A 54476-nucleotide genomic window follows, 5' to 3' on the forward strand; every position below is an offset into this window, starting at 1 on the left:
GGTGATGCCGCCGGGCATGAAGATCGCGGCGATGGCGACGATGATGCCGTAGACGATGCTCTGGTAGGTGCCCACCTGCTCGAGCATCACCGGCAGCCAGGTGAAGATGAGGGCACCGATGAGCACGCCGAGCCAGGACCGGGAGCCACCGACGATGATGATCGTCAGCGCGAGCACGATCAGCGGGAAGCCGATGTTCTCCGGGGCGATGGCCGTCATCATCAGGATGTTCAGGGCGCCACCGAGCGCGCCGAGCACACCGCTGATCACGAAGGACATCCGGCGGTAGCGGGCGACGTTGATGCCCATGGCCGAGGCGAGTTCCGGGTCTTCGCGGACCGCCTCGATGCGCCGGCCCATGCTGCCGCGCTCGCTGAAGATCATCGCTGCGACGACGACGGCGCAGACGACGGCCAGGTGCGGAACGGAGATCTCCGGGGTGGTGAGCACGCCGAACAGGCCGACCGAGCCACCGGTGAGTTCACCGCCGTTGTGGGCGACGACGGTGACGATCATGACGAACGCGACGGTGGCCATGGCCAGGTACAAGCCGGTGAGACGTTGCAGGATCAGCGAGAGCAGGTATCCGGTGACCGCGCAGATCGCGACGATGGCGGCGGTCGCGGAGATCGCGTCGAACCCGTAGTGCAGCACGAAGATCGCGGTGCCGTAGGAGCCCATGCCGTAGAACGCGGCGCCGGCGAAGGAGAACACTCCCATCCGGAACTGGATCTGGATGCTCAGCGCGAGCAGCAGGACCGTGAACGTGCTCTGGATGAGGACGATGTTGGAGAAGTAGAAGTCGCTCATACCCGTCGCACCTCCTTCCTTCCGAAGATGCCCTGCGGCCGCAGCAGCAGAACCACGAGGATGAGGCCGAAGCCGACGGCGTCGACCCAGCCGCCCCCGGTGTAGCGGAGCACCAGGACCTCGGAGAACGCGAGCACCATGGCGCCGAGGGCGGCGCCGCCGGTGCTGCCCACGCCGCCGAGGATGATGATGGCGAATGCCTTGATGAGCAGGGTTTCACCGCTCTCGGCCGTGATGGCGCCGAGGTTGTAGGTGAGCAAGGCACCGGCGAGACCGGCGAGGCCGCCCGACACCGCCATGGTGAGCAGGGACAGCTGGCGCCGCTTGACGCCCATCAGTTCGGCGGTCTCCGAGTCCACGCCGATCGCCCGCAGGGCGAGGCCGTGGCTGGTGTTCTTGAGCCAGAAGGAGATCGCCAGCGTGAGGATCAGGGCGCAGCCGAGCACGATGAGTCCCGTGCTCGTCAGTCGCAGGCCGCCGAGGGTGTAGACCGACGTCTCGTACGAGCTGCCGAGGAAGCCGAACGGCTCGCTCAGCGTGCGGAACTGCACGATCGCCACCGGGATGGTGCCGATTCCGATACCGCCGATGAGGATCTGCAGCTCGGCCGTCCGCTGGTTCTTGGCCCGGCGCAGGATCGGCTGGAACGCGAAGACGTCGATGGCCGCGGAGAGCGCGGCGCCGACCACGACGGAGATCAGGCAGACGGTGACGAGCCCGAGCCCGACGTTGGAGACGATCTGGGAGGCCACGAACGCGGAGAACATGAAGATCCCGCCGTGGGCGAAGTTGAGGATGTCGATCGTTCCCCAGGAGATGCTCATTCCCAGGCAGAAGAGCAGGTAGATGGAGCCGAGCACGAGTGCGTCGATCACCAGCTGTGACATGACCCCTGCCTTCCTCCGGCCGGGTTGCCCCGGTGACTGTGCGATGTTCCGGTCATTCGTCGAACTCCTTGGTGCACGGGTGCGGTGAGGTCCGCACTATTCCGTCGATTCCTGGCCGTCGAGCAGCACTTCTTCCGTGCCGTTCCATTCGACGAGCACGCCGTCGACGCGCATGTCGTTGCCTTCGAAGCGCACCGGCCCGAGCGCGCCGTCGAAGCCCTCGGCCACGACCTGCTCGAGACCGCGCTGCAGGTCGTCGCGGGACGCACCGCCCGAGTTCTTGGCGGCGTGGGCGAGCATCCAGGTCGCGTCGTAGCCCTCGGCGGCGTAGTTCAGCGGGTTCTCCCCGTTGTACTTGGCGCGGTACGCCTCGACGAACTGCTGGGACGTCTCGTCCTTCTGGTGGAAGCTGAAGTCGGTGGCCCAGTACATTCCGGCTCCCGCGGCTCCCGCGGGGGCGAGGTTGCCCGCGCCGGCGGCCGGGTTGCCGACGACGGGGCCGGTGTAGCCCGCCTGACGCAGCTGCGACATGGCGGTGGAGTTGCCGGCACCGACGAGCAGGACGATCACGGCGTCGGGATTCTCGCCGGCGATCTTCGTTGCGGTGGTGCCGAAGTCCTGGGTGGTGGCCTGGACGGAGGTGCTCGACAGGATCCGGTAGCTGTACTTGTCCTGGCCCTCGGGGATGGTCTTCTCCCCGAGTCCCGCGAGGGTGACGTTGCCCGCGTTGTAGAGCACGCTCACGGTCTCGACGCCCTGCTGCTGCAGCCGCTCGAGCGCCTTGACGAAGTAGGTCTCCATCGGCGCCGTCGCGCGGTAGGTGTAGTCGCCGATGACGACGCCCTCGCTGCCGGACTGGGTGAAGATCGTCGGCAGCCCGGCTCGCTCCACGAGCGGGGCGATCGCGACGGCGTGGGCGCTGAGGACCGGGCCGAGGAGGGCACTGACGCTCTTGTCGGTCAGCGCCTCCGTGGCCTGACTGACGGCGGTCTGCGTGTCGCTCGCCGAATCACGCTTCTGCAGAACGATCTTCGAATCGCCCAGATATTCCTGGTCGTTGATCTCCTAGATGGCGAGCTCGATGCCCCTGAGCTGACTGTTCCCGACGTACGCCGTGGTGCCGGTCTGGTCGGTCACGGAGACGACCTTGATCTCGGCCGGTAGATCACCGTCGGCGACGGTGCTGTTCCCCCCGGAACTGCAGGCGGCCGCGAAGAGGACGCCGAACGCGCTCGCGGCACCGAGCAGGCGGCGCCGGACTTTCCGGTCGACTCGAGACATGTGTGCACCTTCCGGTCGAATGATATGCATCATTAGTCGTGATGCCCGTCACAGTAGAGCCACGTGCGGGAAATGTCCAGAGTTCGATCCGAACATGCGCAGGAATTATCGGCGGGTGGGGACGGCTACGGGAGCCACGGCGACGGCCGGCGCCCACCGCCCCCGCCCTGCTGCCGCGACGGCCACGCAGAACAGCACAAAAATCGTTACCGCACCGGCGGATCCGTAGGAGTAGCCCCACGCGGACGACAGCGCGCCGGCCACCAGGATCATCACCGCCGCGAAGCCGTACGACGAGCATGCATACAGCGACGTGCTCCTCCCCTGCTCCACCGGCGTCATCCCGGCGGTGAGCAGGATGAGGCCCTGCGCGTAGGCGAACCCCTGGCCGATGCCCCACAGGAAGCTGCCGGCCAGCACCGGCCACAACGTGTGCGCGAGGAGCCCGGCGGCGACGAGCACGCCGCCGCCGGCGAGCAGGAGCAGGCACAGGCCGGGCCCCGGGGTGCGGCCCGCGGCCCGGGCGACGTAGGGACCCAGCCAGGCGGTGACGAGCAGGATGATGGCCGCGAGGACGCCGATCACCAGCAACTCGGATCCGATCCCGTCCCGCAACGCGGACGGCAGCACGCCGACGGCGATGCCGCCGACAGTCCACCCGGCCGCCCCCAATCCGTAGGCGGGCAACGCGTTCCGGGACGACCCGACGTCCGGGTGGGACGGGAGAGGCCCGGGCGGCCGGGAGGGCTCGTCGTGCCGGAGGGCGGCGAGCCGGCGCCTGCTGCGCCACAGCGCGGCGGCGAGCAGCAGTCCCGAGAGCACGAGCGAGACGGCATGCAGCCGGTATATGAGCACGGTGGGTTCCGGAAGCAACTGGGCGACGGTGGCCGCGGCGACCAGACCGAGGAACGAGCCGGCGATCGCGCCGGTCGCCGCGAGGGTGCGGCCCGCGTCACCGCGCGCCGCCACGGCCAGCGTGGCGGCGGATCCCGTTGCGAGCCCGACACATGTTCCGGTCAGCGCTCGACCCACGAAGAGCAGCCAGGCCGTATCCGCCCCGGACCACAGGGCGACGTCGCCGAGCAGCCCGACGACGAGCGCCCCGGGCAGAACGGCCCACGCGAACCGCCCGAGCGAGGTCCGGCTCACGAGCAGGAACATCGACACCAGGGCGACGAAGTACGTCACGAACAGGGCAGCCAGCACGAACGGGGACAGGCCCAGATGATCCTCGTACAACGGGAGGATCGGCCCCGGAATGTTGGACCCGACGACGGCGAACGTGAAGGCGGCCGCCACCGCGGCTCCGAGGAGCACCGAACCCCGGCCGGGTCGGTCCGCCCGGACCGCGATCATGCCCGTACGGGCAGACTCTTCACCGACGGCGGGTCGTACTCGGTCTTTCCGATCTTGGAAGCGCCGCCCGGCGAGCCGATCTCGGCGAAGAAGTCGGCATTGATCTGGGTGTAGCCGGCGCGGTCCTCGGGGACGTCGTCCTCGAAGAAGATGGCCTCGACTGGGCAGACCGGCTCGCACGCGCCGCAGTCGACGCATTCCTCCGGGTTGATGTACATCATCCGGCCGCCCTCGTAGATGCAGTCCACCGGACACTCTTCGATGCAGGCCTTGTCGAGGACGTCGACACAGGGCTCGGTGATGGTGTAGGTCACTGCGCACTCCTCCGATTCGATCACCGCGTGATTTAAGTCATAATCATATTCATTGATTGCGGGGTGTCAATGGGTGTCCGCTTCGAGTGCCTCGACGACCGGCCTGCGGCGCATCACCGCGACCCCGGCTCCGCACACGCAGGCCAGGAAGAACCCGCAGAAGGCGTAAGTCGCGGGGCGCAAGCCGATTCCGTCCGCCAGAAACCCCAGACCGAGGATTCCCGACCCGACGGTGGCGTATCCGGCGAGCCACACCATGGACACCACCTCGGCGGTCCGCCCCTCCGGGGCGTACCCGCGTGCGAGGGTGAGCCCGGCGAGCTGCGCCAGGCTCTGGCCCAGACCCGCCGCGACCGCCGCCACGACGATCACGGGCACCGAGGCGGCGCCGACCGCCACGGCGATGAGCACCGCGGCCAGGGCGGAGACCGAGAGTCCCACCACCGCGACCCGGTAGATGCTCATCCGCCGGACGAGGAACTGAGCCCCGGCACCGGCACCGAAGACGACGAACGACACCGCGCCGGCGAGGGTGCGACTGTCGTTGCCGAGCAGGTCGGCGATCAGGGCCGGTCCGAGGGAGATGAACAGCCCCGCCAGCGCGAAGGGGCTGCCGGCCACGGCCATGGCCAGCACGACGGTTCCCGCGATCTCGCGCGGGATACTCGGCAGCTGCACCCAGCGCCCGCTCACCCCGGCCGGGCGACCGCCGACGGCGGTCAGCGGTATCGCGGCTGCCGCCAGGGGAACGATCAGCACCAGGAAGACCAGGTGGGTGGGCGCCGGCGCCACGTCGGCCAGCACCCCGGACAGCAGCGGCCCCACGGCCGACCCGGCGACGGGTGCTGCGCTCGCATACAGCGCGGCGCGCCCGCCGCGGCCGGGGCCGAACGCGTCGGCGATGGCCGCCGATCCCGCCGCGCCGAACGCCCCCGAGGCGAGGCCGATGAAGAACCGCCCCGTCTCGAGCCACAGCGGCGTGCGGGCCGTCGCGAACACGAGGCAGGCCACGATCGCGAGGCCCAGGGCCGGCAGCAGGACGGCTCGCCGCCCGAACCGGTCCGACGCGCGCCCACCGAACACCAGCGCCACCACCGATCCGACGATGTAGCTGACGAAGATGAGGCTGACCGTGCTGGGTGGGAACCCCATCTCGCGCTGCCACACCACGTACAGCGGGGCCGGGGCGTTGCTCGCGGCGAACACGAGGAACACCGAGAGTGCGATCCACGACGGCCGGGCCACCCGGCGCCTTTCCAGAATCCCGACCGACACGCGGCCTCCCTATTGATATGAATGATTAGCCTAGAGAGTGGCACATTACCGGCGCCCGTGGAGCGAATTGCCGGACCGTACGATGGCGGACTCCCGACAGAAAGGTGCCGCCTGTGGACCCCGAGGCCGACCCGTCCACACCGCTCGAGTCCTTCGCCTCCGCCGTCCGCGCCGGCTGGCACGCCGTCAGCGCGGTGAGCGAACCCGCACCGGCCGGGCTCGTCGTCCTCACCGCGGCCGTCGCGCTGGTGCTGGTGTCGGTGCGACCGCTGTGGCTGGTGACCCGGCACGTGATCACCCAGGCCCACGAAGGCTCGCATGCGCTCGTCGCCCGGCTCGTCGGCCGGCGGCTGGCGGGCATCCGCCTGCACAGCGACACCTCGGGAGTGACCGTGTCCTCCGGCAATCCGCGCGGTCCGGGCATGATCGCGACCGCGTTCGCCGGGTACACCGGCCCGGCCGTGCTCGGATTCGTCGCCGCGACGCTCCTCACCACCGGCCGGCCCGCGGCGGTGCTGTGGTCGGTACTCGCGGCCCTCGCCCTGCTGATCCTGTTGATCCGCAACTTCTTCGGATTCGTCTCGGTGCTCGCGGTCGGTGCGGTGATCGGAGTCGCCGCGTACTACGGCGACGAGCTGGTGCGCTACACCGTCGCGTACCTGACGACCTGGGTGCTGCTGTTCGGCGCCACCCGGCCGGTCCTCGAACTGGCGCGCACCCATCGGCGCGGCCGCGGGCAGGGTTCCGACGCCGATCAGCTGCGCTGGCTCACCCGCGTACCGACGGCCGTGTGGATCGTGGCGTTCGCGGTCGTCACGCTCGGCACCGCGGCATACGGCACCGCACGGATCGTCGCGGCGCAGGTGCCGTGATCACGGTTCGAGTTCGATCGCCACGGCCCGCACCGGCGCACCGTCCGCACCCTGCAGCCGCAGCGGAAGGAGACTGATCAGCGGATCGGGAAAGTCGACGAGTTCGAGGTTGCACAGGTTCTCGCACACGATGCCGCCGGCCGCGGCGACGAGCCGATGCGCGGAAAAGTCGGCGCCCAGAGCGGAGTCGATGCTCGGGGCGTCGAGGCCGATGGCGTGCACGCCGCGTTCGAGCACCCACCGGCACGCGTCCGCCGCCAGGTAGGGATGCTCGAAGTAGGTATCGGTGTCGTAGTGCTCGGCCCAGCCGGTATGCACGAGGACGATGTCGCCGGGCCCCGGCTCCGGCCCGCCGGCGAGGTGCCGCGGGGTCACGGCGGTACGCGGCGGCAGGCCCCGCACGTCCAGGACGACTCCCCGGCCGACGAAGCGGTCGAGGGGAACCTCGTCGATCGGGGCGGCCCGGGCGCGCATGTGCAGCGGCGCGTCGACGTGGGTTCCGGTCTGCGAACCCATCTCGATCCGCAGCAGGTTGTACCCGTCGCGCTCGAGCGTCGCGTGCGGGCTCAGCACCGGGACGGGATCTCCGGGATAGACCTGGGTGTCGCCGGAGACGGTCCGGCTCAGGTCGACGATCCGGCGCACGCGCATGCGCCGATGCTAGACCCGGTGCGATCGACCCCGTGCGATCGTGCCCCGTCGATGCGTCGCAGGCCCGGGCGTCGGTCCGGGGCTCTCGCGCCAGGGGCGCTATCGTGCGGGCCGCAGGTGGTGCCGGTCGGCACGGTCGATGGTGAACGCCGCGACGAGCACACCGAGCACCACCCCGACGAGCGTGTCGGCGATCCGGCTCATCGCGATCTCCGGGCCCAGGCTCTCGCCGAGCCCGGTCAGCAGCAGGGCCATCGCGGTCACCGCAACGGACGTCGCGGCATAGTTCTTCATCACGTACAGCTCGGCGACGACCTGCAGCACCACGATCGCCAGCGCGTACGGCCAGTAATCCAGGGACAGCGCGATCAACGCCGCCGCGAGCACGGCGCCCGCGACGTTGCCGAGCAGACGCTGGATCGCCCGCTGCACGGTCTGCCGGTAGTTGACGCCCTGCAACGCGGCCATCGCACCCATCGTCGCCCACAGCGGGTGGTGCAGACCCGCCGCGGCGGCGAACCAGCCCGCCAGGAGCGCGGCGAGGAGCACCCGGCCGGCCCCGACGAGGATCGCGCGGTCCCGCAGCCGCGCTGCTCCGTCACGCACGAATCCGACGGGCCGGGCGGGGACGGGTGCTCCGGTCCCGTCGACACGCGGAATGGCGATGTCGCGGCGGACTTTCCGAAGTTCGGCCTCGAATCGGGCGAACTCGGCCACTCGATCGGGCACGGCGTCGGACTCGGCCTCGTCGACGACGGCACCGGCCGCGGCGAGCAGCGCGAGGAGTTCGTGGGTGTGGACGCCGGTTCGGGAGCCGAGCGCGACGACGTCGCGAGCCCGGGCGATCGCCGCGCGGGCGCCCGGCACCGCACGGTGACCGTCGCGCTCGATCGCCGCGACCGCCGCGAGAGCGCGGGCGACGGCGATCCGTGCGGGCCCGTGCGGGTGATACAGGGCGGGGGCCATCGAGACAACCCATCCCACAACGACTCCCACGGTCGCCGCAGCAACCGCGTCCCGCAGGTCCGTGGCGGTGCGCGCGAACCCGGCCGCGCCGGCGGCCGCGAAGACCAGGATGACCGGACCCGGCCCGGACAGCCGGAAGGCACCCAGAACCCAGAAGGCGAAACCGGCCGCCACCGAGAGCACCGCGATCTGGGCCCACATCGGCACCGCGCCCGCGCCGACCCCAGCGCCGAGCGCGACGTAACCGACCACGCCGAGACCGACCATCGCGATCTTGCCGGCCAGCCGCGGATAGGGCTCGTAGCGTCCGAAGGCCGAGGCGAGTGCGCCGAGGGCGGCGAAGCCGGCCAGGTGCGGCAGGTGCAGCAGGCCGCCTCCGACGAGGGCGACGAGCACCGCTGTTCCCACGCGCAGTGCCGGGGCCACGGTGGCATCGGCACTGCGGAATTCGAGCGCCTCGCGCCACGCTGCGGGCGACAGCGAATGCGCGAGCGCGGTCCTCGAGTGCCTGAGGCGGCCGTGGTCCGGGATCGGGAGGGAGGGGTGCACCGCTCCAGTGTAGATATTTCAGAGATAAATTAAATGTGAATTGAGTGTGAGACTCCTCGCTAGGATGGACCCATGTCGGACACCGCCCAGCCCGAGGACTTCGTGGATCACGTTCGGCTCGGCTGGGCCGAGACGCACCCCGGCTTCGACACCCGCCCGATCGACGTCATCGGCCGTATCACCCGGATCAGTTCCCTCGCCCTCTCCCAGCTCGACCGGGAACTCGTGCCGAGCGGCGTCACACGCCCCGAGTTCGAAGTGCTGTGCGCGCTGGCGCGCAGCAGCACGCCACTGCGCGCCAGCGAGGTCACGTCGGTCACCGGGTTGAGCGGCGCCTCCACCACCAAGCACGCCGACCGCCTCGTCGGGCTCGGGCTGGTCGAACGCCGGCGTTTCGAGCGCGACGGCCGCGTCGTCCTGCTCACCCTCACCGAAGCGGGCCGCGCCGTGGTCGACGCCGAGTTCCCCCGCCGCGTCGAGCGTGAGCGCCGCATGCTCGACGGCTTCACCGACGACGAACTCGACACCCTCACCGCGCTGCTGCGACGGCTCACCCGCGCGGTCGAGGACCACACCCGTCACTGAGGCGGGACGTCGGGACATCCCGGCCGTCAGGGCAACCCGACCGTCAGTGCAACCCGACCGTCAGTGCAACCCGACCGTCAGTGCAACCCGACCGTCAGTGCGACCCGACCGTCAGGGCATCTCGACGGTCTCGGCGCGTTCGATCTCCCCGAGCGCGCGACGCAGGTACGTGCCGGGGTCCACCCGGCGAGCCGCCAGCAGGCCGGCCAGCACGATCAGGCCGGCCCGCAGGTATTCGTCGGGGCGAGCCTTCGGTGCGTCGTGGTCGGACACCCCGAGGGTGCCGGTGAGCACGGCCACCACCGTGTCCGGGTGCAGCGACGGCAGCCACGCGGCCCCCGTGCGCGCGCTGCGTTCGAACACCGCCTGCACGTCCTCGCCGGTCAGCCCGTCGGGGTGCAGCTCCTCGAGCAGCTCGCGCATCATCGTCGCGTGCACGCCCGCGACCTGCTCGTACGGCAGCGCTACCAGCTCGGTCGTCGCGTCCTCCCAGGCCGCGGCCGACCGCGACCGGGCGGCGGCGAGCGCCGCGCTGGTGTGCTCCGCGATCTCCCGCGCGAGCTGCGGCAAGTGCGTGGGCCACACCATGTCCTCCTCGGGTCGCCGATGCTCCCGGCGAGCGCCGGCGCGTCACGACGAGCCTGCCATGCGGCACCGACACGGTCAGCCGACGCGGCGCTGCAGTTCGAGCGCGTCCCAGGGCGCGTAGCCCTTGATGTCGTTGTCGAAGTACACGTACACGTCCCGCCCCTCGGAACGCCAGCCACGGATCCGCGCCGCCCACTCGTCCAGCGTCTCGGGGGCGTACCCGCTCGCATACAACTCGGTGTCTCCGTGCAGTCGCACGTAGACGAAATCGGCGGTGGCCTCGGTCAGGAACGGGAACCGCCCGGCTGTGTCCGCGACGACGAGGGCGACGTCGAGCCGGGCCAGCAGTGCCGCCGCAGCCGGGTCCGTGAAGCTGGGGTGACGCACCTCGAGCGCGTACCGGAGGGGCCGGTCCGCCTCGGTCTCCGTCCACGCCCGCTCGCCGGGAACCTTCTCGGTGTGGCGCGCGGCGAGTGCCGCGGCTTCGGTCGTCGAGGCGGGTAGCCGCTCGACGAACCCGGCGATCAGCTCCGGCTCGAATGCCAACGAGGGCGGCAGCTGCCACAGCACGGGCCCCAGCTTGGGGCCGAGGGCGAGCACACCGGACGCGAAGAAGTTGGCGAGAGCGTCGTCGACGTCGACGAGGCGCTTCATGTGGGTGACGTACCGACCGCCCTTGACGGCGAAGACGAACCCGTCCGGTGTCTCGTCCCGCCACCGCAGAAAGCTCGACGGCCGCTGCAGCGCATAGAAGGTGCCGTTGATCTCGATCGATCCGAATCGCTCCGCGGCGTACTCGAGTTCGCGGCGCTGCACCAGCCCCGCCGGGTAGAAGTCGCCGCGCCATTCGGCGTACCGCCAGCCGGAGATCCCGATCCGCACCCGAGCCATCGCTCCACGGTAACGCTCGTCACGACTGGGAATCGGATCGTCATTCGGCAGGCGGCAGGGGCGGCACGGGCCTACGCTGTGCCCGAACTACGAGACCGCATCCTAGGAGTGGCCGTGTCCGAGAGAGCTTTCACCGCAAACGATCAGTTCAGTCCCCTGTTCAAACAGATGTGGTGGTTGGTGCTGATCCGGGGCATCCTCGCCGTGTTGTTCGGTGTCGTCGCCCTGGTGTGGCCGGGGATCACCGTCTGGGCCCTGGTGGTGGTGTTCGGCATCTACGCCATCGTCGACGGCGTCGTACTCGTCTACCACGCGATTCGCGACCGCGCCCGCCTCGACGGCTGGGGCTGGTGGCTCGCGATGGGCCTGGTCTCCATCGCCGCGGGCATCGTCGCCCTCGTCTGGCCCGCGGCCACCGCACTCGTGGTGCTGTACATCATCGCGTTCTACGCGATCCTGTTCGGCGTCACGGGCATCATCGGTGCGCTGAGCTTCCGGAAGGTCCCGAACTCGGGATGGGGGTGGTCGCTCGTCGCCGGCATCCTCGCGGTGCTGTTGGGTGTCGTGCTGCTGATCTTCCCCGGCAGCGGCATCATCAGCCTGATCTGGCTGCTGGGAATCTACGCCATCCTCTTCGGCGTGCTGCTGATCGTCGTGGCCTTCCAGGTTCGGAAGGTGGCGAAGGAGGCCGGGCTCGTGTGAGCCCGGCCCCGGGCCGGCGGAGGAGCTGTGTCAGGCCGCATCCTTCAGCCGGCCCCAGGCATGCCAGCGGTCGATCTCGATCCAGGCACTGACCCGCGGCCGGTTGCGCACCCCGTAGGGCTTGCCGGTGTAGTGCCGCGCCACGCGGTCGATGTCGGTCAGCTCGGGGTCGTCGACGAACTCGACGACCCGCCCCTGGATGCTCACGTGGGTCACCCAGTCCGCCGGGTCCATCGCGCTCAGGCTGACCCGGGGATCGCGGCGCAGGTGCTCGAGCCGCTTGCGCCCGGCATCCATGTTCACCAGGATCCGGCCGTTCTCGAACAGATACCAGGTGGGCACCGACACCGGATGCCCGTCGGCTCGCACCGTACTGATGGTGGCGTAGTTCGGCTGGGCGAGCATCTCGGCGACGGCCTGCGGCAGCGGAGGTCTGGGCACGGCAGTGGTCCTCTCGTCGGAAACGGTCGGGCGGTCCGGTGACGAACCTACGCCGGTTCGGCGCGAAACCGCCCCACGACGGAGCGAGCGGGTCGACGATGGAGGGGGCACCGAGCCCGGCCGTGGAATGGCCCGACAGCCGAGGAGTCGAGAACATGCCGAAGTACCTGTGGCAGGTCACCTACACCCCCGAGGGCGCGCAGGGTCTGCTCTCCGAGGGTGGTTCCGTCCGTAGTTCCGCCATCACCGAGATGGTCGAGAGTGTCGGTGGCAGCGTCGAGTCCGTGCACTTCGCGCTCGGCGGGCACGATCTCTACGTCATCGGGGAGGTGCCCGACGATCTCGCGGCGGCCACGCTCGAGTTCCGCACCCGGGCGTCGGGCATCGCGCGTTCCGTACCGATCCGGTTGCTCACCCCCCAGGAGATGGACGACGCGGTGCATCGCAACGCCGCCTACCGGACGCCGGGGCACTGAGCGGGACGCTCCCTCACTACTGAGCGGGACGCTCCCCCACTACTGAGCGGGCCGCTCCCCGGGCACCGAGCGGGACGTTCCCCGACTACCGAGCGTCCCGCTCCCCGTCGGGCGGACCGCCGGGTCAGAGCAGGTCGAGGAACAACTGCGCGGCCGTCGAGGACGGGGCCGGGTCACGGCACACCAGCGCCAGGATGCGGTGCGGTGGCCCGGGCCGCAGCCCGATGCGGTGCAGGCCGCTGCGTCGCGCGATCGGTTCCGGGATGACGGCGACCCCGAGACCGTGGCGGACGAGATCGAGCAGGCGATCCATGTCCCCGACGCGGAACGTCACGTCGCGGTGCACGCCCGCGCGGACGAACAGCGCCTCGACCGTGGTCTGCAGGCCGGTGCCGGCCTCGAATTCGATGAACGGGTACGGCTGCAGCTCCGCGGGATCGATCGCCCCGACCGCGTCGAGCGGATGGCGGGGCGCGACCACGGCGGTGAGTTCTTCGGTGTAGGTGCGGAGTGTGACGAGGCCGGCCGGGAGCGGACGCGCGTCGAGGGCGACGAATGCGAGGTCCAGTTCTGCGGTAGCGAGGGCGTCGAACAGTTCGGTGGTGGTCGCCTCCCGCAGCGCCACCTCGATGCCCGGGTGAGTGCGGTGCAACTGTGCGAGCAGCGACGGCAGATCCGCGGCCCGGAATGTCTGCACGGTGCCCACCGCGAGGGTGCCGGCCTCGCCGCTTTCCAGTCTCGCCACGGCTGCGCGGGCCTCCGCGGCCTCGCGCAGCAACCGCTGCGCGTAGGGGTAGAGCGTTCGGCCCGCCGCAGTGGGGAGCACCGACCGGGTGGTGCGCTCGAACAGCGACGTCCCGAGTTCGTTCTCGAGCGCCCGCACGGACGCGCTGAGCGCCGACTGCGACAGGTGCACCGATTCGGCGGCCCGGGTGAAGTGCCCGAGGTCGGCGACCGCCACGAAGTGCCGCAGCTGCCGTAGTTCCATTCATCGACCATATCGCTCGGATTCATCGATTCATCCCGTTGGACACATCAATACCGGGGCTCGCAGGATCGGTGCCATGCAGCCCACGTCCACCGGCACCCCCACCGCCGGCACCCCGACCGCCCGGATGCCCCGCCGGCTCGTCGGCGCGATGGCCCTGGCCTCCGGTCTGGTGGTGGCCAACAGCTACTACGCTCAACCGCTCGTCGGCGCCGTCGCCGACAGCCTCGACGCCTCCACCACGCAGGTCGGATGGGTAGTCACCGCGGGGCAGATCGGGTACGCCGCCGGCCTGGCCCTGCTGGTGCCGCTGGGCGACATGGTCGAGCGGCGACGGCTGCTGCGACGCATGCTCGTGCTCACGGCCGCCGGCCTGCTGGTCATGGCCTGGGCACCGAGCTGGCAGATCCTCGCCGCCACGGCCGTGCTCGTCAGTACCGGATCGGTCGTGGGCCAGATCCTCGTCCCGTTCGCTGCGAGCCTGGCCCGGGACGACGAACGCGGACGTGTGATCGGAAACGTGATGACCGGCCTGCTGCTCGGCATTCTCCTCTCCCGCGTCGTGGCGGGCCTGGTGGCGGAGATCGCCGGGTGGCGAGCAGTATTCGTGCTCGCGGCGGTCCTGATGCTCTGCACTGTGCTGCTGGTGCAGTCCCTTCCGGTCCTGCCGCCGGCGACCACCGCCGGCTACCGCACGGTGCTCGCCTCGGTGGTGTGCTTGATCCGCGACGAACCCGTGCTGCGCAGCCGCATCGCCTACGGTGCCCTGACCTACGCCTCGTTCGGGGTGTTCTGGACCAGTGTCGGCTTCCTGCTCGCCGGACCGGGGTACGGGTGGTCCGAGGCCCGCATCGGGATCTTCACCCTCGTCGGGGTCGCCGGCGCGCTGGCAGCACGGACGGCCGGCATCTTCGCCGACCGCGGCTACGCGCGCCGGCAGACGGGTCTGTTCGTCGCCGCCACCGCGGTCAGTTTCGTGTTCCTCGCCTTCGGCGAACAGCACGTGCTCGCACTCGCGGTGGGCGTCGCCCTGCTGGACCTGGGCATCCAGGGAACGCACATCAGCAACCAGAGCCTGATCCAGCGGTTGCGGCCCGACGCCCGCAGCCGCCTGAACACCGCCTATATGACCTCCTACTTTCTCGCCGGCTCCCTCGGCAGCGCACTGTCCACGGCTGCCTACCTCACCGGCGGATGGCGTGCGGTCTGCGTCCTCGGAGCGGCCTTCCCCACCGCGGGTTTCGCCCTCTTCGTCCGGGAGTTCCTGCGGCGGAACCGGTGTGCTTCCGGAGCGGAGTCACGCGACGACGGACACTCGACGGGTGTGCAGAGGTGACCGCCGTGGACGCGTGAGTCTTTGCATCAAAACGGGATTCGTCTTCCTTGTGGGCATTCGTCAGCTCGTGACGGGACGGTCGCTCAGGACCAGCCGGCACACGTCCTCGACGTTGCGCAGCGCCTCGGCGAACCTGATGCGATCCGTCGTCCACAGCATCAGCGAAGTGAGCATGGTGCTGCCGATCGCCAACGACGCCAGCCGGGCCCGCTCCGCCGGAATCCCCTCCATCGCCTCGAAGACGGCCGAACGGTTGACCGCCGACCGCTCGACCAGAGTCTCCACCACATACGGATCCCGGGAGGTCTGCAACTCGACCTCCAGACGGGCGAAGTGCGGGCCCCGCTGGAACGCCTTCATCTGCCGCACGTACAACCGGACGACACGCTCCACCGCATCCTCCGCGCGGGCGTCGCGGTCGGATCGGCGTCGGCGCTCGGTGGCGAGCCGCTGCGACAGGCGGTCGTTCCACGCCACCATCGCGGCGGCGAGCAGTTGCGGCTTGGCCGGGAAGTACCGGTACAGGGTGCCGAGCGCCACTCCGGAACGCTCGGCCACGTCCCGCATCTGGATGCTGTCCGGGCCCGTCTCCTCGAGCATCGCGACGACGGCCTCGGTGATCCGGTCACGTCGCCGCAACTGCGCGGGCGTCATGTCGTCCGGGCTCATGGGCACGCCGGCGGCTGCGGTACTCACCCGCGCAGACTAGCGTGCCCCCGCGGCAGCGACGCCGGGGTCACAGCCCGAGGTTCGTCGCGACGATTGTCTTCATGACCTCGCCGGCGCCTCTCCTCCGGGATACGGAAGCCTGGTGACGCCGAGACCGCCGCCGCCGCCGCGTCGCACCCCGGGCCGGCACGGTCGCGACCGGCAGTCCCGGTCAGTGAAATAGAATTGTGTTCTACTTCTAGGGGTCCTGTATTCCAGAAGTGGGGTACTTGAACGAGCACCGTCCTGGGTCGAATGACCAGCGAGCCCCGGATAGGGAGGAACATGATTCTATTGAATGCGCCCCCGGGGCGGCTACGCTGCGAGGCGGACACCCGGCAGCCTTCCCGGCACCGAGCACCCGAAGTCGTGCGCTTCCCGTCGACGGGATCGACCACCGGAGGTGCGAGCCGCCCTGCAGGACAGTCCGGGCCCGTGCGGGCCACTCGTCCCCGGCCCACGAGGCCGGCATCCACCGAAGCAAGGAGACGCCGTGAGTGACACCGACCTGACCGGCCGCACCGCCGTGGTGACGGGAGCCGGGTCCGGCCTGGGCCGGGCCGAGGCACTGGCACTCGCCGAACGGGGCGCGTCTGTCGTCGTGAACGACATCGGAGCCGCTGCACACACCGTCGCCGCCGAGATCGAGGAGCGAGGCGGCAGGGCGATCGCCGTCGAAGGTGACGTCGGAACCTGGTCGATCGGCGACCGTCTCGTCGACGCGGCCGTCGACCAGTTCGGCAGCCTCGACGTCGTCGTGAACAACGCCGGCATCATCCGTGACGCGATGCTGGTCACCATGACCGAAGCGATGTGGGACGACGTGATCCGGGTGCACCTGAAGGGGCATGCGGCACTGACCACCGCGGCGGCGAGATACTGGCGTGCGCAGTCGAAGTCGTCGGACTCCCCGGTGTACGGACGGCTGATCAACACCACGTCGGAGGCGTTTCTCTTCGGTGGGGCGGGGCAATCGAACTACGCCGCCGCCAAGTCCGGGATCGTCGCCCTCACCCTGGCCGCGGCACAGGGGTTGTCCCGCTACGGGGTCACCGCCAACGCCATCGCCCCGAGAGCCCGCACGGAGATGACCGCGCACGTCTTCGACGAAGACCCGTCCGGTTCGCCCGTGGACATCCTGGCTCCCGAGCGGGTGGCAACCTTCGTCGCCTACCTGGCGTGCCCGGCGTCGAGCCGCGTGAACGGGCAGGTCTTCGTCGTCTACGGCGACATGGTGGCGCTGATGGCGCCGCCGGTGGTGGAGAACCAATTCACCGCCGGATCCGGGGTCTTCACCGTCGACGAACTCGACGCGCAGGTCTCCGGATACTTCGCCGATCGTCCCGCCGACCGTACATTCTCCGCCCGCAGCGTCGCAGCCCTGGACACCACCGGCGTGCGCACCAAGCTGGCGTGACGGCATCCCGCCGGGGCGGGGAGAACGCCGGTGTTCCGCATAGCGCACCAAGCAAGTGCTAGGTAATGTGAGGCGAAGGAGGCCAGACATTGACTGTGATGCATAGTGACCCGATTCCGTTGCCGGACATGCCGCGCGAGCAGCGCCCCAGTGTCGCAGAGCGGTTCACCCAGATCCTCGACGTCTTCGCGTCCGGTCCCGACCGGATGTTCCTCGAGGAGATCACGGCAGCCACCGGGTTGCCCCGCTCGACCGTCTTCCGTCTCCTCACCCAGCTCGTCGACCTGCACTGGCTCGAACACGACTCCCGCGGATACGGCCCCGGTCTGCGGATGCAGACGATGGCCCGGCCCCGGGACTACTCGCAGCTGCGCGCCGCGGCCGCGGGGCTGCTCAACGACCTGCAGATCGGCACGGGCGGTGTCGCGCACCTGACCGTGCTCGAAGGCTCGTCCGTCTACTTCCTCGACCGGATCGGGGGCGCGGCCAGCGCGGGCATCCCCTCCCAGGTGGCGACCCGGCTGCCGGCCGAGAGCACCGTCAGCGGACGGGCGCTGCTCGCCGGCCTCGAGCCGGAGCGGGTCGACGCCCTCATGACGGCGGGACCGCACGTGCGGTCCCGGGCCGACCTGTCGGCCCTGCACGAGCGCCTGAACCGCGTGCGCCAGCGGCAGGGTCTCGCGTTCGTGCCCGGCCACTCGTGCCCGATGTCCATCAGCGCCGTCGCCGCACCGGTCGTCGGCCCCGACGGCGTCGTGGGCGCGATCTCGGTGGCGTGCCGCGGAACGGTCGAACTCGCCCACATCGCGCCGATGGTCTGGGCCGCCGCACGCCGCACCTCACAGGTGCTCACGCCGGGCCGGTCCGGTTCCACCGCGCGCACCCGCCTGTCGCACCGAACACGCGTGGGTGTCGTGAACTAGAACGGGGCGGCGCGCCGGAGGTCGTCCGGCGCGCCGCGAATTCACTCTTCCCGCAGGCTGTTCCGCCGGCGGGCACTGCTCATGTCTCGACGCGGACGAACACTCCCCGCGCCTCGACCGTGCGCTCACCGCGGCACTCGATCCAGCCCTCGGCGACGGTCTTCCGGCCCTCGGTCTCGACGATCCGCGAGTACAGATCCAGCGGCTCGTCGAGCGGCGTGCGCCGCAGGTAGCGCAGGTCGAGCGACGCCGTCAGCGAACGGCTGCCCCGGGCCTGCATGAGGGTGCCGAGCATGCAGTCCAGCAGGTGGGCGCTGAACCCGCCGTGCACGCTGTCGGGCGGGCCCTCGTGCAGGGCGTTCGCGACCAGCCGGGCCCGCGCCTCGTCCGCGCCGAAGTGGATCTCGAGCGGAATGCCCATCGGGTTGTGGGTGAACAGCGCCCACGGCTCGCGCCCGCCCGTGTCCCGGGACCGCGACGGTCCGTCGAACGGGGGACGCAGCACCCGCGGACGCGGCCGGCTGCCGAGGGTCTCGGCCAGTTCGGCGATCGTTGCGCGAGCGGCGCGGACGGTGTCGGCGTCCGCCGTCGTGGTCGCCGCGGCCAGCATCAGCGCGCGGGTCGCGGCGACGAGCTCCGCGGTCGCCTCCCGCAGGTCCGCGGGCACGTCGACGGTACGGGTCATCGGGAGCCTCCTCCGGCGACCCGGCGCGCGAGCGCCCGGCCGATGCCGCGCCCGGCGCCGGTGACGAGCGTCGGGCGCCCGGCGGTCGTCACGCGGGTGCCCCGATCCGGGGCGCGGACCCGAGGACGTCGCCCAGCGCGGCCGCCGTGGCGTCCGCGCCGCCGAGGGTGAAGCACAACTGCCGTCCCCACAGAAAGTAGCGGTGGATCGGGTAGTCCACGTCCGCACCGATACCGCCGTGCAGGTGCTGCGTCGCGTGGACCACCCGCAGACCGCCTCGTGACGCCCACCATTTGGCGACGAGAACCGCGGATTCGGCCTCCTGCTCCCGTCCGGCGTCGAGCAGCCACGCCGCCCGCCGGGTGGTGAGCCGGATCGCCTCGGTGTCGAGGTAGGCATCGGCCGCGCGCACCGCCACCGCCTGGTTGGTCGACAGTGGCCGGCCGAATTGAATTCGCTGCGAGGTGTATTCGGCCGTCGTCTGCAACGCCTGTTCGCACACGCCCAGCTGCACCGCGGCGAGCGCGAGCTGGATCCGGCGGCGCACCCAGGCGACCGTCTCCGCGCCGTCGCCCGGCAGACGATCGACTGCGGGCACGACGACGTCGTCGAACCGGACATTGGCGAAGCTGCCCCGGTCGGTCGCGGCGACCGGTTCCACCGTGACGCCGTCCGCCCCGGTCGGTATCACCACGACGGCGAGCGAACCGTCGTCGCACCGGACCGGAACGGCCGTCGCGGCGGCCACGGCCGCGGCGGGCACACCGGCGACGGTTCCGCTGACGACCAGGTCGTCGCCCTTGCTCACCGCCGACAGCGACGTGAGTTCACCGTAGGGGGCCTCGAATGCCGCGACGACCGGCCGGGAGCCGTCCACGATGCCGGGGACCAGGCGTTCGACCTGCTCGGCCGTGCCGAACCGGACGATCGCCGAGGCGGCCGCCGTCACCGACCACAGCGGTACCGGCGCCACGTGCCGGCCCTGCTGCTCGAGCACGGTGATCAAGCCGAGCAGACCCATCCCGGCACCCCCGGACTCCTCCGGCACCGCGATGCCGAGCAGGCCCGCGTCGGCGAGGGCACCCCACAGCGTCGTGTCGAAACCGCCCTCGTTCTGCTCCACCTCGACGACCCGCTCGACCGGCGCGAGCTGCCGGAAGAGCTGGGACGCCAGGTCCTGCACACTCGTCAGGTCCTCGTCGAGTTCGAAATCCATGTCAGCTCCTCGTGCTGGTGGGGGCGTCGGTGCGGCGACGGGCGGCGAGCGTCATGCCGAGGCACTTGGCGGCGACGATCTCGCGCATCACCTCGTTGGTGCCGCCGCCGAACGTGTTGTTCTGAGCTCTGCGCGCCAGGGTTTCGACGCGTCCCTCGACGACGGCTCCGGGGCTACCGGGCCGCAGCAGGCCACGGACGCCGAGGATCTCCTGCATCTTGCCGTAGGCGGTGACGACCGCCTCGGTGCCGAAGATCTTGGCGGCCGCGGAGTCACCGCCGCCGAGGGTGTTCGCGGCGACGTCCGCGACGAGCCGGAGGTTGACGAGGTCGGCGGCACTGAGCAGTGCGTACGTCTCCGCCAGATTGGTGCGCACCCAGGGCAGGTCGTAGACGGTCCCGGCGCCCAGGGGCTCGGACTGCGCCCAGGCGAGCACGGCGTCGTACAGCTCGTTCGCGATGCCACCGCGGGCCGCGAGCGCGACCCGCTCGTGGTTGAGCTGGTTGGTGATCAGGCCCCAGCCCTGGTTCAGCTCGCCCACGACGTTGGTCAGCGGCACGCGGACGTCGTCGTAGTAGGTGGCGGAGGTGCTGATGCCACCGACGGTGTGGATCTCGGTCACCGAGAACCCGGGCGCCGACGTCGGTACCAGCACCACCGAGATGCCCTGGTGCCGCGGCGCGTCCGGATCGGTGCGGACGGCCAGCCAGATCCAGTCCGCGTAGACGCCGGCGCTGGTGAAGATCTTGTTGCCGTTGATGACCAGTTCGTCGCCCTCGATGCGGGCGCGGGTCTGCAGCGAGGCGAGGTCGGTGCCCGCGTTCGGTTCGGTGTAGCCGATGGCGAAGATCAGTTCACCGGCCAGGATCGGCGGCAGGAAGAAGTCCTTCTGCGCCTGGGTCCCGTGCTTCATCAGCGCCGGCGCGACGGTGTTGAGGGTGACCAGCGACAGCGGTGCGCCGGCGCGGATCACCTCGTCGTAGAACACGTACAGGGCCTCGGGATCCTCTCCCCGGCCGCCGTATTCGGTGGGCCAGCCGAGACCGAGCCACCCGTCGCGGCCCATCCGTCGCAGGATGCGGTCGAACACGGGTCCGCCCTCGGTCTGGTCGACGAGGGCGCGCCGGTCGTCGTCGTCGATGATCTCGGCGAAGTAGTTGCGTAGTTCGGTGCGGAGCCGACGGGAATCGTCGGACAGTTCCGGGTGCATAGCCCCTCCAGGTGGATGTGGTGTGGTCGGTGTCAGCGCGGCAGTCCCAGCACGCGACGGGCGATCACGTTCAGCTGGATCTCGATGGTGCCGCCGCCGAAGAGCACCGCGGGCAGACCGAGGTGGTCGAGCATGTGGCCGTCGTCGTCGGCGGCGCCGAGCGGACCGAGCAGCGAGACCAGTCCGCGCGAGCCGTCGCGTTGGGCGAGGGCGCTGAAGACCTTCTGCACGCTGATCTCCGCCCCGGCGTCGAGACCGGACAACCGGCGCAGCACGCTGCGCAGGTTCATCGCCGACAGGGCCATCTCACGGCCGGTGTTGCGGCCGAGGACGCGCAGTGCGTCGTCGCGGGCGGCGGCGTAGCGCCCCGACTCGACGACGTCGCGCACCCGCGCGGCCGCACCGTGCGCGAGCTGTGCGCCCATGCTGAGCCGTTCGTTGGCGAGGGTGGTCACCGCGAGGCGCCAGCCCTGCCCCGGTTCCGCGACCAGGCAGTCGTCGGGGACGAAGACGTCGTCGAAGAACACCTCGTTGAACTCCGCCCGCCCGGTCGCCTGTCGCAGTGGCCGCACGTCGAGCCCCTCGCTGCGCATGTCGACGAGGAAGTACGAGATGCCCTCGTGCTTGGGCGCCTCGGGATCGGTGCGCGCCAGGCAGATTCCCCAGTCCGCCTCGTGGGCCATCGAATTCCACACCTTCTGTCCGGTGAGGACCCAGCCGCCGTCCACCTTGCGGGCGCGGGTGGACAACCCGGCGAGGTCCGAGCCGGCGCCCGGCTCGCTGAACAGCTGGCACCAGACGATCTCGCCGCGCAGGGTGGGAGTGACGAAACGCCGCTGCTGGTCCTCGGTGCCGTGCCGCAGCAGGGTGGGCAGGGCCCACTCGCCGATGACGGTGGTCGGCAGTTCGAGGCCGCGGCGCGCGAATTCGTCCGCGATCACGGCCTGTTCGTGCGGTCCGGCCGCGAGGCCGTAGGGCCGGGGATAGTGCGGCGCGACGAGTCCGGCCTCGGCGAGCCGGGCGCGACGTGCCCCGCCGCGTGCCGGCGCCCAGCCGTCGCTGCGCACCGCGTCGTCCGGCAGTGCCCGTACCTCGTCGAGGACGGCGCCGGCCTGCGCACGCAGCTCCGGTAGCGCATCGGCTTCGACGAAGGAGAAGTCGCGCTCGCCCGACAGCGCGAGCTCACCGAGCCGGCGTGCCCAGACGTCCTCCGGGCCGGCGACGGAGGCGATCGACAGTGCCCGTCGCCAGTACAGGTGCGCGTCGTGTTCCCAGGTGAAGCCGATACCGCCGAGCAACGTGACGCATTCGAGCGCCACGTCGACGGCCGCCGGCACCGCCGTCAGCCCCGCCTGCGCTGCCGCGAGACGCTGCTGCTCCCGGTCCTGGCGCACCGAGCGGGCGGCGTCCCACGCCGCCGCGCGGGCGATCTCGCTGCGCACCAGCATCATCGCGGCCTTGTGCTGCACGGCCTGGAAACTGCCCACGGGGCGGCCGAACTGGTGACGGTTGCGGACGTGGTCGACGGCGGTGTCCAGTGCCCACGCCGCGATTCCGGCGGCCTCGGCGCCGAGCACCGTGTTGCCGATCAGCTGCACGTCGTCGTCGGCGATCGCCGGGAGCAGGTCCTCGGGTGTGATCGCCGCTGCGGACAGCCGCAGTCGTCCCACCGACCGGGTGAGGTCCACGCCGTCGGCGACCTCGACCTCCCCGGCCGCGGACGGCAACCGGAACCACACGGGCGCGCCGTCGGCGGTGGCGCGCACGATCACCTCGTCGGCGCCCGGCAACCCGAGCACCGGCTCGGAGACACCGGTGACCGTCCATCCCCGCCCCGACGCGGTCGCGACGAGGCCGGGGGTGGTGACGGCGGCGCCGGTCGCGCCCTCGGCGAACCGCCGCAGCAGGTCCGCGACGAGGCCCTCGGGCGGGAGGGTGGCGACCAACGCCCCGGCCAGTACGGTCGGCACCCACGGGCCGGGAACGAGGGCGCGGCCGAACTGCTCCGCCACGACCGCGAGTTCCGGCAGTCCCGCCCCACCGCCGCCGTGCTCCTCGGGCAGGTGCAGGGCGTGCAGGCCCTGCGCGACGCACGCATCCCAGATCTCCGGCCGCTTGCCCGCCGCCAGGTCGGCGAATGCGGCGCGGGTGCGTTCGATCGGGGCGTGACGACGGGCGAGGCCCGCGACGGAGTCGGCGAGGTCGCGGTGGTCGGCGTCGAGTGCGATCGTCATGGCCTACATCCGTTCCAGAATCATGCACGTCGTGGCGGCGGACGCGCAGATGGCGATCATCGCGACCTGCCGGTCCCGGCGTTCGAGCTCGTCGATCGCGTTGGCCAGCAACCGGATTCCCGTCGCGCCGGCCGGGTGGCCGAGGGCGATGGCACCGCCGCCGACGTTGAGCACGTCCGGGTCGACCTCGAGCACCTCGGCGAACGACATCGGCACCGCGGCGAAGGCTTCGTTGACCTCGAACAGGTCCACGTCGGCGACCGTCATCCCGGTGCGGTCGAGCAGCATCTGCGCCGCAGCCACCGGGCCGTCGAGCATGAACTCGGTGTCGCCGCCGATGACGCACTGCGCGAGCAGCCGGGCCCGCGGCGCCGCGCCGAGTTCTCGTGCCCTGTCCTCGGACATCAGGACCGCGGCGCCCGCCCCGTCGGACACCTGCGACGAGGTGCCGGCGGTGTGCAGGCCGCCCTCGATCGTGGGACGCAGCCGCGCGAGCGCCTCCGTGCTGGTCTCGCGCAGTCCCTGGTCCCGGGTGACGGTGGTGCTGCCGTCGTCGCCGGGGACGGCGACGGGGATGATCTGCCGGTCGAACCACCCGGCGTCCCAGGCGTCGCGCGCCCGTTGCTGCGACCGCAGGCCGAACGCGTCGAGGTCCTCGCGGGCGAAGCCGCGGTGCCGGGCGATGCGGTCGGCCGCGGTGTACTGGTCGGGGGTGTCCACCGACCACGACGCCGGTCGCGGGGTGCCGGCGCCGGTGCCGACCTTGTAGGTGAGCGGGACCCGCGACATCAGCTCGACGCCGCACGCCAGGCCGACCTCGAGGGTGCCGAGCGCGATCTGCCCGGCGACGAGATGCACCGCCTGCAGCGCGGTGCCGCACTGGGCGTCGATGGTGGTGGTCCCGGTGTGGGAGGGCAGGCCGGCGTGCATCCACGCGGTGCGGGTGATGTTGCCGAACTGCTCCCCGATCGGGGTGACACACCCGCCGACGGCCTGCTCGACGAGGGCGGCGTCGAGGCCGAGCCGGTCGAGCACGCCGCGTTGCGCGAGTCCGAGCAGCTCGGCGGCGTGCAGGCCGGAGATCCAGCCGTCGCGCTTGCCGAAGGGGGTGCGTGCGGCGTCGACGATCACGGGTTTCATGCGGGTACCTCCGGTCGGGTCCACTGTCGGTTGTCGAGCCCGTGGATCTCGAGCCCTGATTCGTCGACCAGGCCGGGGCCGGCGGTGATCCGGCCGGTGAAACGGGACGGCACGACGGTCACCGCCACTTCGCGGCGAAGGCGTGGATCGCGCCGGTCACGCGGGTGACCTCCTCGTCGGAGAGCCCGTGACTCATGCCCAGCGTCATGCCGCGTTCGAACACCGCATCGGCCTCGGGCAGCCCCTCGTCGGGCACGCGGTGCTCGACGCCCGCCATCATGGGATGGCGGGTGATGTTGCCGCTCCACACGGTTCGGGTGTCGATGCCCTGCGCTTCGACGAACTCCTGCAGGTCACTGCGGGAGAACGGGGCGTCGGCGGAGACCGTGACGGGATAGCACAGCCAGGCGGTGTCGAGGCCGTCGGTTTCGACCGGTGTGCGGAAGAACTCGGGGTAGGCGCCGTATGCGGCGGTGAACTCCGCGAAGGTCTTGCGGCGCCGCTCGTAGTTCTGCGCGAGCTTGTTCAGCTGCACGACGCCGTAGGCGGCGCCGAGTTCGGACGGTTCGAAGTTCCACGGCAGCAGATCGAAGATGAAGTCGTTGTCGTAGTCGACCCCGTCCAGATCCTCCCGGAAGACGCGTCCACCCCCGTTGCCGAACAGGTTCGGCTCGGAGCGACGTCCCCAGCGGCGCAGCAGGAGTGCACGATCACGGGTCTGCTCGTCGTCCATCATGACCATGCCGCCGGTGCCGGCACACGTGATGATGTGGGCCATGGAGAAGCTGGTGACGCTCAGGTCGGCACGCGCGCCGGTGGGCGTGCCGTGCAGCCGGGCACCGAGGGTGTCGCAGGTGTCCTCGATCACCTTCAGGCCGTGCCGGTCGGCGACGGCCCGGATCGCGTCCCAGTCGGGGCAGTTGCCGGCGAGGTTCGGGACGAGCACGGCGCTGGTGCGGTCGGTGACCATCGCCTCGATCTTGGTGACGTCGACGTTGAACGTGTCCGGTTCGACGTCGACGAAGACCGGTACCAGGCCGGCGCGCACGAGGGGCGCGACGTCGGTGGAGAAGGTCAGCGGCGAGGTGATGACCTCGCTGCCCTTCGGCAGGTCGAGCAGCTCGACCGCGAGGTACAGGCCGGAGGATCCGGAGTTGCACATCACGCCGTACTGCTTCCCGGACAGCTCGGGGATGCGGCGTTCGAGCTCGAAGACGTTCTTGCCGATGCGCAGCCCCTGATGGCCGCTGCGCAGGACGTCGACCACCGCTCGGATTTCGTCCTCGCCGTGGGTGGCGCGGGCATAGGTGATGCGTTCGGTCATGTTCGGACTTTCTCTGGATGGGTGGTCGGTCAGTTGTCGGCGGAGAGCACGAGTGCGCTGTGCGGCACCGGGGAGCCGCCCGTGACCAGAACGTTCGACACGTCCTTGCCGGGCTGGTTCACCGACGTACCGCGGATCAGGCGCACGCCCTCGGCGATTCCGTTGACGCCGTGGATGTATCCCTCGCCGAGTTGTCCGCCGTGGGTGTTGACGGGCAGGCGGCCGTCGAGTTCGAGGTTGCCGTCCGCGATGAAGTCCTTGGCCTCGCCGCGGCCGCAGAACCCGTACTCCTCGAGTTGCAGCAGCACCATCGGGGTGAACGCGTCGTAGAGGATCGCGGCGTCGATGTCGTCCGGATCGATGCCGGCCTGATCCCACAGCTGCCGTGCCACCAGCTCGACCTCGGGCATCTCGTCGATGTCCTCGCGGTAGTAGCTGCTCATGGAGATCTGCTGGGGCCCGACGCCTTGCGCGGCGGCGGAGACGACGGCCGGCGGGTGCGGCAGGTCGCGGGCCCGCTCGGTGCTGACGATCACCAGGGCCTGGCCGCCGTCGCTCTCCTGGCAGCAGTCGAGGAGCCGCAGCGGGTCGGCGATCATCCGGGAGTTCTGGTGGTCGTCGAGGGTGATGGGCCGCTCGTAGAACCAGGCCCTGGGGTTGACGGCGGCGTGCTTGCGCGAGAGCACGGAGATGCGGCCGAAGTCGGCGCTGGTCGCCCCGTACTTGTGCATGTAGCGCCGGGCGAGGAACGCCTCCTGCTGGGCGGGGGTGAGCAGCCCGTAGGGGTTGATCCAGTTGCGGTATTCCTGGTCGGTGTTGGCCGTGTAGGCGAACGGCGGCGGGCCGGCGCCGAACCGGGTGCCGGAGCGTTCGTTGAAGGCCCGGTAGACGACCACGACGTCGGCGACCCCACTGGCCACGGCGAGCGCCGCCTGCTGCACGGGTGCGCACGCGCCGCCGCCGCCGTGCGGGATGCGGCTGAAGAACGTCAGTTCGGGGATGCCGAGTGCCCGGGCGACCGCGATCTCGGGGTTGGTCTCCATCGTGAACAGCGCGAAGCCGTCCACCTCCTCGACGCCGATCTGCGCGTCCTCGAGCGCGGCGAGCACGCTCTCGCAGGCCAGCTGCCATTCGCTGCGCCCGGAGTTCTTGGAGAACTCGGTGGCGCCGATACCCGCGATCGCCGCCTTGCGCGCGAAGCCCCCGCCGGGAATTGCCTTGCCGCTCATCGTGTCTGTCCTTCGTACGGTGCGACGGTGACCTCGGCGGTCACGTGTGTTCCTCGGGCGTTGCGGCCGAGCACCTCGACGGTGACGGCGCCGGCGTCGACGCGGGTCACCGTCCCGGTCAGGCGCATGGTGTCGCCGGGAAAGTTGGGGACGCCCAGCCGCAGTGCGACGCGGCGGATGCGGGCGGCCGGCCCGGCCCAGTCGGTGATGTAGCGGTCGACGAATCCGTTCGTCGAGTTGATGCTCATGAAGATGTCGGGCGTGCCGCGCTTTTCGGCTGCACCCGGATCGTGGTGCACATCCTCGAAATCCTGGGAGGCGATCGCGGTGGCGACGATGGTGCTGCGGTCGAGCGGTAGGTCCAGTGCCGGCAGTTCGGTGCCGACGGACACGGTCGGCAGGCTCATGCGGCACCTCCGCCCGGAAGGCGCAGCTGCGGCAGGATTTCGCCGTGCGCGTGCTCGGCGAAGCCGACCTCGAGCTCCATGCCGATCCGCAGCCGGTCGTGCTCGACCCCGGCGATGTCGGCGACGATCCGGATGCTCTCCTCGAGGTCGATCAGCCCGACCGCGAGGGGATAGTCGAAGGACGGGTCCTTCGGGTGGTGGATCACGGTCCAGCTGTGCAGGGTGCCGCGGCGCGACGACTCGACGGTGTCCCACTTGAAGGAGCGGCACTTCGGGCACGCCGGTCCCGGCGGATGCCGGAGTGCGCCGCAGTCGCTGCAGCGCTGGATCTCGAGCCTGCCCTCGCGGGCGGCTGCGAACCAGAACTCGTTGTCCTGGGTGATCGTCAACCTGGGAACGGCCGTCATCACGCCTCCTCGGTGGTGTTCGGGTCGAAGCGGAGCAACCGGAATCGCTCCTCGACGAGCAGGTCGCCGTGCTGGTTCTCGTAGCGCTTGTGCAGGGTGACGAAGCAGCCGCGGCCGAGGCCGGTGCGTTTGACCGGGGAGATCGACTCGATGGTGAAGTGCGCGGTGACGTGGTCGCCCGGGACGAGTTCGCGGTGGTAGTCCTGCTCGACGTTGGTGGCGACCACGGAGGTGAAGCCGTGCCGGTCCAGCAGTGTCATCAGTTCGGAGTAGGCGAAGTCCTCGGTCCGTCCTTCGGCGCGCAGCCGCTGCACCTCACGCCAGCGCCGGTAGCCGGCCATCACCCACGTCGAGATCATCGCGGGCGGGCACACCACGTCCGGTCGTCCGGTGGCGCGGGCCGCGTCCCGGTCGACGTAGACGGGGTTGTAGTCGTCGTGGGCCTCGACCCAGTTCCGGATCATCGCCTCGTCCACGGCGTACCGGGCCACCCGGGCGGGCTCGGCCACCCGCCCGACGTACGGTTCGAACTCCCGTTCCAACTCCTGTTCCAGCGTCGGCACGTCCGCACCACCTTTCTTGAGCAAGCGCTTGGTGCAGTACGGTATGCGCGGATGCCCCGCCGGGACGGCCCGTTCCCACTCAGTTGGAACGGACGGCAGAAAACTCGAGCCGAACCGGCGAAACGGAAGGGAAAAGTGACCATGACGTCGGACCGACGCGACGAGATCATGCGGCTCGCGGCCGAACTCTTCGCAACCAAGGGGATCGCCCCCACCACGGTCCGCGACATCGGCGAACGCGCCGGAGTGTTCTCCGGCAGCCTGTACCACTTCTTCAGATCGAAGAATGCGATCGTCGCCGAGATCCTCAGCGGCTTCATGGCCGACATCGACCAGCGCTTCCGGCGCGTGGTGGAGACATCGACGAGCGCCCGCGAGACGGTGCGCGGCCTGATTCGGCAAACGCTCGCCGTGATCGAGGAACATCCCCATCCGACGGCGATCTACCAGCAGAACCGGCAATACCTGCGCGACAACGGCCTGCTCGACGTCGTCGACGCGCCGTCACGCACGGTGCGCGACTACTGGCTCACCGCCCTCGCCGCCGGTGTCGCCGACGGCAGCTTCCGCTCCGACATTCCCGCCGAGGTCTTCTACCGCACCGTGCGGGACACACTGTGGGCGAGCATGCACTGGCCGGGACGCGACGACTACACGACGGACGAGTTCACCGACCTGCTCGTCGCGCTGTTCTTCGGGGGCTTCGCGGAGGAGAAATGACGCCGTGTTCGCGGGCGTGGTGCTACGCCCCGTCGGGCCGGGCCGACGGCGCCGGCGTCCCCGCCTGGGCATCCAGGAGCGCGTCGATGCTGCCGGGTCCCAGCCCGAGTTCCGCCAGAACCTCGCGGGTGTGCTGCCCGTGGCTCGGCGCCGGGCGCGCCCCGGTGTACGTCCCGTCCCAGCGCAACGGGGAACGCGCCGTCGGTACCGCACCGACACCGGGCTGTTCGACGCGCTCGATCACGGCATACTCGCGGGCGGCCACCTCGTCCATGGTCCGGTACGGCGCCCACAGCACCCGGCTGCCGGACAGTTCCTTCTCGATCTCGGCGAGCGTGCGCGCCGCGAACCACGGACGCAGGATCGCGGTGATCTCGTCCCGCGCGGCGTAGCGGTCGCCCTCGTCGGCGAATCGCAGCCCGCGATGCCGTTCGAGTGCCGCGAACACCTCGGCGGTGCCGGTGACCTCGACGAGCCCCCGCCACTGGGCGGCGGTGAGGCCGACGACCATCACGGCACGGCCGTCGGCGGTGGCGAAATCCGACCCGTAGCTGCCGTACAGCGCGTTGCCCTGCCGCTCCCGGCCGGCCCCGCGGTCCTCCGCCTCGGCCAGCCAGCCCATGCTCGCGACCGCGGACACCGCGACGTCCTCGAGGGCGAGTTCGAGGTAGGCGCCCTCGCCCGTGCGATCCCGCCGCCGCAGCGCGGCGACGATGCCCAGGGCCGCCTGCACCCCGGTGAGCAGGTCCCAGGCCGGTAGCACGTGGTTCACCGGGACCGTCCCGTCGACGGGTCCGGTCATCAGGGGCAGGCCGACCGCGGCGTTGACGGTGTAGTCCACCGCGGGCGAGCCGTCGGCGTTGCCGGCGATGTGCAGGTGGATCAGGTCGGGCCGCCGTGCGGCGAGCACGTCGTGCGCGAGCCAGGACGCGCGAGCCGCGTTCTCGAGCACGATGCCCGCCTCGGCGATCAGGTCGGTGACGACGGCGCGGCCGTCCTCGCTGCGCAGATCCACCGCGACGGACCGCTTCGCCTGGTTCAGGCCCGTCCAGTACAGGCTCGCCCCCGACCCCGCGAGGGGCCAGCGACCACCGTCGACCGCGCCACCGAGCGGGTCCACACGGATCACGTCCGCGCCGAGCTCGGCGAGGATGCGCCCGGCGGTCGGTCCGGCGACGAAGCTGGACAGGTCGACGACGCGCACCCCGTCGAGCGGGCGCGTCGTCATGCCACCCTCTCGAAGATCGCCGTCAACCCCTGCCCACCGCCGATGCACATCGTCTCGAGTCCGTACCGCGCTCCGCGGCGGTCGAGTTCGCGCAGCAGCGTGGCGAGGATGCGCACGCCGGTCGCCCCGACCGGGTGACCGAGCGAGATTCCCGAGCCGTTGACGTTGGTCCGCTCGAAATCGGCTGCCGTGAAGCCCCACTCGCGGGTCACCGCCAGCGCCTGCGCCGCGAACGCCTCGTTGAGTTCGATCAGGTCGATGTCGGCGAGCGTGAGACCGGCCCGCTTCAGGGCCTTCTCGGTCGAGGGCACCGGTCCGATGCCCATCTCGGCCGGTGCGACACCGGCCACCGCCCACGTGACCAGCCGGCCCAGCGGTCGCAGGCCGAGCCGCTCCGCATGGGCGCGGGTCGTGACGAGACACGCTGCGGCACCGTCGTTCTGACCGCTGGCGTTACCTGCGGTCACCGTCGCCTCCGGGTCCTGCGCCGCCATGATCGGCCGGAGCCTGGCGAGGGTGTCGACGGTGGTGTCGGCCCGCGGGTGCTCGTCCCGGTCCACGACCCGGTCGTCACCCTTGCGCTGGGGCACGGACACCGGCACGATCTCCTCCGCGAACACCCCCGAGTCGATCGCCGCCACCGCACGCCGGTGCGACTCGACCGCCAGCTCGTCCTGTTCGCGACGACCGATCCCGTACCTGCGGCGCAGATTCTCCGCGGTCTCGAGCATCCCGCCGGGCACGGGATGGTTGCGTCCGCCGGCGGTGACACGGCCACGGGCGAGCCGGTCGTGCAGCGCGGCCGGCGCGCCCTTGGCGCCCCACCGCATCGATTCGGTGTAGTACTCGGCACGGCTCATGGATTCGACGCCGCCGGCGATCACGACGTCGGCCACGCCCGTCTGCACGCGCATCGCGGCGTCGAGCACGGCCTGCAGCCCGGAGCCGCACCGCCGGTCGAGCTGCAGGCCCGGCACCGTCACCGGCAGGCCCGCGTCGAGCGCGACGACGCGGCCGATCGCGGGGGCCTCCCCGTTGGGGTAGCACTGGCCGAAGATCACGTCGTCCACCGACTCGGGGTCGACCCCGGTGCGGGACAGCAGTTCCGAGATCACCCCGGCGGCGAGGTCGGTGGCGGGCACGTCGACGAACACCCCGCCGTACCGCCCGACGGGCGTGCGCAGGGGTTCGCAGATCACCACGTCGTCGGCGGTCGCATCAGTTGTGGTCATTTCGGAAATCCCTCTCCCGATCGGTCCAGTCCTGCGCCCACTCGCGCAGCTCCACGGCACGGATCTTGGTGCCGTTGCCGCCCACCGTCGTGGGCATCGCCTCGATGACGTGAATCGCCGTGGGCACCTTGAACGCGGCGAGTGTGTCGGCACACCAGGCCTTCAGCGATGCCGCATCGAAGTCGGCCGGGGCGTCGTCGGCGGGGACGACGAAGCCCACGGCCCGGGTGTAGCCGCCGTCGCCGGTGATGCCGACGACCTTGGCCGTCCGCACCCCGGGATGCTCGGCCAGCCGGTGCTCGATCTCGGCCGGGTCCACGAGAAATCCCCGCAGCCGCAGCACGTCTCCCATCCGGCACACGTAGGTGCAGCCGCCGTCGCCGGTCGCGACAGCGAGATCGCCGCTGCGGAACCAGCCGTCGGCGGTGAACGCGCGCGCCGCGGCGTCCGGGTTGCCGAGGTACGCGTCGACGACGTTGGGGCCGCGCAGTTGCAGCTCGCCCTGCTCGCCGTCCGGCAGCACCCGGTCGTCGAGCGGGTCGGCGATACGCACCCGGATCGCCGGATCGACCGGCCGGCCGCCGCCGTTCCAGCGCACCGACTCCGGGTCGGAGTCCGACCAGAGCAGGGTCAGCGCGAACACCTCGGACGAGCCGAACACCCCCGAGGTGTGGGCGGCGAACTCGTCGCGGGCCCAGCGGGCGATCTCGTGGGAACGGCCGAGGAAGTCGGCGATGCCGAGCCACTTCAGCGCGGACAGGTCGGCCCGCACCTCGCCGTGCCACGTGTCGTACAGGCGTCCGAACAGGTCGTCGCCGCCGACCACGTGCGTCACGTGCAGGTGCTCCATGCGGCGCAGCGTCGCCGCCGCGTCGAAGACCGGCTCCATGAGCAGCGTGGCGCCCCCGGCGAGGGCGGCCATCGCGGTGCTGTAGCCGAACACGCCGGACACCGGCAGCACGCACAGCGCGACGTCGCCGGGGGCGACCCGCATGATCGCGGCGTCCGCGCGGGCGTGCCGCACCACCGCGGAGTCCCGGTGCGCCGCGAGCTTCGGGGTGCCGGTGGAGCCGGAGGTGGTGAACGCGACGGCCAGCGGATCCGCCGGATCGTCCTCCGTCCCGGCCGGGGTGGGCACGGCGGTGTCCGGGGTGTCCGGGACGCGCACCCCGCGGGTGTCGCCGCTGCCCGCCCACCAGGAGCCCGCGCCGAGATCGAATCCGGTCGGATCGCCGGCGTCGGTGCCGGGGCCGTCCACGACGCAGACCGCGGGGGGCGGCACCGCCGCGGTGCCCGCCGCGTCGCGCAGGGTGCCGAACAGGTCGAGCCCGTGGAAGCCGGCCGCGACGGCCACGACCGCGGGCCGCGCGGCCGTGAGGATGTGGGCCACCTCCCCGGTGTTGTAGCGGGTGTTGACCCCGATGACGTGGGCGCCGAGCGCGGCGGCCGCGAACTGCCAGACGAGCGCGTCGGACCAGTTGGGGAGCAGGACGGCGACGCACCGGCCGCGCTCGACGCCGGCGGCCTCGAGTTCGGACCGCAGCGCCTGTGCGCGGCGGCGCAGCTCGGTCCGGGTGCAGGGCAGCAGCCGGCCGTCGGCGGCGTCGTAGGTGGCCACGGCGTCCGGATCGGCGGCGACGAGGTCGTCGAGGAAGGCAGCGAGCCCCGCGGTGGTCGTGGCGGTCACGACAGCACCTCCGCGGGGGCGGCACGCAGCTCGGTGAGCCAGGCGTCGGCGAGCGCGGCGAAGTCGTCGACCTCCTCCATCGGGTAGTGACCGATGCCGTCGAGCCGGGTGAACCGTGCGCGCCCGGGCGAGATCTCGTTGATCCGGGCGGCGAGGTCCGCGACGGCGTCCGGCTCGAGCCACGGGTCGTCCGAGCCGACGACGAGGTGCAGGGGGCAGGTCAACTGCGACAGGCGGTCGCGGACGTCGTGGGTGCCCCAGCCGATGAGGTCGGACGAGGAGATCTCCGGGTCCTCCCGCTTGTGCATGAGGGCGATCCGGTGCGCCGTCGCGGCGGGTACCGAACGCCCGACGGAGGCGAGGGTGCCGAGGTAGGTCCGTTCGGCGCGCGACGGCCCGGCGACGTCCTCGAGTTCGCGCCGCAGACCGGCGACGTTGACCCGGCCCGGAGCGGCCTCGGCCTCCATCGCGACGGCGCCGGCGAGCGGCCGGTCGGGCCGGGTGGCGAGCTCGAGGGTCAGCTTGCCGCCGATGGAGCAGCCGAGCACGTACGGCCGGTGCACGTCGAGCGCGTCGAGCAGGGCGCCGAGCCAGTCGCCGTAGGTGGTGAGGCTGGTGACCGGTCCGGCCGGGGCCGGCTCGGAGCGGCCGTGGCCGGGCAGGTCGGGCACGAGGACGCGGTAGCCGCGGACGGCGAGGTCGCGGGCGACGTGCCGCCACTGCACTCCGCTCTGGCCGGCGGTGTGCAGGCACAGCACGGTGGGCAGCGTGTCGGCGGCGGGAGTCCCGTCGGGCGTGACGATCTCGACGAACCCGAGGGCTCCGTCGATGTCCAGGTAGCGGGCCTCGATCATGAGCGGGCCTTTCTCGCGACGGCACGGGCGTGGCCGATGATCAGGTTCAGCGGCTTGGTGAGCCGGAGGTACTCGTATCCGTCTCCGGTGGCGGAGAATTCGCCACCGATCGCGCGGCGCATGAAGTCGTCGCGCGCACCGAGGACCAGGTCGACCCACAGGTGGTCGGGTGCGACGAACGTGAAGGTGGCACCGTGCGGGGTGCGGCGGGTGACGTCGACGATGCGGCCACGGTAGATCCGCAGGTGCACCTCGCGGTCGCCGCTGCGCAGGCCGACGGTGCCGTCCCAGGTGGCCAGCGACGAGGCGAAGGCCGGATCGTCGGCGAGGCTGCCGCGCAACAACTCTCCCCACGCAGGGGTGCAGAAGTCGAGCTCGGTGGCGGTCGCGGCCGGCGAGTCGAGCTGCCAGGTCTCGGTCCCCTCCTCGCGGACGGCCCCGGCGGCGTCGAGCACGCGGACGAACCGCTCGGCGGTGGTGCCCTCGACGCGGGTGACGACGGCCTCCGACCGGATCCGGTCCACCGCCGTGACCGGCGCGATCGCGGTCCAGCGCAGCCCCGTGCGATGTGCGGCCGGCACGCGCGGGGTGAGTAGCTCGGCGGCCACGGTGCCGAGAGCGAGTGTGCCTGTGGGGAGGACGATTCCGGACTCGGAAAGCAGCTCGGAGGTCATCCGGACGGGAGCGGCGGTACGATCGCCGACGCGGACGGTGGGCGATGCGGTCACGGTGGTGCTCATGCGGTTTCCGGCCTTCCGAGCAGCTCGTCGGAGATGATGCGCATCTGGATCTCGCTGGTGCCTTCGAAGATCTTCGTCAGGCGGGCGTCGCGCCAGTGTCGTTCGACCTGGAAGTCGGTGGTGTAGCCGGCGCCGCCGTGGATCTGCACCGCCTCGCTGGTGACCTGCTCGGCCATCTCGGTGGCGACGAGCTTGCACATCGACGCCTCGAGCGAGCAGCGGCGTCCGGTGTCGATGTCGGTGGCGACGGAGTACATGAGCTGGCGGGCCGCCTCGATGTCGGCCGCCATCTTCGCGATCTTGAACCGCAGGTGCTGGAAGTCGCCGATGGGCCGGCCGAACTGACGCCGGGTGTGCACGTAGGCGATCGAGTCCTCGAGGGCCGCGCGGGCGAGGCCGATCGCGCGGGCGGCGGTGTGGGCGCGGCCGACCTCGAGCCCGGAGACGGCGAGGTAGAAGCCCTTTCCTTCCTCGCCGAGCATCTTGTCGGCGGGGATGCGGAAGTTGTCGAACGACAGTTCCCAGGTACTCCAGCCGAAGTAACCGATCTTGCGGACCTTGGTGCCCGAGATCCCCTCCGGGAAGACGCCGCGCTGCTTCTCGACGAGGAACGCGCTGATTCCCCGGTGCGGCTTGGCCGGATCCCTGTGCGGATCGGTGCGGGCGAACAGCACCAGGTAGTCGGCCTCGTCGGCGTAGGTGCACCACATCTTCGTGCCGTTGACGACCCATTCGTCGCCGTCGCGGACGGCCCGGCAGGAGATGTTGGCGACGTCGGAGCCGGCCTCCGCCTCGGACAGCGCGTACGCGCCGAGGTATTCGCCGCGGGCCACCTTCGGGAGCAGGGCTGCCTCCTGCGCGGGGGTGAAGCCGCCGCCCATGCCGTTACCGCGGGCGAGCAGCCCCGATACGCTCATCCAGGCCCGGGACAGTTCCTCGGCGACCAGGCAGTACTCGAACACGCCGAGGCCGAGGCCGCCGTGCTCCTCGGGGATCATGATGCCGAAGAACCCGATCTCGGCCATCTCCTTTTTCAGCGAGTCGGGGATGGTGCCCTGGACGGGGTCGAGTTCGTTGGCGACGGGCAGCACCTTCGTCATGGCGAAGTCGCGGGCGAGGTCGCGGATGGCGAGGCGCTCTTCGGTGAGGTACCGCGGGGTGTCGGTGCGCGGCTGCGACGGCCGGTGGGTCATTGGGGACTCCCTCGATGAACCAGAATCTGGTCATTAACGCTTGTTCACCCAGTAGAGCACGACGCCGCCCACGCGTCAACGGCCGGTTCAGGACGGGCGGTAGCCGAGCAGGTTGAGGGCGTACCGGCCGTAGTCGCCGGCCACCTCGGTGGCGCTCAGCGGCCCGTCGGGCCGGAACCACAGCGGGATCCCGGCGCACATCGTCAGCACGGCGGTCACCGCCTGATGCACGTGCGGAACCTCGAAGACGCCCAGCTCGACACCCTTTTCCGCGATGTCGACGAACAGCTGCTCCTGGGCGTCGCGCGAGCCCACGACCCGCTTGCGGTCCACCTCGCCCAAGTACCGCAGCTCGGTGTTCGCCACCAGGCACTCGCGCGGGTTGCGGGCGGTGAACAGCGCATGCGCCACCACTGCGGTCCGCCACTGCTCGGCGGGATCGGGGCCGGCCTTGCGCAGGGCGGTACGCGTGGCGGTGAACTGCTCGTCGCTGGCCGCGCGGAGGATCTCGACGAGCAGCTCCGACTTGTTCTCGAAGTGGTTGTAGACGTTCGCGGCGCTGCAACCAGCACGGTTGGCGATCGTGCGCATCGTGGCGCCGTGGAAACCGGCCGCGAAGAACTCGTCGAGCGCCGCGTCGAGGATCCGTTCGCGGACGCCCACCAGGGCCGTGCCCGATCGAGTGTTCATGAGGTGCAGGGTAGAGGTCCGGGTCGCGACCAGCAAGAAGGCCGTCTTGACGTGTCCATTGCGCTCCGTTTATGGTCCACCTCACATGAACATGCGTTAACCACTTCGTCGAAGGACGCACTGTGACCACCCTCCCCGATCTCACGCTCGCCGAGCGGATCGCCCGCCTCGAGGACCTCGAGGCGATCCGTTCGCTCGACGCCCGCTACTGCCGCCATCTCGACGACGGCGACTGGGACGCCCTGATGGACCTGTTCACCGACGACGGCGAGTTCGACGGCCTGTCCCGTCCCCGCGGCAAGGCCGAGATGCGCGAGTTCTTCGCCGGCCTCGCCGCCGGCGGACTGACGACGTTCTGGCACTTCATCACGAACATGGAGATCGACCTCGACGGCGACCGCGCCACCGTGCGGTCGTTCCTGTGGCAGCCCTGCGTCACCGACGGCGCCCCCGCGATCGCCGCCGGCCGCTACACCGACGAGGTCGTCAAGGTCGACGGCCGCTGGCGCTACCGGGTCAAACAGGTCCGCTTCCACTTCTTCGGCCCGCTCGAACAGGGCTGGGACGAGAACCTGTTCGCGCTCGAGACGGCGCGGCGTGCGGCGGTGCGACCGTGACCGAACTGCGCACGCAACCGACCTGGAGCGCGATGCTCGCCCTGCCCGAGGTCGCCGAACTGCGCCGCCGTCGGCGCACCGTGACCAACTCCCTCGGCGGCCTCGCGATCGTCCTCTTCGCGTCCTTCCTCGCCGGCTTCGCCTACTTCCCCGGCTTCCTCGGCGAGACCGAACTGCTCGGCGTGCCCCTCTCGCTGTGGGTCGTGTTCTCCCAGTTCGCCGGGACGTGGGTGCTCGTCTACGCCTACTTCCGGCTCACCCGGACCTACATCCAGCCCGCCGCCGACGCCGCCGTCGCGGCCGTCCTCGAGAACCAGGAGCGTGCGGCATGACCGGCGACGCCGACTATCTCGCCATCGCGATCTGCGCGGCGGTGATCTCGCTGACCCTGTGGGTCACGTTCGCCGTGTCCCGGCGGGCCCGCAGCGCCGACGGGTTCTTCGCCGCCGGCCGCTCGATCTCGAGCTGGCAGAACGGTTTCGCGATCGCCGGTGAATTCATCTCGGCCGGAAGCTTTCTCGGCACCACCGGCCTGATCTTCTACAAGGGCGTCGACGGTGCGGTCATCCTCTGCACCTCGGTGGTCTCGTTCCTGCCCGTGCTGTTCCTGCTCGCGGAGAAGATGCGCAACGTGGGCAAGTACACCCTCGCCGATGTGCTCGTGTTCCGCACCGAGGCACGCAGTGTGCGAATCGTCGTGGCACTGAGCACCATCGCCACCGGCACCTTCGTGTTGCTCGCGCAACTCGTCGCGGCCGGGGTGCTGCTCGAGTCGGTCTCCGGCATCCCGTTCTGGCTGTCCGTCATCGTCGCCGGCACCCTCATGGGCATCTACGTCTTCGTCGGCGGCATGCTCGCCACCACGTGGGTGCAGGTCATCAAGTCCACGATCCTGTCGGTCCTCGCCGTCGCGGTCGGCCTGGGCATCCTCGCGCAGTTCGGGTTCAGCTTCCCGAAGGTCCTCGACACCGCGACCGACCACGCGGTCGCGGGCGAAGCCGTCCTGTCCCCCGGCCTGATCTTCGGGCAGACCAGCGCGCTGAACCTCGTGTCGTACTCGCTGGCGTTCGCGCTCGGCACCGCGGGCATGGCGCACATCCTGATCCGCTTCTTCACCGTCCCCGAGGCGAGCACCGCCCGGCGCTCGCTGGGCTGGACCGTCGCGCTGTGCAGCATGTTCTACCTCATCGTCATCGTCATGGGCTTCGGCGCCGCCGCCCTGCTGGGCGACGAGGGCGCCGATCGGGTCGGCGCCGGGGGCAACCTCGCGGCGCCCGTGCTCGTCACCGAACTCGGTGGCGGCGTGGGCACGATCGGCGGCTCGATCGCCCTCGCGATGGTCGCGGCGGTCGCCTTCGCGAGCATCGTCGCCGTCGTCGCCGGCGTGGTGATCTCCGCCGCGGGCACCTTCGCCCGCGACATCTGGCCGGCGCTGACCCGCACGCCGCCGGTGGACGAACTCGACGTCGCGGCGCGCACACGCGAGGAGAACGCGCAGGCCCGCGTCGCCCGGTTCGGTGCCGTCGCATTCAGCGTCGTCGCAATAGTGCTGACCATGCTGATCGGTGACGACACCAACATCACCTACTTCATGGGCATGGCGTTCATGGTGGCCGGCAGCGCCCACCTGCCGTCGCTGGTGCTCAGCCTGAACTGGCGGCGCTTCAACAGCACCGGCGCCGTGTGGGGAATCCTCACCGGCCTGATCTCGACCGTCGTCAGTCTCATGTTCACCGAGGCGCTGTGGCTCGGCAGCGGACCGGCCCCCCTGACGATCCAGCTGCCGGTGATCGTCACCATGCCGCTCGGCCTGGCCGCGTGCGTCGTCGGCTCACTCGTGGCCGAGAATCGGCGCGGACGCTCCGCACACGAGGACGAGAAGTTCGCGGAGATGCTCGTGCGCGCCGAGACCGGCATCGGGGCGGAGGTCGCGACCGCCCACTGACGACGACGGGCACCCGCACCCGGGCGATGCGAGTGCGGGTGCCCGTCATGTCAGGGCAGGTCGAACAGCGTCGGATGGTCCTGCTGCGCCTGCTCCGCGAGCACCGCGCCGTGTCTCTCGCACATCTCGCGGGCGATGTGCTCGGGGCACGCGAGTTCGCGACCGATCTGTTCCCAGTCCCACCCGGACGCGTGCAGTTCCCAGGCGACGCGGCCGTCTTCGTCCCAGAGTGCCGACATGGGCCGATACTGCTCCCGGAAACCGCGAGCACCAAGGACATCCGACCGCGTGTCGCCGATCGCCGCGATTCGGCGGCGACCTCGCGCCCGAAAGTGCTTCCTGCGCGCGTCCTCACGCGCGCATCGAGCACCGCGGCGCGCGGCGCAGCGACGACTCGGCTACTCGAAGGTCATCCCCGCGTCGGCGCCCTGCTGCCTGGTGGTGTTCGCGCCGTCGAGGGATTCGCGGATGATGTCGGCGTGGCCGCTGTGGTGGGCGGTCTCCCGGATGATGTGCAGCAGCACCTTCCGGGCGCTCCACCACTGCCGCTCCGGGGCCCACGGCGCGGTCGGCAGCGGCACCGGCAGGTCGAGGTCCTCGAGGCCGGCGACGAACGCCTCCGTCTCCTTCGCGATCGCCTCGTACCGTTCGAGCAGTCCGGCGACCGTGTCGTCGTCGCGCATGAAGTACTGCTCCATCGCGGACTCCATGTCGAACTCGGCGGTGTCGTCGAGTGTGCGGATGGTGTCGATCCAGTGCTGCTCGGTGGTCGCGACGTGCCTGAGCAGCCCACCGAGGGTCAGCTCGCTGACGGTGCTGCGGGTGCGGGCCTGCTCGTCGTCGAGGTCGCGGAGGGTGATCAGGAACGTCTTCCGCTGTTCGGCCAGGATGTCGAGGATGTCGGCGCGTTCTCCGGTCGGCTCGGTCATCTCGTTTTCCGCCCTTCGTGAGATCGATTCTCCTGCTACGACGACGGTAGGCGGGAATGCGGACGAGTTCGGTCCTCGATCGGAAGTCAGGTGGCGAAGAAGACCGCGCCGGTCACCGGGACGAGGGTCAGGAACAGGACCGACAGGACGAACAGCGTGATCGTCAGCTTCCGGTTCCATCCGCCGCGGGTTCCGCTCGCGGCGAGCACGAAGAGCACGAATCCGATGCAGATGGACACGATGCCCACGATCACAGGTGTCTCGATCATCTGCTCATCATCGCGGAGGGCCGCACCCGGCGCCGACGGGGGCGGCGCCGGGGACGGCGACGTCCCCGACGCCGGCCGCGCTCAGCCCGGGCAGTGGATGGTCACGTGGCCGCATCTGACGGACGGGCTCGCAGTGGCGGCGTTCGCGGCGCCTGTGGTACCGACGACGACGGCGAACAAGGTCGCGACGACCGCGACGGTGGTGCGGATCCGGGTCTTCATGGCAGTCTCCTGACGATGGTGCGGGACGGGGTTCGCCCATCGTCGGCCGCCGTCCGGAGCCGCGACAGGCACCCTGTGGTGCCGATGCGGCCACCCCGGATCGCCTGCGGAGCGCAGGACCACCCCGAGGCGGATCATGAAGCCATGACGACCGCCCCTTCCGCGACGACCGTTGCGACCATCGCCGAGGCCGCCGAGCGCACCGGTCTGACCACCCACACCCTCCGCTATTACGAGCGCGACGGCCTCATGCTCCGCGAGATCGGCCGTTCCTCCTCCGGCCACCGGCTCTACACCGAGGACGACCTCGCCTGGGTGGTGTTGCTGACCCGGCTGCGGGCGACGGGCATGCCGATCCGCGAGATCCGCGAGTACGCGGCCCTCTGCCGGGCCGGCAGCGGCAACGAACAGGACCGCCTCGCGCTGCTCCGCGCGCACCGGGCACGGGTGCTCACCCAGCTCGATCAGGTGACCGAGCACCTCGCCGCGATCGACGGCAAGATCGACATCTATCGCTCCCGGACGAGCGGCCTCGACGACGGACCGTGCGAGAGCGCTCGCGCTTGACTTCGAGCGCGCTCGAAGGTCTTGACTCGACGCCATGACCACGAACAACACCTCTCGGCCCCCACTCGGCACCCGCACGCTCGGCACCGCGTCGCCGCTGACGGTCTCGGCGATGGGGCTCGGATGCATGGGCATGTCCGAGTTCTACGGCGCCGGGGACGAGGCCGATGCCGTCGCCACGATTCACCGGGCCCTCGAACTCGGCGTGACGTTGCTCGACACCGCCGACATGTACGGCCCGTTCACCAACGAGAAGCTCGTCGGCCGCGCCGTCGCGGATCGCCGCGACCGCGTGGTCCTCGCGACCAAGTTCGGCAACGAGCGCGCCGAGGACGGCACCCGCCTCGGCGTCAACGGCCGGCCCGAGTACGTCCGCACGGCCTGCGACGCGTCGCTCCGCCGCCTCGGCGTCGACCACATCGATCTCTACTACCAGCACCGTGTGGACAGGACCGTGCCGATCGAGGACACCGTCGGCGCGATGGCCGAACTGGTGCAGGCCGGGAAGGTCCGCCATCTGGGTCTGTCGGAGGCATCCGCGGAGACGATCCGCCGGGCCCACGCCGTCCACCCGATCACCGCGTTGCAGACCGAGTATTCGCTGTTCACCCGCGACATCGAGGACGAGATCCTGCCGACTCTGCGTGACCTCGGCATCGGGCTCGTGCCGTATTCGCCGCTCGGGCGCGGCATCCTGACGGGCGCGATCACGGCACCGTCCGATCTCGAGAGCTCGGATTCTCGCCGCACCGCCTATTTCCCGCGATTCCAGGGTGCGGCGCTGGAGGCGAACCTGGCGCTCGTGGCCGCCGTCCGCCGCCTGGCCCGGTCCGAGAACTGCACCCCTGGTCAGCTGGCACTGGCATGGGTCCTCGCTCAGGGTGACGACGTGGTCCCCATCCCCGGGACGAAGCGGGTGCGTTTCCTCGAGGAGAACATCGCGGCCGTGGACGTGTCGCTCACCGCGGAGGTGCTGGGCGCGATCGAGTCGGCGGTGCCCCGGGAGGCGGTCGCCGGGGCGCGCTACGGGGACATGTCCAGCATCGACGCGTGAGCGACGCGTCGCCCGCCGGGGACGGGCGACGCCCACGCCGATCCTCCGTGCAAGCGATTACATCCACCCTTGACAAAGCGATGTAACCGCTTGCACAGTGGGGGGACCCCACCCCGGAGGAGGACCCATGGCGACGCTTCGCGAGGTCGCGGCGCGCGCCGGCGTCTCGACCGCCACGGTCTCCCGTGTGTTCTCCCGGCCGGAAGCGGTCAGTCCCGACACCCGCGCGAAGGTGTTCGCCGCGGCAGAGGCACTGTCCTTCACCCCGAATCCCACCGCCCGCTCGCTCGCCCTCGGCCGCACCCACAACCTGGGCTTCCTCGTCCCCGACATCCGCAATCCCGTGTTCGGTCCCGCCGTCGAAACCGCGCAGGACCGGGCGCGCAAGCGCGGCTACTCCCTCTTCGTCGCGGCGGGCGAAGGACGGTCCGCCGACGAACTCGACCTCGTCCGGGCGATCGCCCGGCAGGTCGACGGACTGGTGCTCATCGCCCCCCGCATGTCCGACGCCGACCTCGAGGATCTCGCACGGGTCACCCCCGTCGTGCTGGTCAACCACACCTGTGGGCAGCTGCCCGCCGTGTTGCTGACCTCCGACGACGGCATGTCCCAGGCGGTGGACCACCTCGCCGACGCCGGGCACACCGCCGTCACATACCTCGGCGGTCCCGACTACTGGCTCGCCCAGCGGCGGCGCCTGACCGCCTTCACCACGGCCTGCGCCGCCCGGGGCATCACCGGCACGGTGCTCGGCCCCCTCGAGCCCGACTTCGTCGCCGCGGGCCGGAACGCGGCCGACGAACTGGTCGACGCCGGCACGACGGCCGTCGTCGCGTACAACGATCAGGCCGCCGTCGGCCTCATGCAGGGCTTCGCCGAGCACGGACTGCGCGCGGGCCGCGACTACTCGGTCGTCGGATTCGACGACTCGTGGTTCTGCGAGATGACCTCGCCGCCGCTGACCACCGTGCATCTGGCATTCGACGAGGCCGGTGTGGCGGCCATCGATCTGCTGTGCGACGTACTCGACGGAAAGACCACACCGGACGCCGGACCCGTGGAACTCGGCACCCACCTCGTCGTGCGTTCGAGCACCGTGACCGCCGGCCTGCCCGTCGGCTGACAGACCGTTTCGGGGCACTGCCTCGGAATTCGAAGAAAACGAAGGAGATTCGTTCATGACCTCGGTGCTCGTACTCAACGGCCCCAACCTCAATCTGCTCGGCACCCGCGAGCCCGGTGTGTACGGCGCGCAGACCCTCGAGGACGTGGAGACCCTGTGCCGCAACGTCGGCAAGGAACTCGGCGTCGACATCGACTTCCGGCAGTCCAACCACGAAGGCGTCCTGATCGATGCGCTCCACGACGCGGGCGCCGCGGTCGCCCGCGGGGAATCCCTGGGCGTGGTGTTCAACGCGGGTGCCTACACGCACACCTCGGTGGCCCTGCACGATGCGATCAAGGGCGCGCACGTGCCGCTCATCGAAGTGCACATCTCCAACGTCCATGCCCGCGAGGAGTTCCGCCACCACTCCTACATCTCCCCGGTCGCCTCCGGGATCATCGTCGGCCTCGGCGTCGCCGGCTACGAATGGGCGCTGCGCGCACTCGTCGCCCAGCGCACGACGCAGGCGTAACCGGCGCCGTCACCGACCCCCTCGCGCGCGTGACCCGCAGCGAGCCGTCCGAACCGATACCGCCGGGGCGAACCCGCCCCGGCGTACCGGTCCCCGATTCCGCGGTCGCCCGCACAGGCGGCCGTCGTGGAGGAGCCCGACCATGACCCATCCCCGTCCTGGAACCAAGCGCGCCAAGGCAATTGCCACGGTGTGCCTGTCCGGCACCCTCGAGGACAAGCTCGTCGCCGCCGCCCACGCCGGCTTCGACGGCATCGAACTGTTCGAACCCGACCTGCTCGGCTCCCCGCTCACGCCCGCGGGAGTGCGCGAGCGCTGCGCCGAGCTCGGGTTGAGCATCCCGCTGTATCAGCCCTTCCGCGACTTCGAGGCCGTCCCGGCCGAGATCCACGCCCGCAACATGCGCCGCGCGCGGCACAAGTTCGACGTGATGGAACAACTCGGCACCGACCTCGTGCTGGTGTGCTCGTCGGTCTCGCCGCACACCGTCGACGACGTCGACCTCGCCGCCGCGCAGCTGCGGGAACTGGCGGATGCGGCGGCGCAGCGCGGTTTGCGGATCGCCTTCGAGGCCCTGGCGTGGGGCCGCCACGTGAACACCTGGCAGCGCTCGTGGGAGATCGTGCGCCGGGCCGACCATCCGGCCCTCGGCCTGTGTCTCGACAGCTTCCACATCTTCTCCCGCACCAAGGACGTCGCCGGCATCGCGGACATCCCGGGCGAGAAGATCTTCTTCCTGCAACTCTCCGACGCACCGGAGATGGACATGAACGTCCTGCAGTGGAGTCGCCACTACCGGGTGTTCCCGGGCGAGGGCGAGTTCGATCTCGCCGGGCTCGTCGGGCACGTCCTCGCGGCCGGTTACACCGGTCCGCTCTCGCTCGAGGTGTTCAACGACGTGTTCCGCCAGTCGGCGCCGGTGCCGACGGCGACCGACGCGATGCGCTCGCTGCTCGATCTGGAACTGCGTCTCGACGGTGACCCCGACCCGGTGCAGGTGCGTGGGCACGCGTTCACGGAGATCGGCACCCCGCCCACCGCCGCGGAGCCGGTCCGTGCGGCTCTCGCCTCGCTCGGCTTCACCCACTCGGGCCGGCATCACAGCAAGCCGGTGGAGCTGTGGGAGCAGGGGGACGCGCGGGTGCTGGTGAACACCTCGAACCCCGCCCACAGCGCGGCCGAGGGCGCGGCCGTCACGGCTCTGGGGATCGAGGTCGCGGACGTCGGCGCCGTCACCCGGCACGCCCACGAGCTGCTGGCACCGCAGCTGGCACGGGTCGTCGGCCCCGGAGAGGCACCGCTGTCCGCGGTGGTCTCCCCGGACGGCACCGCCCTGTTCCTGTCGTCCGGAGACGACGGTACCGCCGATTGGCGCAACGACTTCCGTCCCACCGGTACGACGCCGTCGACGGCGGTGGGCGTGCGGTGCACCGAGTACGTCGAGCTGACCCAGGCCTACGACCGCTTCGACGAGGCCACGCTGTTCTACCGCTCGGTGCTGGGCCTGACCGACGCCGAGTCCGCCGAATACGCGGGGCCGTTCGGCCTGGTGCGCAGCCGCGTCCTCGCCGCGGACGGCTTCGAGGTCGGCCTGGTCGCCCCCGTCCTCCGGCGCGGGGAATGGGCGCCGGGCGTGCGGCACCCCCAGCACATCGCGTTCGGCGTCGACGATGCAGTGGAATCTGCCCGCGCCCTGCGCGATTCGGGAGCGCCGGTGCTCGAGATCCCCCGCAACTACTACGACGATCTGGATGCGCGCCTGGCCCCGGATCCGGAACTACTTGCCGCCCTTCGGGAATACAACGTGCTCTACGACCGGGACGAGGACGGCGGCGAGCTGTTCCAGGTGTTCACCAAGGTCGTCAGCGCCCGGGTGTTCTTCGAACTGGTGCAGCGGCGCGGCGGCTACCGGGGTCACGGCACCGTCAACGCCCCGATCCGCATGGCCGCGCATGCGGCCGCGCGACGCTGACCGCCGCTACCGGGCCTCACCCACCGCCTGCGCGAGTGCCGCGAGGGTCTGGGCACCCGTGTAGCGCGGCTGCCAGCCGAGCTGCGTCCGGGCCTTCGTCGTGTCCATCACGACGGACGTGCGGCCGGTGTGGATCCACTCGATCATCGAGGGCATGAACGGCAGCCGCGCCACCACGGCCGACGCCGCCGTCGCGACCGCGGCGGGGACGCGGATCGGCTGGGCGCCGAGCGCGGTCGCCACCTCCGACAGCGACACCACCCCCTCCCCGGCGATGTTGTACGCGCCGGGCGGCCCGTCGGACGTCACCGCCGCGACCACGGCGCTCGCCACGTCGTCGTGGTGCACGAGCTGGAGCGGATGGCCGGGGTCGGGGAACACCGGGCGCGGCAGGGGCAGGGCACCGACGGCGTGGCGGACGGTCTCGGGCACGTGCTCGGCGAGCTGCCGCCACGGCATGGCGTCGGCCAGGGCGGTCGCGTTCGGTCCCGCGACGATGCACGGCCGCAGCACGAACACCTCGAGATCCGATCCGCGGGTGACCTCGCCGAGGACGCGCTCGAGTTCGGCCTTCTGTTCGGAGTAGTAGTGCTCGTGCGAGCCGCGGGTGGGCACGTCCTCCGAGAGCGGGGTCGGATTGTCGGGGTGATAGCCGTACGCGGCGACGGACGAGGTGTACACGAGGCGTCGCGGCCGGGCCGCGGCGACCGTGGCTTCGAAGACGTTGCGGGTGCCCGCGATGTTGATCCGGTGACTCTCGGTGCGCGAACCCATGATGACGAACGCCAAATGCACGACGACGTCGGCCTCCGCGACGAGGGCGTCGACGGCGCTGCGGTCGAGGATGTCACCCTGCCGGTACTCGGTCTTGGTCCACCCGTGTGCGGCCGGGTCGAACGGGCTTCGTGCCATGCCGAGGATCCGGTCGATGCGCGGATCCTGTTCGAGGGCCGCGACGGCGGCTCTGCCGATCTCGCCGGTAGGTCCGGTGACCGCAACTGTCGTGCCCATGAGAATCCCCTCGCTCGTGCCGTCGTCCGTGCGACCCGTACCGCGTTCCCGGGCCGGTCGAGGAGCAAACCTCCGGTCCGGCGCCTGCCATTAGACTCTCCGCGACCGTGGACAGGGGGCGAATCGTGGACGACGGTGGATCGACGCAGATCGGCGACGGGGTGTGGGCGTTCGTGCGGGCGCCGGGCGGCTGGGGCGAGGCGAACACCGGGCTCGTCGTCGATGCGGGCACGGCGTCACTGGTGGTGGACACCGCGTGGGACACCCGTCTGGCGGGCCGGATCGCGGAGGCGCAGCAGCCGCTGGTGGCGCGGGCACCGATCACCGAGGCCGTCAATACCCACTCGGACGGCGACCACTGGTGGGGCAACGACACGCTGCCGGCGGCGACCCGCATCACGACCAGTGCGGCCGCGCTGCGCGGCATGCGCGAGGATCTGCCGCCGGCCGCGGTGACGGCGCTGGCGACGGCGGGCCGGTGGCTGGGCGCGGTGCCCGGCCGGGTCGGCGCCGCGGCCGCCTACATGCGCCGGATTCCGGGCGGCGCCCACCTGCCGTGGCGGTCGCCCCGGCTGCCAGACCACACCTTCGACACCGGTCTGCGGCTCGAGGTGGGACAACGTCCGGTGGCGTTGGAACGGCTCGGGCCGTGCCACACCGCCGGGGACGCGATCGTGCACGTGCCGGACGCCGGCGTGGTCTTCGCCGGCGATCTGCTGTTCGTCGGCTCGACCCCGATTCTGTGGCACGGGCCGCTCGAGAACTGGATTGCCGCGATGGATCGGCTGCTGGCGCTGGACGCCGACGCCTACGTGCCGGGCCACGGACCGTTGTGCGGACCGGACGAGATCCGCGAACTGCGCGCCTACTGGGTGTGGCTCGAGCAGGCCGGCCGGGAACAGCACGCGCGCGGCGCCGGGCCGCTCGAGGCGGCCCGGCGGCTGGTACGCGATCCCGAATTCGTCCGGTGGGGCGACTGGATCCACCCGGAGCGGATCGTCCTGAGTCTGAGCACGCTGTTCCACGGGTGGGGCGGGCATCCCCCGGCGCCGCCCACCGTCGCGCGACGGGCCGGGGCATTCGCCGACGCCGAGACGCTGCTACGCGAGTCGTCCGTCACGCGGTGAGGATCGCGTGATCGGCACGGACGCCGGAGTTGTGTGCAGACGTAGCTACTTGCGGCCCGGCGCCCAGTTCATGCCCCAGCCGTAGGCACGATCGAGGTCGGACTGGCTGCCGTCGACGTATTCGACGAGCCGCGAGACGCTGATCTCGCGGCCGGTGTTCTGCAGCATCGCGATGGCACAGATCCGTGCACCGTTGTTCGGCGAGTCGAGGCGCACCTCGATCTGCGGCCCGGAGGGCGGCGTGAGGGTGACGACGCCGTCCACTGCCGCCCAGTTCGGGGCGCCCTCGTAGATCATCGCGAAGATCAGGATCCGGCGGAATCGTTCGGGTTGTCCCAGGTCGATGCGCATGGTCTCACCGGCGGAGACGGCGCCGGTGCGGTCGTCGCCGTCCAGCGCGATGAACGGAGGTTTCTGCAGCGCACCGAAGCTGTTGCCGAGGGCCTGGACGACACCCTTCGAGCCGTCGGCGAGCTCGTAGAGGCAGCCGAGGTCGAGGTCGACGCCGCGGCCCGCCGCGCCGCCGGTGAGCTTGGCGAGGAATCCCTTCTTCGGTGGGGTCGGGGATCCGGTCTGTGACCAGTTCAGGTTCACCAGGGTGATCCCGCTTCCGGACTTGGCGAGATCGACCGTCGGGGCTGCCTTGGTGAGGCTGATCTTGCTCGGGTCGACTCCGCCCGTGCTGTCGCCGGGGTTCTTCGGGGGCCGGGTGTAATCGATTGCCATGGCTGGAACCTTTCCCTGGATACGAGAACGGGAACCCGCGATTGCTCGAACCGATCGCGGGTTCCCGTCGATGTCGTGCGGTCAGGCGGCGACGGACGCCTTCGTCTCCTGACGATTGCGCCGGATGCTGCTGGCGAACGCGGCGCCGATGAGCGCGACCCCCACCAGACCCGTGATGATCTCGTTCACGTGATGGCCGATCGAGTACAGCAGGATGAACGCGAGCGCACCGATCGCCCAGTGCGCGCCGTGCTCGAGGTAGCGGTACTCCGACAGGGTGCCCTTGCGGACGAGGAACACCGTGATCGAGCGGACGAACATCGCGCCGATGAAGCCGAGGCCCAGCGCAATGATGATCGGATCGGAGGTGATGGCGAACGCGCCGATCACGCCGTCGAAGGAGAACGACGCGTCGAGCACCTCGAGGTAGAGGAACAGGAAGAATCCGGCCTTGCCGGTGGCCTTGGCCAACTGGGTGGGCCCGCCGGTGGCTTCTTCCTCACCTTCCTCGGGGATGTGGAACATCTCGCCGAGGCCGTTGACGGCGATGTAGGTGATCATGCCGAGTACGCCGGCGATCATCACCGTGGCGACCTTGTCCTCGGGGGCGAGGATCGTAGCGGTCAGCACGAGCAGCACCGACGCGACGACGACCTCGAGCTGGTCGAGCTTGCCGGCCCGCGCGAGCGGACGCTCGAGCCACGCGAGCCACTTGATCTCACGTTCCTCGAAGATGAAGTTCAGGAACAGCATCAGCAGGAACATGCCACCGAAGCCGGCGATCTGCGGGTGTGCCTCGGTGATGATGGTCTCGTAGCTGGGACTTCCGTCGGGGAAGTACGCGGCGTCGTTCGGCGGTGGGTTCAGGGCGAGGTCGAGTGCCTCCACCGGACCGAGGCCGGAGGCGATCCACACGATGAGCAGCGGGAAGATCAGTCGCATGCCGAACACGGCGATGAGGATGCCGATGGTGAGGAAGATCTTCTGCCAGAACTCGCTCATCCGCTGCAGTACGGTGGCGTTGATGACCGCGTTGTCGAACGAGAGCGAGACCTCGAGGACGCCGAGGATCGCGGCGAGGAACAGTGCCTGGGGTCCGCCGTAGAGGAAGGCGACCACCAGAGACACGACGGTGACGGCGAACGATATGCCGAAAATGCGCAGAACCACGAAGCGTGGCCTTTCTGTCTGGATCGGGCGGTGCAGGGTGGTTACTGCAGCAAACTATCGGTGACCCAAGGAAAGCGGCCCCCGGCGATGAAGCCGGGGGCCGGATCCGGGGTCCGGAGGAACGTCAGACGTTGACGCCGTAGTCACGGGCGATGCCCGCCAGACCGGACGCGTAGCCCTGGCCGATGGCGCGGAACTTCCACTCCGCACCGTGCCGGTACAGCTCACCGAAGACCATGGCGGTCTCGGTGGACGCGTCCTCCGACAGGTCGTAGCGGGCCAGTTCGTTGCCGTTGGCGCGGTCGACGACGCGGATGTAGGCGTTGCGGACCTGGCCGAACGACTGGCTACGGGAGTCGGCGTCGTAGATCGAGACCGGGAAGAAGATGCTCTCGATGTTCGCCGGCACGGCGGTCAGGTCGACGTTGACGACCTCGTCGTCGCCCTCGCCCTCACCCGTGCGGTTGTCGCCGATGTGCTCGATCGAGCCGTCCGGGGACTTGAGGTTGTTGAAGAAGACGAAGTGCTGGTCCGAGACCACCTTCTTGTCGGCGCCGGTCGCGATCGCGCTGGCGTCGAGGTCGAAGTCGGCACCGGTGGTGCTGCGGATGTCCCAGCCGAGGCCGACGGCCACGGCGGTGAGGTTCGGCGCTTCCTTGGTGAGGGAAACGTTGCCGCCCTTGGTCAAGCTGACGCCCATGCGGGGTCCTTTCGATCTGTCGGTCCGGACGAGGTGCCCGGGCGGGCACGCCCGATTTGCGCGTGTCCCACCACCCTAATAGCTGATGCGCGCCCACGCCCCCGCGCTCCGCATGCACACGGGACCGAAGGGCGCGGACCAGTACCATTCGGGGCGTGGCGAGCCGATGGACGCGCCGCCTCTTCGGCGGTGGGAGCACCGACGATCCGGTGGCGCTGCGCGCCTACGACGCGATGGTCGCCGCGTTTCTCGACATGGACCGGCGCCAGTCCGTCGCCGAGGCCGGAGTCACGGCCTCGCACGAACTCGCCCCGCAGCGCGGCCTGCGGCGGGAATGGGAACCCGTCCGCGAAGCGTGCTACCGCGCGGCCGAGACGTACCTGCACCTCTCCCGCACCGAACCGTCCGATCCGCTCGCCCCCGCTCCGGCCTACGAACAGGCCCTGCAGCAGATCGGTCTCGCCACCCGCACCCTCGACGAGTTCTACGACCGCCACCGCGCGCACCTCGAGCACTCGGTCGCGGTGGCCCGGACCGTGCCGCAGCTCGCCCGGCAGGTCCGTACCGAGGCGCAGGCCGCGGCGGCACTGGTGACCGCACCCGAGCATGCGGCATACGCCGACTACCCGTCCGTGCGGGCCGCGGCGGACACGCTCGACGCGGAGATCCGGGCGCTCGATTCGGCCGTGGGAACCGGGGCGGTCCGAACCGCGGCACGACGAGCCGAGGAGGCAGCGACCGCCCTGCGCCGCGCCCTCGCGCAGGCACCGGACCGAGCCGAGTCCGCCCGGAAGGCTGTGGCATCGGTCACCACCCGGCTGTCTGCGGTCCGCACCCGCGCCGAGAGCCTGGCGCCGGCGTTCTCGGCGCTGCTGCGCGAGTTCAACGCCGCCAGCTCGGCCGACCTGGCCGGCAACGAACGCGCCGCCCGCGAGTTCCTCGACCGGGCCGACGCCGACGTGTCCGCGGCGCGAACGGCAGCGGCCGCGAACCGGCCCGAACAGGCGCTGGAGCTGACCGCGGCGGCCCGGGCATCGCTCACCCAGGCCGAACGGTACGTCGACGCCGTCACCGACCGGCTGTCCGTCCTCCGCGAGGTCCGCCGTGATCCGGCCGCGAAGGTGGAGCAGGTACGGTTCCGTCTGCGCGACGCGCAACAACTCGCGGTCCAACGGGGGTTGACCGCAGAATGGGGTTCGGTGCTCGACGCGCAGCTCGATCGGATCGACAGGGCAGTCGGTTCGCTCACCGGAGTACACCCCGACTACTGGGCGTACGTCCGGGAGCTCGACGCTGTTTCGCGCTTCATCGCCGGTGTGGTGCAACGAATGAGAGGACGAACGGACGAGGTATGAGTGGGGGAACCTTCACCGACATGCGCACGATGCATCATTTCCACCACCTCGACGGCGCGGCCCGGGACACCTTGTTCCTGCATCCGCCGCAACCGTTCTCCGATGCCGACGAGCGTGAGCGGCTCGCCGTCGCGCTCGGGGCGACCCTGTACGTGCCCGCCACCCGCTCGGATCTCGCCGCCACGGTCGCGCGCCGCGGCGGGGAGGGCGTCGCCTCGATGGTGATCGACCTCGAGGACGCCGTCGCCGATCACGAGGTCGAGGACGGCCTGCGCAACGCGGTCGCCACCCTCGACGCCCTCGCCGGCACCGCCGCCGCGACGATGCTGCTGTTCGTCCGGGTGCGCACCCCCGACGGTGTCGACCGCATCGCCGACACCCTGGGACCGGGCGTCGCCGCGCTGACCGGATTCGTCCTGCCCAAGTTCACCGCGGCGTCGGGTCCGGCGTTCCTCGACGCCGTGGCTGCGGCCTCGGAACGGCTGGGCAAGCCGCTGTACGCGATGCCGGTGCTCGAATCCGCCGAGCTGGTGCACCGGCAGACCCGCGACGGCGAACTCCAGCAGATCGCCGCGCTCCTCGCCGGGCACCGCGACCGCGTGCTGGCCGTGCGGATCGGCGCCACCGACATGTGCGGCACCTTCGGCATCCGCCGCGACCGCGACCTGACCATCTACGACGTGCGGGTCGTGGTCGACGTCATCGCCGACGTCGTCAACTACCTGGGCCGCACCGACGGCACCGGATTCGTCATCACCGGTCCGGTCTGGGAGTACTTCGCCGATCACGAGCGCATGTTCCGCCCGATGCTGCGGGCCACGCCGTTCGCCGAGCACGACGCGGTGCTGTTCCGGCAGCAGCTCGTCAGCCGGGATCTCGACGGCCTGCTGCGGGAGATCGCCCTGGACCGGGCGAACGGCATCCAGGGCAAGACCGTGATCCACCCCTCGCACGTGGCGGCCGTGCACGCGCTGTCCGCCGTGACGCACGAGGAGTACCACGACGCGATCGACATCCTCGGCGGTGACGCGGGCGGCGTACAGGCCTCCGGATACTGCAACAAGATGAACGAGCGGCGCCCGCACCGCACCTGGGCGGAGCAGACGTTGCTGCGCGCGTCGGTGTTCGGCGTCACCAACAAGGGAGTGACTTTCGTGGACCTGCTGACGGCACTGGTGGACCGGTGATCACCGGAGTGCGGTCGCCTTGGGCGACGGAACAGTTCGGGCTCGAGCTGCAACACCTCGCGTCGGCCACCGGCGACACCGTGCCGGACCTCGTCGTGCCGGGACTGCGCCGCAATCCTCGTCGCGCGCACCTGCTGGTCTCCACCGTCCTCGGCAAGCACATCCCCACCGAACCGGCCGCGGTGATCGGCGCGGGCGACCGGCTCGGCGATCTCGTCGCGGACCTGCTCGGCTCCGCCGCGTCCGATGCGGTGGTCCTCGGTTTCGCGGAAACCGCAACGGGACTGGGCCATTGCGTGGCGAGCCGGTTGCGGGCACGTTGCTACCTGCACTCCACCCGCCGCGACGTGCCCGGCGCCGGCACCTTCGCCGGATTCGAGGAGGGCCACTCGCACGCCACGTCGCACCTGCTCCAGCCGACGTCGCCGGAACTGTTCGCCAACGACGCGCCGCTGGTCCTGGTGGACGACGAGATCTCCACCGGGGCAACTGCGGTCGATGCCATCCGGGCCCTGCACCGGCACAGTCCCCGCGCCCGGTACGTCGTCGCGTCGCTGGTGGACATGCGCACCGCCGAACACCGTCGCGCCGTCGCCGAAGCGGCCGCCGGGCTCGGTGTCCGCATCGACCACGTGAGCCTTGCGACGGGGCACACCGTTCTCCCCGGCGGACTCACCGAGCGGGTGGGCGCGCTACCGGACCCGGACCTGAATCCGGTTGCGCCGGAACGCGGCACCGTCGACTTCGTCACGCTGCCGTGGCCGGCGACCGTGCCCGACGGCGGCCGGCACGGGTTCCTGCACACCGACACCACGGCCTTCGACACCGCGATCGACCGCACCACCGACGCCGTGACCACCGCCCTGACCCCGGGACGCCCGGTCGTCGTCGTGGGTCACGAGGAACTGATGTACCTGCCGCTGCGCATCGCCGACGCGCTCGCCGGCAGGGGGGTTGCCACGCGATTCCAGACCACCACCCGTTCCCCCGCATACGTCCGGGACGTGCCCGGCTACCCCCTGCGCCGCGGATTCACCTTCACCGCACCCGAACCGGACGACGTCCCGCGCTATCTCTACAACGCGCGGTGGCCGGAAGGGGAAGGCGCACAGCTGCTGCTCGTGCTCGACGACCCCGCCGACACCGACCGTCTGCGCGCCGACGGTGGCCTGCTCGACGTGCTGACCGCCGCCGGGGAGGACGTGGTCGTGGC

At 70.7% G+C, this 54476-nt stretch carries 58 protein-coding genes and 1 pseudogene (2 of these 59 only partly in view); 20 read left to right on the top strand and 39 right to left on the bottom strand.

Annotation, left to right across the window (positions count from 1 at the left end; genetic code table 11):
* The 6 genes and pseudogenes from QNA09_RS21935 to QNA09_RS21960 all read right to left on the bottom strand — a co-directional run.
* Positions 1–810 carry the 5' portion of a branched-chain amino acid ABC transporter permease gene (locus tag QNA09_RS21935; RefSeq protein ID WP_010594044.1) on the bottom strand. 177 nt of this gene lie to the left of the window's left edge, so the window shows 810 of its 987 coding nt (coding positions 1–810); the start codon lies at positions 808–810; its stop codon lies beyond the left edge, outside the window.
* A complete protein-coding gene (locus tag QNA09_RS21940; RefSeq protein WP_010594045.1) occupies positions 807–1697 on the bottom strand; it encodes a branched-chain amino acid ABC transporter permease in 891 nt (296 codons plus the stop codon). The genes QNA09_RS21935 and QNA09_RS21940 overlap by 4 nt, the downstream gene beginning before the upstream one ends.
* A 96-nt stretch (positions 1698–1793) precedes the next feature.
* Positions 1794–2978, bottom strand: a pseudogene (locus QNA09_RS21945) (ABC transporter substrate-binding protein).
* Between the two features lie 105 nt (positions 2979–3083).
* Entirely contained in the window at positions 3084–4334 is a 1251-nt protein-coding gene (locus tag QNA09_RS21950) for a quinolone resistance protein norA (protein ID WP_308072086.1), read from the bottom strand.
* The gene (fdxA, locus tag QNA09_RS21955) at positions 4331–4648 is read right to left on the bottom strand and encodes a ferredoxin (RefSeq protein WP_302069457.1); all 318 of its coding nucleotides are present in this window, start codon (positions 4646–4648) and stop codon (positions 4331–4333) included. Before fdxA ends, QNA09_RS21950 begins: the two co-directional genes overlap by 4 nt.
* 66 nt (positions 4649–4714) lie before the next feature.
* Positions 4715–5923, bottom strand: coding sequence for an MFS transporter (locus QNA09_RS21960; RefSeq protein WP_308072087.1), 1209 nt, complete (start codon positions 5921–5923; stop codon positions 4715–4717).
* 113 nt (positions 5924–6036) lie between these two features.
* Between QNA09_RS21960 and QNA09_RS21965 the strand changes: the two genes are divergently transcribed.
* On the top strand, positions 6037–6795 hold the full coding sequence (locus QNA09_RS21965) for a M50 family metallopeptidase (RefSeq protein WP_010594050.1): 759 nt from the start codon (positions 6037–6039) through the stop codon (positions 6793–6795).
* Here the strand turns inward: QNA09_RS21965 and QNA09_RS21970 are convergent, their stop codons facing one another.
* Together QNA09_RS21970 and QNA09_RS21975 are read right to left on the bottom strand one after the other, a co-directional pair.
* The gene (locus QNA09_RS21970; RefSeq protein ID WP_010594051.1) at positions 6796–7446 is read right to left on the bottom strand and encodes a cyclase family protein; all 651 of its coding nucleotides are present in this window, start codon (positions 7444–7446) and stop codon (positions 6796–6798) included. It lies immediately after the preceding gene.
* A gap of 99 nt (positions 7447–7545) precedes the next feature.
* Positions 7546–8961, bottom strand: coding sequence for an FUSC family protein (locus QNA09_RS21975; protein WP_040271099.1), 1416 nt, complete (start codon positions 8959–8961; stop codon positions 7546–7548).
* A 72-nt stretch (positions 8962–9033) separates the two neighbouring features.
* Here QNA09_RS21975 and QNA09_RS21980 point away from each other — a divergent pair, with 72 nt between their 5' ends.
* On the top strand, positions 9034–9546 hold the full coding sequence (locus tag QNA09_RS21980) for a MarR family winged helix-turn-helix transcriptional regulator (protein ID WP_010594053.1): 513 nt from the start codon (positions 9034–9036) through the stop codon (positions 9544–9546).
* Positions 9547–9657: 111 nt separating this feature from the next.
* Here QNA09_RS21980 and QNA09_RS21985 read toward each other — a convergent pair whose 3' ends face one another.
* Positions 9658–10134 (bottom strand): hypothetical protein, encoded by a 477-nt coding sequence (locus QNA09_RS21985; RefSeq protein WP_308072088.1) that lies wholly within the window; start codon positions 10132–10134, stop codon positions 9658–9660.
* Positions 10135–10209: 75 nt separating this feature from the next.
* Positions 10210–11025, bottom strand: coding sequence for a DUF72 domain-containing protein (locus QNA09_RS21990; protein WP_040271103.1), 816 nt, complete (start codon positions 11023–11025; stop codon positions 10210–10212).
* 108 nt (positions 11026–11133) lie between these two features.
* Between QNA09_RS21990 and QNA09_RS21995 the strand changes: the two genes are divergently transcribed.
* The gene (locus QNA09_RS21995) at positions 11134–11727 is read left to right on the top strand and encodes an HdeD family acid-resistance protein (protein WP_010594057.1); all 594 of its coding nucleotides are present in this window, start codon (positions 11134–11136) and stop codon (positions 11725–11727) included.
* Between the two features lie 30 nt (positions 11728–11757).
* On the opposite strand, the gene QNA09_RS22000 is transcribed toward QNA09_RS21995, so the two are convergent.
* On the bottom strand, positions 11758–12168 hold the full coding sequence (locus QNA09_RS22000; RefSeq protein WP_040271105.1) for a TIGR03618 family F420-dependent PPOX class oxidoreductase: 411 nt from the start codon (positions 12166–12168) through the stop codon (positions 11758–11760).
* 155 nt (positions 12169–12323) lie between these two features.
* Between QNA09_RS22000 and QNA09_RS22005 the strand changes: the two genes are divergently transcribed.
* Positions 12324–12644 (top strand): GYD domain-containing protein, encoded by a 321-nt coding sequence (locus QNA09_RS22005; protein WP_010594059.1) that lies wholly within the window; start codon positions 12324–12326, stop codon positions 12642–12644.
* A gap of 124 nt (positions 12645–12768) precedes the next feature.
* On the opposite strand, the gene QNA09_RS22010 is transcribed toward QNA09_RS22005, so the two are convergent.
* The gene (locus QNA09_RS22010) at positions 12769–13632 is read right to left on the bottom strand and encodes a LysR family transcriptional regulator (RefSeq protein WP_124258549.1); all 864 of its coding nucleotides are present in this window, start codon (positions 13630–13632) and stop codon (positions 12769–12771) included.
* A gap of 76 nt (positions 13633–13708) precedes the next feature.
* Here QNA09_RS22010 and QNA09_RS22015 point away from each other — a divergent pair, with 76 nt between their 5' ends.
* Positions 13709–14968, top strand: a complete 1260-nt coding sequence (locus QNA09_RS22015; RefSeq protein ID WP_308072089.1) for an MFS transporter — start codon at positions 13709–13711, stop codon at positions 14966–14968.
* 60 nt (positions 14969–15028) lie between these two features.
* Here QNA09_RS22015 and QNA09_RS22020 read toward each other — a convergent pair whose 3' ends face one another.
* Positions 15029–15622, bottom strand: coding sequence for a TetR family transcriptional regulator (locus QNA09_RS22020; protein WP_082061191.1), 594 nt, complete (start codon positions 15620–15622; stop codon positions 15029–15031).
* 547 nt (positions 15623–16169) lie between these two features.
* Here QNA09_RS22020 and QNA09_RS22025 point away from each other — a divergent pair.
* Positions 16170–17093: an SDR family NAD(P)-dependent oxidoreductase gene (locus QNA09_RS22025; RefSeq protein WP_308072090.1), complete on the top strand. Its 924-nt coding sequence runs from the start codon at positions 16170–16172 to the stop codon at positions 17091–17093.
* 98 nt (positions 17094–17191) lie between these two features.
* Entirely contained in the window at positions 17192–18016 is an 825-nt protein-coding gene (locus QNA09_RS22030) for an IclR family transcriptional regulator (protein ID WP_124258552.1), read from the top strand.
* Between the two features lie 79 nt (positions 18017–18095).
* Here QNA09_RS22030 and QNA09_RS22035 read toward each other — a convergent pair whose 3' ends face one another.
* The 11 genes from QNA09_RS22035 to QNA09_RS22085 form a co-directional block, all read right to left on the bottom strand.
* Positions 18096–18701 carry a PaaI family thioesterase gene (locus tag QNA09_RS22035; RefSeq protein ID WP_040269870.1) on the bottom strand — a complete coding sequence of 202 codons (606 nt, stop codon included), beginning with the start codon at positions 18699–18701 and terminating at the stop codon, positions 18096–18098.
* A gap of 88 nt (positions 18702–18789) precedes the next feature.
* Positions 18790–19917 carry an acyl-CoA dehydrogenase family protein gene (locus QNA09_RS22040; RefSeq protein WP_124259303.1) on the bottom strand — a complete coding sequence of 376 codons (1128 nt, stop codon included), beginning with the start codon at positions 19915–19917 and terminating at the stop codon, positions 18790–18792.
* A gap of 1 nt (position 19918) precedes the next feature.
* A complete protein-coding gene (locus QNA09_RS22045; RefSeq protein ID WP_003938756.1) occupies positions 19919–21127 on the bottom strand; it encodes an acyl-CoA dehydrogenase family protein in 1209 nt (402 codons plus the stop codon).
* 32 nt (positions 21128–21159) lie between these two features.
* The gene (locus QNA09_RS22050) at positions 21160–23361 is read right to left on the bottom strand and encodes an acyl-CoA dehydrogenase (protein ID WP_308072091.1); all 2202 of its coding nucleotides are present in this window, start codon (positions 23359–23361) and stop codon (positions 21160–21162) included.
* A 3-nt stretch (positions 23362–23364) separates the two neighbouring features.
* Complete coding sequence (locus QNA09_RS22055; RefSeq protein WP_308072092.1) at positions 23365–24501, bottom strand: steroid 3-ketoacyl-CoA thiolase; 1137 nt, start codon at positions 24499–24501, stop codon at positions 23365–23367.
* On the bottom strand, positions 24498–24623 hold the full coding sequence (locus QNA09_RS22060) for a hypothetical protein (protein ID WP_266099544.1): 126 nt from the start codon (positions 24621–24623) through the stop codon (positions 24498–24500). Before QNA09_RS22060 ends, QNA09_RS22055 begins: the two co-directional genes overlap by 4 nt.
* On the bottom strand, positions 24620–25825 hold the full coding sequence (locus QNA09_RS22065; RefSeq protein ID WP_040269879.1) for a DegT/DnrJ/EryC1/StrS aminotransferase family protein: 1206 nt from the start codon (positions 25823–25825) through the stop codon (positions 24620–24622). Before QNA09_RS22065 ends, QNA09_RS22060 begins: the two co-directional genes overlap by 4 nt.
* A gap of 29 nt (positions 25826–25854) precedes the next feature.
* Positions 25855–27054 carry a lipid-transfer protein gene (locus tag QNA09_RS22070; protein WP_010594072.1) on the bottom strand — a complete coding sequence of 400 codons (1200 nt, stop codon included), beginning with the start codon at positions 27052–27054 and terminating at the stop codon, positions 25855–25857.
* Positions 27051–27461 (bottom strand): MaoC/PaaZ C-terminal domain-containing protein, encoded by a 411-nt coding sequence (locus QNA09_RS22075; protein ID WP_017680088.1) that lies wholly within the window; start codon positions 27459–27461, stop codon positions 27051–27053. Before QNA09_RS22075 ends, QNA09_RS22070 begins: the two co-directional genes overlap by 4 nt.
* Positions 27458–27868, bottom strand: a complete 411-nt coding sequence (locus QNA09_RS22080; RefSeq protein ID WP_304433629.1) for a Zn-ribbon domain-containing OB-fold protein — start codon at positions 27866–27868, stop codon at positions 27458–27460. The genes QNA09_RS22075 and QNA09_RS22080 overlap by 4 nt, the downstream gene beginning before the upstream one ends.
* Complete coding sequence (locus QNA09_RS22085) at positions 27868–28431, bottom strand: MaoC family dehydratase N-terminal domain-containing protein (protein ID WP_308072093.1); 564 nt, start codon at positions 28429–28431, stop codon at positions 27868–27870. The genes QNA09_RS22080 and QNA09_RS22085 overlap by 1 nt, the downstream gene beginning before the upstream one ends.
* Positions 28432–28572: 141 nt before the next feature.
* Here QNA09_RS22085 and QNA09_RS22090 point away from each other — a divergent pair, with 141 nt between their 5' ends.
* Complete coding sequence (locus QNA09_RS22090) at positions 28573–29151, top strand: TetR/AcrR family transcriptional regulator (RefSeq protein ID WP_010594076.1); 579 nt, start codon at positions 28573–28575, stop codon at positions 29149–29151.
* Positions 29152–29173: 22 nt separating this feature from the next.
* Here QNA09_RS22090 and QNA09_RS22095 read toward each other — a convergent pair whose 3' ends face one another.
* The 7 genes from QNA09_RS22095 to QNA09_RS22125 all read right to left on the bottom strand — a co-directional run bounded on the left by QNA09_RS22095 (position 29174) and on the right by QNA09_RS22125 (position 36775).
* Positions 29174–30379: a CoA transferase gene (locus QNA09_RS22095; RefSeq protein ID WP_308072094.1), complete on the bottom strand. Its 1206-nt coding sequence runs from the start codon at positions 30377–30379 to the stop codon at positions 29174–29176.
* Positions 30376–31611 carry an acetyl-CoA C-acetyltransferase gene (locus tag QNA09_RS22100; protein WP_308072095.1) on the bottom strand — a complete coding sequence of 412 codons (1236 nt, stop codon included), beginning with the start codon at positions 31609–31611 and terminating at the stop codon, positions 30376–30378. Before QNA09_RS22100 ends, QNA09_RS22095 begins: the two co-directional genes overlap by 4 nt.
* Positions 31598–33298, bottom strand: coding sequence for an AMP-binding protein (locus QNA09_RS22105; RefSeq protein WP_099528089.1), 1701 nt, complete (start codon positions 33296–33298; stop codon positions 31598–31600). Before QNA09_RS22105 ends, QNA09_RS22100 begins: the two co-directional genes overlap by 14 nt.
* Positions 33295–34152: an alpha/beta fold hydrolase gene (locus tag QNA09_RS22110; protein WP_010594081.1), complete on the bottom strand. Its 858-nt coding sequence runs from the start codon at positions 34150–34152 to the stop codon at positions 33295–33297. Before QNA09_RS22110 ends, QNA09_RS22105 begins: the two co-directional genes overlap by 4 nt.
* Positions 34149–34892: a hypothetical protein gene (locus tag QNA09_RS22115; protein WP_010594082.1), complete on the bottom strand. Its 744-nt coding sequence runs from the start codon at positions 34890–34892 to the stop codon at positions 34149–34151. Before QNA09_RS22115 ends, QNA09_RS22110 begins: the two co-directional genes overlap by 4 nt.
* Positions 34889–36085 carry an acyl-CoA dehydrogenase family protein gene (locus tag QNA09_RS22120; RefSeq protein ID WP_010594083.1) on the bottom strand — a complete coding sequence of 399 codons (1197 nt, stop codon included), beginning with the start codon at positions 36083–36085 and terminating at the stop codon, positions 34889–34891. Before QNA09_RS22120 ends, QNA09_RS22115 begins: the two co-directional genes overlap by 4 nt.
* 87 nt (positions 36086–36172) lie before the next feature.
* Complete coding sequence (locus QNA09_RS22125; protein ID WP_026137610.1) at positions 36173–36775, bottom strand: TetR/AcrR family transcriptional regulator; 603 nt, start codon at positions 36773–36775, stop codon at positions 36173–36175.
* Positions 36776–36897: 122 nt separating this feature from the next.
* On the opposite strand from QNA09_RS22125, the gene QNA09_RS22130 reads away from it, so the two are divergent.
* Genes QNA09_RS22130 through QNA09_RS22140 form a run of 3 tightly spaced genes read left to right on the top strand, consistent with a single transcriptional unit; the run spans position 36898 to position 39337 of the window.
* Complete coding sequence (locus QNA09_RS22130; protein ID WP_302069467.1) at positions 36898–37392, top strand: nuclear transport factor 2 family protein; 495 nt, start codon at positions 36898–36900, stop codon at positions 37390–37392.
* The gene (locus tag QNA09_RS22135) at positions 37389–37724 is read left to right on the top strand and encodes a DUF485 domain-containing protein (RefSeq protein ID WP_308072096.1); all 336 of its coding nucleotides are present in this window, start codon (positions 37389–37391) and stop codon (positions 37722–37724) included. Before QNA09_RS22130 ends, QNA09_RS22135 begins: the two co-directional genes overlap by 4 nt.
* Positions 37721–39337 carry a cation acetate symporter gene (locus QNA09_RS22140; RefSeq protein ID WP_017680100.1) on the top strand — a complete coding sequence of 539 codons (1617 nt, stop codon included), beginning with the start codon at positions 37721–37723 and terminating at the stop codon, positions 39335–39337. The genes QNA09_RS22135 and QNA09_RS22140 overlap by 4 nt, the downstream gene beginning before the upstream one ends.
* 50 nt (positions 39338–39387) lie before the next feature.
* Here the strand turns inward: QNA09_RS22140 and QNA09_RS22145 are convergent, their stop codons facing one another.
* The 4 genes from QNA09_RS22145 to QNA09_RS22160 all read right to left on the bottom strand — a co-directional run bounded on the left by QNA09_RS22145 (position 39388) and on the right by QNA09_RS22160 (position 40757).
* Complete coding sequence (locus QNA09_RS22145) at positions 39388–39576, bottom strand: hypothetical protein (RefSeq protein ID WP_003938775.1); 189 nt, start codon at positions 39574–39576, stop codon at positions 39388–39390.
* A gap of 159 nt (positions 39577–39735) precedes the next feature.
* Positions 39736–40266: a DinB family protein gene (locus QNA09_RS22150; RefSeq protein WP_010594088.1), complete on the bottom strand. Its 531-nt coding sequence runs from the start codon at positions 40264–40266 to the stop codon at positions 39736–39738.
* A gap of 86 nt (positions 40267–40352) precedes the next feature.
* A complete protein-coding gene (locus QNA09_RS22155) occupies positions 40353–40535 on the bottom strand; it encodes a hypothetical protein (RefSeq protein ID WP_003938777.1) in 183 nt (60 codons plus the stop codon).
* 81 nt (positions 40536–40616) lie between these two features.
* A complete protein-coding gene (locus QNA09_RS22160; protein WP_308072097.1) occupies positions 40617–40757 on the bottom strand; it encodes a hypothetical protein in 141 nt (46 codons plus the stop codon).
* A gap of 144 nt (positions 40758–40901) precedes the next feature.
* On the opposite strand from QNA09_RS22160, the gene QNA09_RS22165 reads away from it, so the two are divergent.
* The 5 genes from QNA09_RS22165 (at position 40902) to QNA09_RS22185 (ending at position 45987) form a co-directional block, all read left to right on the top strand.
* The gene (locus QNA09_RS22165) at positions 40902–41324 is read left to right on the top strand and encodes a MerR family transcriptional regulator (RefSeq protein WP_010594089.1); all 423 of its coding nucleotides are present in this window, start codon (positions 40902–40904) and stop codon (positions 41322–41324) included.
* A gap of 112 nt (positions 41325–41436) precedes the next feature.
* Complete coding sequence (locus QNA09_RS22170) at positions 41437–42378, top strand: aldo/keto reductase (RefSeq protein WP_230831592.1); 942 nt, start codon at positions 41437–41439, stop codon at positions 42376–42378.
* 127 nt (positions 42379–42505) lie between these two features.
* Positions 42506–43501, top strand: coding sequence for a LacI family DNA-binding transcriptional regulator (locus QNA09_RS22175; RefSeq protein ID WP_308072098.1), 996 nt, complete (start codon positions 42506–42508; stop codon positions 43499–43501).
* Between the two features lie 55 nt (positions 43502–43556).
* Positions 43557–44015, top strand: a complete 459-nt coding sequence (gene aroQ, locus QNA09_RS22180; protein WP_003938779.1) for a type II 3-dehydroquinate dehydratase — start codon at positions 43557–43559, stop codon at positions 44013–44015.
* 142 nt (positions 44016–44157) lie between these two features.
* Complete coding sequence (locus QNA09_RS22185) at positions 44158–45987, top strand: TIM barrel protein (protein ID WP_308072099.1); 1830 nt, start codon at positions 44158–44160, stop codon at positions 45985–45987.
* 6 nt (positions 45988–45993) lie between these two features.
* Here the strand turns inward: QNA09_RS22185 and QNA09_RS22190 are convergent, their stop codons facing one another.
* Positions 45994–46998 (bottom strand): NAD-dependent epimerase/dehydratase family protein, encoded by a 1005-nt coding sequence (locus tag QNA09_RS22190; protein ID WP_064065633.1) that lies wholly within the window; start codon positions 46996–46998, stop codon positions 45994–45996.
* Positions 46999–47123: 125 nt separating this feature from the next.
* On the opposite strand from QNA09_RS22190, the gene QNA09_RS22195 reads away from it, so the two are divergent.
* The gene (locus QNA09_RS22195) at positions 47124–48125 is read left to right on the top strand and encodes an MBL fold metallo-hydrolase (RefSeq protein ID WP_308072483.1); all 1002 of its coding nucleotides are present in this window, start codon (positions 47124–47126) and stop codon (positions 48123–48125) included.
* A gap of 45 nt (positions 48126–48170) precedes the next feature.
* Here the strand turns inward: QNA09_RS22195 and QNA09_RS22200 are convergent, their stop codons facing one another.
* From QNA09_RS22200 to QNA09_RS22210, 3 genes are all read right to left on the bottom strand, one after another.
* Positions 48171–48851 (bottom strand): tellurium resistance protein TerA, encoded by a 681-nt coding sequence (locus tag QNA09_RS22200; protein ID WP_010594096.1) that lies wholly within the window; start codon positions 48849–48851, stop codon positions 48171–48173.
* Between the two features lie 81 nt (positions 48852–48932).
* The gene (locus tag QNA09_RS22205) at positions 48933–50021 is read right to left on the bottom strand and encodes a DUF475 domain-containing protein (protein WP_040269929.1); all 1089 of its coding nucleotides are present in this window, start codon (positions 50019–50021) and stop codon (positions 48933–48935) included.
* Positions 50022–50145: 124 nt separating this feature from the next.
* Positions 50146–50721: a TerD family protein gene (locus tag QNA09_RS22210; protein WP_017680109.1), complete on the bottom strand. Its 576-nt coding sequence runs from the start codon at positions 50719–50721 to the stop codon at positions 50146–50148.
* 233 nt (positions 50722–50954) lie between these two features.
* On the opposite strand from QNA09_RS22210, the gene QNA09_RS22215 reads away from it, so the two are divergent.
* The 3 genes in view from QNA09_RS22215 to QNA09_RS22225 are tightly spaced (each overlapping or abutting the next) and all read left to right on the top strand, a layout consistent with a single transcriptional unit that may run on beyond the window.
* On the top strand, positions 50955–52076 hold the full coding sequence (locus QNA09_RS22215; RefSeq protein WP_026137611.1) for a hypothetical protein: 1122 nt from the start codon (positions 50955–50957) through the stop codon (positions 52074–52076).
* Positions 52073–53263, top strand: coding sequence for an HpcH/HpaI aldolase/citrate lyase family protein (locus tag QNA09_RS22220; protein ID WP_237211243.1), 1191 nt, complete (start codon positions 52073–52075; stop codon positions 53261–53263). Before QNA09_RS22215 ends, QNA09_RS22220 begins: the two co-directional genes overlap by 4 nt.
* On the top strand, positions 53260–54476 hold the 5' portion of the coding sequence (locus QNA09_RS22225) for a phosphoribosyltransferase family protein (protein WP_029540004.1). 55 nt of this gene lie beyond the right edge of the window; only the first 1217 of its 1272 coding nucleotides appear in the window; the start codon lies at positions 53260–53262; the stop codon falls past the right edge of the window. Before QNA09_RS22220 ends, QNA09_RS22225 begins: the two co-directional genes overlap by 4 nt.

The organism is Rhodococcus sp. AH-ZY2, assembly GCF_030916465.1.
In the GTDB taxonomy this organism is placed as follows: Bacteria; Actinomycetota; Actinomycetes; order Mycobacteriales; family Mycobacteriaceae; genus Rhodococcus; species Rhodococcus ruber.

Excerpts from the sequence above, each read along its gene's own strand:
- QNA09_RS21940 (WP_010594045.1), bottom strand. The coding sequence starts at position 1,697 with ATGTCACAGCTGGTGATCGACGCACTCGTGCTCGGCTCCATCTACCTG.
- QNA09_RS21950 (WP_308072086.1), bottom strand. The coding sequence starts at position 4,334 with ATGATCGCGGTCCGGGCGGACCGACCCGGCCGGGGTTCGGTGCTCCTC.
- QNA09_RS21970 (WP_010594051.1), bottom strand. The coding sequence starts at position 7,446 with ATGCGCGTGCGCCGGATCGTCGACCTGAGCCGGACCGTCTCCGGCGAC.
- QNA09_RS21980 (WP_010594053.1), top strand. The coding sequence starts at position 9,034 with ATGTCGGACACCGCCCAGCCCGAGGACTTCGTGGATCACGTTCGGCTC.
- QNA09_RS21985 (WP_308072088.1), bottom strand. The coding sequence starts at position 10,134 with ATGGTGTGGCCCACGCACTTGCCGCAGCTCGCGCGGGAGATCGCGGAG.
- QNA09_RS21990 (WP_040271103.1), bottom strand. The coding sequence starts at position 11,025 with ATGGCTCGGGTGCGGATCGGGATCTCCGGCTGGCGGTACGCCGAATGG.
- QNA09_RS22005 (WP_010594059.1), top strand. The coding sequence starts at position 12,324 with ATGCCGAAGTACCTGTGGCAGGTCACCTACACCCCCGAGGGCGCGCAG.
- QNA09_RS22010 (WP_124258549.1), bottom strand. The coding sequence starts at position 13,632 with ATGGAACTACGGCAGCTGCGGCACTTCGTGGCGGTCGCCGACCTCGGG.
- QNA09_RS22015 (WP_308072089.1), top strand. The coding sequence starts at position 13,709 with ATGCAGCCCACGTCCACCGGCACCCCCACCGCCGGCACCCCGACCGCC.
- QNA09_RS22020 (WP_082061191.1), bottom strand. The coding sequence starts at position 15,622 with ATGACGCCCGCGCAGTTGCGGCGACGTGACCGGATCACCGAGGCCGTC.
- QNA09_RS22030 (WP_124258552.1), top strand. The coding sequence starts at position 17,192 with ATGCATAGTGACCCGATTCCGTTGCCGGACATGCCGCGCGAGCAGCGC.
- QNA09_RS22035 (WP_040269870.1), bottom strand. The coding sequence starts at position 18,701 with ATGACCCGTACCGTCGACGTGCCCGCGGACCTGCGGGAGGCGACCGCG.
- QNA09_RS22040 (WP_124259303.1), bottom strand. The coding sequence starts at position 19,917 with ATGGATTTCGAACTCGACGAGGACCTGACGAGTGTGCAGGACCTGGCG.
- QNA09_RS22045 (WP_003938756.1), bottom strand. The coding sequence starts at position 21,127 with ATGCACCCGGAACTGTCCGACGATTCCCGTCGGCTCCGCACCGAACTA.
- QNA09_RS22050 (WP_308072091.1), bottom strand. The coding sequence starts at position 23,361 with ATGACGATCGCACTCGACGCCGACCACCGCGACCTCGCCGACTCCGTC.
- QNA09_RS22055 (WP_308072092.1), bottom strand. The coding sequence starts at position 24,501 with ATGAAACCCGTGATCGTCGACGCCGCACGCACCCCCTTCGGCAAGCGC.
- QNA09_RS22065 (WP_040269879.1), bottom strand. The coding sequence starts at position 25,825 with ATGACCGAACGCATCACCTATGCCCGCGCCACCCACGGCGAGGACGAA.
- QNA09_RS22070 (WP_010594072.1), bottom strand. The coding sequence starts at position 27,054 with ATGAGCGGCAAGGCAATTCCCGGCGGGGGCTTCGCGCGCAAGGCGGCG.
- QNA09_RS22075 (WP_017680088.1), bottom strand. The coding sequence starts at position 27,461 with ATGAGCCTGCCGACCGTGTCCGTCGGCACCGAACTGCCGGCACTGGAC.
- QNA09_RS22080 (WP_304433629.1), bottom strand. The coding sequence starts at position 27,868 with ATGACGGCCGTTCCCAGGTTGACGATCACCCAGGACAACGAGTTCTGG.
- QNA09_RS22090 (WP_010594076.1), top strand. The coding sequence starts at position 28,573 with ATGACGTCGGACCGACGCGACGAGATCATGCGGCTCGCGGCCGAACTC.
- QNA09_RS22095 (WP_308072094.1), bottom strand. The coding sequence starts at position 30,379 with ATGACGACGCGCCCGCTCGACGGGGTGCGCGTCGTCGACCTGTCCAGC.
- QNA09_RS22100 (WP_308072095.1), bottom strand. The coding sequence starts at position 31,611 with ATGACCACAACTGATGCGACCGCCGACGACGTGGTGATCTGCGAACCC.
- QNA09_RS22110 (WP_010594081.1), bottom strand. The coding sequence starts at position 34,152 with ATGATCGAGGCCCGCTACCTGGACATCGACGGAGCCCTCGGGTTCGTC.
- QNA09_RS22115 (WP_010594082.1), bottom strand. The coding sequence starts at position 34,892 with ATGAGCACCACCGTGACCGCATCGCCCACCGTCCGCGTCGGCGATCGT.
- QNA09_RS22120 (WP_010594083.1), bottom strand. The coding sequence starts at position 36,085 with ATGACCCACCGGCCGTCGCAGCCGCGCACCGACACCCCGCGGTACCTC.
- QNA09_RS22125 (WP_026137610.1), bottom strand. The coding sequence starts at position 36,775 with ATGAACACTCGATCGGGCACGGCCCTGGTGGGCGTCCGCGAACGGATC.
- QNA09_RS22140 (WP_017680100.1), top strand. The coding sequence starts at position 37,721 with ATGACCGGCGACGCCGACTATCTCGCCATCGCGATCTGCGCGGCGGTG.
- QNA09_RS22145 (WP_003938775.1), bottom strand. The coding sequence starts at position 39,576 with ATGTCGGCACTCTGGGACGAAGACGGCCGCGTCGCCTGGGAACTGCAC.
- QNA09_RS22150 (WP_010594088.1), bottom strand. The coding sequence starts at position 40,266 with ATGACCGAGCCGACCGGAGAACGCGCCGACATCCTCGACATCCTGGCC.
- QNA09_RS22155 (WP_003938777.1), bottom strand. The coding sequence starts at position 40,535 with ATGATCGAGACACCTGTGATCGTGGGCATCGTGTCCATCTGCATCGGA.
- QNA09_RS22160 (WP_308072097.1), bottom strand. The coding sequence starts at position 40,757 with ATGAAGACCCGGATCCGCACCACCGTCGCGGTCGTCGCGACCTTGTTC.
- QNA09_RS22165 (WP_010594089.1), top strand. The coding sequence starts at position 40,902 with ATGACGACCGCCCCTTCCGCGACGACCGTTGCGACCATCGCCGAGGCC.
- QNA09_RS22170 (WP_230831592.1), top strand. The coding sequence starts at position 41,437 with ATGGGGCTCGGATGCATGGGCATGTCCGAGTTCTACGGCGCCGGGGAC.
- QNA09_RS22175 (WP_308072098.1), top strand. The coding sequence starts at position 42,506 with ATGGCGACGCTTCGCGAGGTCGCGGCGCGCGCCGGCGTCTCGACCGCC.
- aroQ (WP_003938779.1), top strand. The coding sequence starts at position 43,557 with ATGACCTCGGTGCTCGTACTCAACGGCCCCAACCTCAATCTGCTCGGC.
- QNA09_RS22185 (WP_308072099.1), top strand. The coding sequence starts at position 44,158 with ATGACCCATCCCCGTCCTGGAACCAAGCGCGCCAAGGCAATTGCCACG.
- QNA09_RS22190 (WP_064065633.1), bottom strand. The coding sequence starts at position 46,998 with ATGGGCACGACAGTTGCGGTCACCGGACCTACCGGCGAGATCGGCAGA.
- QNA09_RS22200 (WP_010594096.1), bottom strand. The coding sequence starts at position 48,851 with ATGGCAATCGATTACACCCGGCCCCCGAAGAACCCCGGCGACAGCACG.
- QNA09_RS22210 (WP_017680109.1), bottom strand. The coding sequence starts at position 50,721 with ATGGGCGTCAGCTTGACCAAGGGCGGCAACGTTTCCCTCACCAAGGAA.
- QNA09_RS22215 (WP_026137611.1), top strand. The coding sequence starts at position 50,955 with ATGGTCGCCGCGTTTCTCGACATGGACCGGCGCCAGTCCGTCGCCGAG.
- QNA09_RS22220 (WP_237211243.1), top strand. The coding sequence starts at position 52,073 with ATGAGTGGGGGAACCTTCACCGACATGCGCACGATGCATCATTTCCAC.